The following is a 50556-nucleotide window of genomic DNA, read 5'->3' as shown; positions in this document are numbered from 1 at the left end:
CGCGTGGTCGCCCGTTGGGCTGCTCCCGGCCGATCCCTTCTCGGGCGCCGCCTCTCTGACGCTGGTGTTCTGCTTGGTCTGTTTCGGTGGCTACGAGGCCACCGCCGTGTACGGCGAGGAGGCGCGGGCCCGCTCCCAATGGCGTCCCCGCCCCCCGGGGGCCGCGGGGGGCGGGGGGCGGGGCGGAGGGGGGGGGGGGGGGGGGGCGGCCCCCCCCCGCGGCCGGTACGGCCCGTGGTCCGGATCGTTCCGGGTCGAGGCAGTTGTCCATGAGTTCTATGGTTTCGCGGTTCGCAGATTTCGTGACCGCGAAATTTCGATGAGCGGGAGAGTGTTCGGTATTTGTCCCGTGGCGCCACGAGCCACGATTTCGCACACCGACTGCTGATGCGGACGCCCAGGAAATTCAGGTGTGCGAGGAGTGGGCGCGTGGTCCGCGTACGGTGCGGCCGATCCCGTCGGGAAGTCCGGCCGCGGTCTGTATCCGGCTGAACTCGGCCAGGTAATGCCGCTGCTCGGGTGTCATGGGGCAGGGGCGCCGTGTGGCCAGGTCGAAATGCAGGTCCAGTTGCTCACTCACCGCGACCCGGCGTCGCGTGCCCAGACTGAACACCTCGTGCAGCACGTGGATTCGCTTGCTGTCGCTGCCCAGCAGCCAGGACCGGATTTCGAGTTCGTCGCCCCGGCGTACCTCACGCTCGTAACCGAGCGACGCCTGCACCACGACCTTTCCCAGCCCGGTCCGGTCGACGTAGTCACCGCCCATCCCGATGATCGCGCTGAACTCCGCCTGCCCGCGGTAGACGATGATGCCGTAGTACATGGCGTTCATATGGTCGTTGAAGTCGATCCACGAGTCCTCCACCCGGCATCGGAAGGACGGAACCGGCCCCCGCGGTACTTGGGACAACGGCATCACGGTGGACGAAATCATACGACTCCTCGGAAAGCGGTCCGGGCACCGGCCGGGGTGCTGCGGTACCGTCCGGACGGTATCGGCTCGAACATGCTGGGCGTTCCCGGACGTTCGATGAGTGGAACAGGCCGGGACCCGGGTGGGCGACCGACCCGCCTCGGCCGGAACCGCACCCAACGGCTGGATGCCCGCACTCCGGGCGGCGACCGGCGATATGCCGGGGGCGGCGGGTCTCCCGCCTGGCGGGAAGCCATGCCGTGGCCGATGGTTCGCGAAACTACCGTGGTGTGGGCGCCGGGTCGGCTCGCGATCAGGTGTTTGCCCGAATCCCGGTAAGGAGTCCTCATGCCCGAGGCCGTCATCGTCTCTGCCGCGCGTTCCCCGATCGGCCGGGCCCGCAAGGGTTCGCTCGCCGGGATGCGGCCCGACGATCTGGCCGTTCAGATCGTGCGTGCCGCCTTGGACAAGGTGCCGGCGCTCGATCCCGCCGCCATCGACGACCTGATTTTGGGCTGTGGTTCCCCGGCCGGGGAACAGGGGTTCAACATCGCCCGCAACGTCGCGGTCATGCTGGGGCACGATCCGGTACCGGGGACCACCGTGCACCGATACTGCGCCTCCTCGCTGCAGTCGACTCGGATGGCGTTCCACGCGATCAAAGCGGGGGAGGGTGAGGTATTCGTCTCGGCCGGTGTGGAGACGGTGTCGCGGTATGTCAACGGCTCCGCCGACCGCTGGCCCGATACGCAGAGCCCGCTGTTCGCGCCGGCGCAGGCCCGTACCGCGGCCGCGGCGGAGGGCGGGGCGGACGTGTGGCACGATCCGCGCGAGGACGGGTTGCTCCCCGATGTCTACATCGCGATGGGGCAGACCGCGGAGAACGTGGCCACTCTCACCGGCATCACCCGCGAAGAACAGGACCGCTGGGGTGTGCGCTCGCAGAACCGCGCCGAGCAGGCCATCGCCGACGGCTTCTTCGAGCGGGAGATCACCCCGGTCACCCTGCCCGACGGCACCGTCGTCTCCGCCGACGACGGACCGCGCGTCGGTGTCACCTATGAAGCAGTCTCCCAGCTGAAGCCGGTGTTCCGCCCGGACGGCACCGTCACTGCCGCCAACTGCTGCCCGCTCAACGACGGCGCCGCCGCCCTGGTCGTCATGAGCGATACCAAGGCCCGCGAACTCGGTCTGACTCCACTGGCGCGGATCGTGTCCACCGGTGTATCGGGTCTGTCGCCGGAGATCATGGGGCTCGGGCCGGTCGAAGCCTGTCGCCGCGCGCTCGCGCTGGCGGGCAAAACGATCGAGGATATCGATTTGGTCGAGATCAACGAGGCCTTCGCGGTTCAGGTGCTCGGGTCGGCACGGGAACTGAAAATCGACGAGGACAAGCTGAACGTCTCGGGTGGAGCTATCGCGCTGGGCCACCCCTTCGGGATGACCGGTGCCCGCATCGCCGCCACCCTCATCAACAACCTGCAGACCCACGACAAGCAGTTCGGTCTGGAAACCATGTGCGTCGGTGGCGGTCAGGGTATGGCGATGATCCTCGAACGCCTCAGCTGATCCGGGCCGCCGGACTCGTGGCCGGTGCATCGTGTTCCGGTTGCCGGGAAGCGCCGGGCGACCGCCACCGCGGCGGAGCATGATGGGGTGAAAGCTCGCTACGCCTCGAGGCGCGGCGGGTGGATGTCGTCACCCAGGAGGCCCTCCGGTATGCGCGGAATCAACCATGTCGTCCTGTATGTCTCGGATCTCGAACGCAGCATCGGCTTCTACGAGCAGGTGCTCGGGTTCCAGCGGCTACCGGGTGGGTTTCCCGGGGGCGCGTTCCTCCGGCACGCCGGTTCGGCCAACGACCACGACCTGGGGTTGTTCCAGTCCCGGCGTCCGGTGGTGCCGGCACCCGGGTCGGTCGGGCTGTACCACGTGGCCTGGGAAGTGGACACCCTGGCCGAGCTCGCGGCGGCGCGCCGGAGCCTGTCCGATGCCGGGGCGCTGACGGGCGCGGGAGACCACGGATCCACCAAGGCGCTGTACGGGAGCGACCCCGACGGTATCGAGTTCGAGGTGTGCTGGCTCGTACCCGACGAACATGTCGAGGAGGCGCTGCGGGGCGCCGCGATGACAGCGCCGCTGGACCTCGAGGCCGAGATCGAGCGATACGGTGCGGATACTCCGGGCGGACCGCGGACGGATCCGGCGGTATGGACCAGGGTCGCGGCCGCGCATTCCGCTCGGCGCTGAGCCGGGTGTGCCGGTGAGATCCGGCCGTCGGTACCGGGCCTTACCGGGTTGAGCCGGGCGCACCGCAGCGTGGTTCACCCGCGAGCCGCCGGCAGCTACTTGCACGTGATAGTTGGACTGAGGGGAGATCGATGAGCCGGAGGTCTTTCCGAGCTCGGCCGACGTCCCGAGCCCCACGACCGGTCGGTGCGGACCGCTTCCGGCTGCTCTCCAGCAAGAACTTCTGGCAGACCCGCGACTCCCCGCGGCTCGGTATCCGTTCGGTACGGATGGCCGGGGGGCCGCACGGCCTGCGGGTACAGGGACCGGCCAACGACCATCTCGGCCTGACCCCGTCCATTCCCGCCACCTGTTTCCCGACCGCGATCACGTCGGCCTCGAGCGGGCCCCCGAACTCGTGGCCGAGGTCGGTGCCGCGTTGGACCGAGAACGGGTGCAGTAAGGACCGGCGGGTGTCTCGCCGGTTCGGGTAACCACGGTCTCGACGCGACCATTCGGCGGGCAGGCGTCCAGCCTGGTAAGGGTGGCTTCACGAATAACCGGCGCCTCGGCTCTCTGGTGTCGAGGCGGTGGTGATGCCCGTGGGAGAAACCGTGTACTCCCCCTCGAGTGGCGAGCAAGCCCATTCAGCGGGAGCTCGCGCCGCGAAACCGGTTATCGCTCCTAACCTCGACAGCGGATCTGCAGGCAACAGTGCGCACGTACCGGTGGTCGGAGTACCGGCCGGATCGGCTTGGACGAGGAGATATACGTGGATTTGCAGAAGTACGGGCCCTGGACCGTCATCGCGGGAGGATCCGAAGGGGTCGGGGCCGAGTTCGCGGTGCAGCTCGCCCAGCAGGGCATGAACCTGGTCTTGCTGGCGCGCAAGCCAGAACCGCTGCAGGCGACCGCCGAGACCTGTCGTGCCCACGGTGTCGAGGTGCGCACGCTGTCGGTGGATCTGCTCGCCGAAGATGCCTTCGACCGTATCCGGGAGCTCACCGACGATCTCGTTGTCGGGCTGTTCATCTACAACGCCGGTGCCAACACCTACGGTCATGAATTCGTCACCGGCGACCTCGACCGCTTCCAGGCGGTCATCGATCTCAACATCACCGCTCAGCTGAAACTGGTACAGCATTTCGGCGCCCTCATGCGGGAGCGGCGGCGCGGCGGAATTCTGCTCGCCGGCTCGCTCAGTGGTTTCCTGGGATCGGCTCAGATCAGTGTCTATTCGGCGGTCAAGGCGTTCTGCCGTATCTTCGCCGAAGGCCTGTGGCTCGAGATGCAGGACCACAATGTCGATGTCCTGGAGCTGGTGCTGGGACTGACCCGCACGCCTGCCATGGACCGCGCGGGCCTGAAGATGGATACACCCGGCCTGCAGATCTCCGAACCGCGCGATGTCGCGGCACAGGGTCTGGCGAATCTCGCCAACGGGCCCGTTGTCGTAGTGAAACAGTTCGAGGCGGCCGCCGAGAAGAACAGCGGGCACAATAGGGCAGAGCTGCTGCTGGCGGCGCGTGCGTCGGCACGGAAGCTTCTCCCGCCGCCGACCGAATAGTAATGCGGACGGACCCGCCCACGACCCGGACGAAGAGGGCCACAGTGAAATTCGACGGCAAGTCGCGATCGTTACCGGCGGTGCCGGGGAATCGCTCGGACTTCCACCGATGAGGGAGCCGCGGTCCTTTCGTCGATCGGCGCAATTTCAGGGCCGCCGGGAGGAAGCCGGAGAACACATAGCTCCAGCCGAGTGCTTCGGCTTCGGTGCGGTAACCGGTTTCCGCGGCGAACGTGGCGAACTTCGCGTTGCTGACGGCGTGAGCGTCGATGCGGAACGGCGCGATCCGCACCCGGCGGGCGGGGCCTTGCCGTCACCGGGGAAACCCTCGGCGGCATCGCTGCCCATCAGGAACTCGCCGCCCGGTAGCGCCACCATCTCGCCGTGCACGGGCCGGGTCGCCGGCCCTGGCCGGAGGAGTGGAACTACGCTGCGCTGTCCGCCCGGTGCCGCGGGCATACAGCACGGTTGCGGTTTCGCTCCTCCGGTCATCACCTCTCCTCTCGGCCGGACTGCGCGCCTGGCCCCGACAAATACCACGTGCTAGTACCGGTGGATACGAGGAAGGGCCCACTGGTGTATACCGGAGCCGAACCGATCAAGGCGGTAGCGGACGCGAACTCCCCTGTATCGGCGGTGATGCGCAGTGGCCCCGCAGCTCCGGTGCGGCGCAAACCGCCAGTGCTCGGCCGCGGTAGGTCCGATGTATGGCGTCACCGAAGTCGGCCGACGGGCCCTGCTCCTCGTCGGGAATGCTTGGAAGCCGTCACGCAAGCAGGCCGGCCGGCTTTGCCGGCTCGGCGGTGTTCGCCAATGGGCAACGGGTGCCGGTGAAGATGCTCGCTGCGCAGAGGTTGCAGTGGATGCACAGCGATTGCGTCGACGACTCCGCCTGGATGCGGTTGATCAAGTCGGGTTCCCTCAGCAGTGCGCGCGCGATCGCCACGAACTCGAACCCGTCGTCCATCGCGGCATTCATGCCGGCGAGGTCGGTGATTCCGCCGAGCAGCACCAGCGGGAGGTTCACCGCGTCACGGAACTGGCGCGCGTACTCGCGGAAGTAGAGCGGTTCGTAGGGGTAGTGCGAGAACACCAGGCGGCCGAACAGCTTCATGCCCAATTTGACGATACCGCTTTGTGTTTCGGCCATTTCGCGAATCGGGACGTCGCCGCGGAACAGGTACATCGGGTTGAGCAGTGAGGAGCCGCCGGTCAGCTCCAGCGCGTCGACGTGGCCGTCGCGTTCGAGCATCTGCGCGAAGCGCAGCGATTCGTCGAGCCACAATCCGCCGGGCACACCGTCGGCCATGTTCATCTTCGCCAGCACCGCGATCCGCCCGTCGGCGGCCTCGCCCACGGCCTGCAGAATGCGCCGGGCGAACTCCGCGCGGCGTTCCAGCGGGCCACCCCAGGAATCCTTGCGGCGGTTGATCTTCGGGCTCAAGAACGAGCTGGCCAGATAGTTGTGCCCCAGATGTACTTCGACCGCGTCGAAACCCACCTCGATCGCGTACCGCGTGGCCCGGGCGTGGTCGTCGATGATCCGCCGGATATCGGCCTCGGAGGCCGCACGATCCAAGCTCATCGACAGCGGATTGGGCCTGGTCGACGGGGACAACGACGGCAGGCCGTTCGAACGCGAGTTGGCCACCGGGCCGGCATGTCCGATCTGCGCCGAGACAGCGGCCCCGGTGGCGTGCACCGCTTCGGTGAGCCGGCGCAGTCCCGGGAGCGCCTCGGGCCGCCAGTAGACCTGGTCGCGTTCGGTGCGGCCCTCCGGCGACACCGCCAGATAAGCGACGGTCGTCATACCGGCGCCGCCGGCGCCGACCGCGACGTGGAAGTCGATCAGTGCGTCGGTGACCAGCGCGCCGGTGGTGACCCCTTCGAAGGTCGCGGATTTGATCACGCGGTTGCGCAACCGGACCGGGCCGAGGTCGGCCGACGCCAGCGGGTCCGGCCGGGTGGCCGGGGAAACGGGGGAGGCGGTCATGGTGGAACTCCTTGTCAGGGCTGACGAATGGGGCGAACGGTGGGGTCGCGCCGGTCGGCGACGGGGGCGTGGATATCCATCCAGCGCAACATCTCGTCGACCATGTCGGCGCAGTCGCCGTGCGCGCCCGCCTCGGCCCATTCGACGAGGGCGGCGAAGGCCGCCGCCTGGTAAGCGGTGGCCAGTGCGCGGCAGATTGCCGTGGGTGCGTCGGGAAGACGACGGGAGATGAAGCCCGCGAGAGTATCGATCCAGGGGCGATAGGCCAGCGGCGCGGTGGCGGCGAGTTCCGGCTCGGCGGAGATCAGGCGTAGCCAGTCGGGTGCCACCCGATTGATTCGAGGGTCGTGGGAGACCGAGTCGACGACGGCCGAGCGGATGACTGCCGACAGGTCACCTTCGCGGGGAGCGGCGGCCAGAGCTTCGCGGAGCCTGGTCGTGGCGGGCTCGACGCCGAGATAGGCGATATCCGCCCGTGATGAGAAGTGTCGTAGCAGCGTCCTGGTACTGACCCCGGTCGCATCTGCCAGATCGCTCCAGCTCGTCGTGGTGTAGCCCCGTTCGGACCACAACTGCAGCGCGCCCGCGGCGACCGCCGGGGCGTCGAGAACTGAGGGCCGGCCGCGTCTGCGTGGGGCTGTGTCGTTCGAGGGCACGGGCCCAGCCCATCATTTTTGGCGAAGTGTGTCAATATTGTGGCAGTGCAGAAACTCGGCTGGTGACAGCGGAAAGTAGGCGAACGATGGGTGTCTATGTGGTGACCGGATCGGCCTCGGGAATGGGCCGCGCTGTGGTCGGCAAGCTGCGACAGGACGGTCACACCGTGGTCGGAGTCGACCAGCGGGATGCGGAAATCGTCGCCGATCTGTCCACCCCGCAGGGGCGGCGTGCGGCAATCGACGGGGTGCTCGCCGCGGTGGACGGGCAGCTCGACGGCGCGGTTCTCGCGGCCGGCGTGGGACCTGCCCCCGGCGCGGAACGCCCGCGCCTGATCTTCGAGGTGAACTATCGCGGCGTGGTGGACTTGCTCGAGGGCTGGCGGCCCGCACTGGCGACGGCCACCGAGCCGAAAGTGGTCGTCTTCGGTAGTAACGCCACGACCACCACACCGGCGGTGCCCGGCCGGGCGATCCGCGCCCTGCTGGCCGGGGATATCGACAAGGCGTTGAAAACGGTCCGGATCTTCGGCCGCACCGCACCCTCGATCGCCTACGGTGCATCGAAGATCGCGGTGAGCCGCTGGGTCCGGCGCCACGCGGTGACCGCGGACTGGGCGGGCGCGGGAATCCGGCTCAATCTGCTCGCCCCCGGCGCCGTCCTGACGCCGCTGCTGGAGCGGCAACTCGCCACACCCGCCGAAGCGGCCGCAATTCGCCGGTTCCCGGTACCGATCGGCGGTTTCGGGGACGCCGGCGATCTGGCGGAATGGGTGGTTTTCATGCTGTCCGATGCCGCGCGTTTCCTCTGCGGCAGTGTCGTGTTCGTCGACGGCGGCAGCGACGCCTATTTCCGCGCCGACGACTGGCCGCGCGCGGTCCCGCTGCGGCGGCTACCTGCCTACCTGCGGCGTTTCCGCAGCTCGGGCGCCGCGTGATGCGTGTAGCGAACCCGGTGAAGCCGGGCCACGATTATCCCGGTGAATGGGAAGCGACCGTCTGAGCCGGGTCGGACATGAGTCCATAATTCTCCGCCGCATCGAGAAGTGATGTGGACCATGCGAGGACGTTGTGTGTATCGGGAACCACCCGGTGCGGCCTCGCCTTCGGAGAGGAGAACCAGATCATGGGACTCGATGATCTGAGCCGTCGCCGGCGAGCCGTCACCGGGATGGGCGTCGCGGTGCTGGCGATCGCGCTCGCCGCGTCGGGGTGTGCCGGCGGCGACGAAACGAACAACAGCGCGGTGGCCGGAGCCTCGACCACCGCGCTACCCGATGAACCGGCCACGGGGACGCCGGTGCGGATCGGCTTCGTATCCACCGAGGGTGGTGCGGTGGTGTCGCTCCCGGAGATGCGTGAGGGCGCGGAGGCCGCCGTCGAGTACGTGAACAAGAACGCGGGTGGGATCGCGGGCCATCCGGTCGAACTCGTGGTGTGCAAACAGCAGGAGGAGCCGACCTCGGCCACCAAGTGCGCCAACGAATTCGTCGAGCAGAAGGTGACAGCTGTGCTGTCCCCGGGCACCTCGCAGGGCGGCACCATCCTCCCGATCGTCGCCGGCGCCGGTATCCCCTACATCACCCTCAACGGCGTCTCGCAGCAGGAACTGACCTCGCCCGATTCCGCGGCGCTCTCGGCGGGCCTGCCCGGCACCATCGGCGCGATGGCGGCGGCGGCGAAGGACAAGGGTATGGCCACCTTCACGCTCTTCGCGAGTGACGGCGGCGGCCTCGGCGCCCTGGCCAACGCGATGGGTGCGCCGGTGTTCCAGGCCGCGGGGGTGAAACTGAACGTGGTGCCGATCCCGCTGGGCGTGCCGGACCCCACCCCGCTGGTGACTTCGGGGCTCTCCGATAAGCCGCAGGGCGTGAGCGTGATCGCCGACGCGGCCACCTGCGCCTCGGTCTACAAGGCGATCCAGACCACCGATCCGGCGGTCCAGCGCGTCTACATCCCGACCTGCCTGGCCCCCGATGTCATCGACATCGTGGGTGTGGACTCCATCGAGGGCAGTATCGGTATCACCGCCACCGACTATCTGTCGGATCGTGCTGATTCGGTGCTCTACCGCTCGGTTCTGCAGACCTACGCCCCCGAGGCGGCGGTGGCGGGTGCCGCCTCTTCCGGCTACCAGGTCGTCATGGCGCTGGCCGCGGCCACCGGCAACCTTCAGGGAGACGTCACGCCAGCGAGCATCAAGGAGGCGCTGCGCACCGCGAAGGCCGTGGAGATGCCCGCGGGCGGCGGTATCACCTTCACCTGCGACGGCACCGCTGTACCGCAGATGCCGTCGATCTGCTCGCGCCAGATGCTGATCGGTGAAATCAACGACCAGGGCGTGCCGGTGAATCTGAAAGTGACCGGATAACCCGCCCCGGCGGTATCCGGCCAGGGAGATCAGCCATGACAGACCACCTTTCGTATCTCGTGCTCGGCCTCGGCAACGGGGCGGTGTACGCCGCGCTCGGGCTCGCGCTCGTGATGACCTTCAAGAGTTCGGGGGTCGTGAACTTCGCGACCGGCACGGTGGCGCTCTACGCCGCCTACACCTACGCCCTGCTGCGGACCGGTGAGTTGCTGGTGCCGATACCGGGATTGCCCCCGACGATCGACCTCGGTGGGCCGCTCGGTGTGGCACCTGCCATGGCGATCTCCCTGGCTGCCGCCGGCGTCCTCGGCGTGCTGTGTTACGCCCTGGTCTTCCGGCCCCTGCGCACTGCCCCGGTGGTGGCCAAGGCCGTCGCCTCCATCGGGTTGATGATCGTGATCCAGGCCGTGATCGCCCAACGGGTGGGAACGGGCCTGGTCTCGGTCAAACCGATTTTCGCGCTCGACACCTTCTCGCTGGGTGACCGCCTGGTGCCCACCGATCGAGTACTCCTGGCGGTTTCCATCATCGGTCTCGCGATCGTGGCCACCCTCGTCTTCCGCTACACCCGGTTCGGTACGGCCACCGAGGCGGCGGCGGAATCCGAGAAGGGCGCCTACCTCACCGGCTTGTCGCCGGACCGGATCGCCTTCGCCAACTGGGCGTTGTCGTCGGTGGTCGCGGGGCTCGGCGGGATTCTCATCGCGCCGCTGGTGGCGCTCAATCCCGTGGCGTACTCCCTGTTCGTCGTGCCGGCGCTGGCGGCCACGCTGGTGGGCAATTTCGCGTCGATCTGGCTGACGGTGGCCGCGGGCATCGTTATCGGTGCCCTGCAAGCGGAAGCCACCAATCTGCAGGGCCTCTATGATTGGTGGCCGAGATCCGGTACGGCGGAGGCGATCTCGCTGCTGTTGATCCTGATCTTCCTGGTGGTCAAGGGACGTCCGCTACCCGATCGGGGCTCGGTGATCCACCGGACGCTCGGGCGGGCGCCACGTCCCGACCGTATTCTCCTCCCGGCACTGCTCTCGGTTGCGGTGGCCGTGGTCGCTCTGCTGGCCACCACCGGCAGCTTTCGGGCCGCGCTCGTCAGCAGCATCGTGTTCGGGATCCTCGGTCTCTCGCAGGTCATCGTCACCGGCTACGCGGGCCAGGTATCGCTGGCACAGCTGACGCTGGCGGGGGTTTCGGCCTACGCGTTGAGCGTGCTGAACCAGCACCTCGGCATACCGTTCCCGTTCGCGCCGATCATCGCGGCACTGTTCGCGACCGTGGTAGGGGTCGTCGTGGGACTGCCCGCGCTGCGGGTACGCGGGCTCCCACTGACCGTGGTGACGCTCGCCCTCGCGGTGTTCGTGGAGGCGTTCTGGTTCCGCAACCCCGAGCTCAACGGTGGTGTGCAGGGCGCTCCGATCGATACACCCCGATTGTTCGGGATAGACCTGGGCATCGGGGCGGGCGAGGCATACCCGCGCATCGCGTTCGGCCTGCTGTGCCTTGTTGTCCTCACCGCCGTCGGGCTCGGTGTGGCGTGGCTGCGGCGCAGCAGCCTCGGCACCGCCATGCTCGCGGTGCGGGCCAACGAGCGTTCGGCGGCGGCCGCGGGTATCGATGTGTCCCGCACCAAACTGATCACTTTCGCCCTCGGCGCGTTCGTCGCCGGCCTCGGTGGTGCCCTGCTCGGATATCAGCAGATGCTCGCCACGCCGGAACCATACGCGGTGTTCCTCGGGATCTCGCTGTTCGCCGTCGTCTATGTCGCGGGCATCACCTCCATCACCGGGGGCATTCTCGCCGGTGTGATGGCGCCCGGTGGGATTCTGTACCTCCTGGTCGACCGGTTCCTGCACGTGGGTGATTACTACGCGGTGCTGAGCGGCATTCTGCTGGTGGTCACCGTGCTGGCCAACCCCGACGGGATCGCGAGCAAACTGCCGCGGATCCCGTGGCCGGCTCTTCCGCGTCGCGGGGCGGCGGGCGGCGAGACGCCGGAGCCGGTGGCCGCCCGGACAGTGGCCGGCCGTTCGGATCCGATCCTCTCGGTCGCGGGTGTGAGTGTCACCTACGGTGTGGTGAAGGCCGCCACCGATGTCGCGTTCGAGGTGCGGCCCGGCGAGATCGTCGGCCTGATCGGACCCAACGGCGCCGGGAAGACGACCGTTATCGACGCGATCACCGGATTCGCCCCGGCCACCGGGTCGGTGACGCTGTCGGGCCGGTCGCTCACCGGGCAGCCTCCGCACGCCCGCAGCCGGGCCGGACTGGGGCGCAGCTTCCAGGACGTCGAGCTCTACGACGATCTCACCGTCGCCGAGAACGTCGGGGTGGGCGCGGCCCGGTCCGGCTCGGAGTTGCCCGTCACGCGGCGGGTGAGCAGGACGCTGGCCGTCCTCGGCCTGAGCGAACTGGCGGACCGGGAGGCGGGTCTGCTGTCCCAGGGACAGCGGCAGCTGGTCTCGATGGCACGGGCTCTCGCCGCCGACCCCGCGGTCGCTCTGCTCGACGAACCGGCCGCGGGTTTGGACAGCGCCGAAAGCCGTTGGCTGGGCGAGAAACTGCGCGCAGTTGCCGCCGACGGCACCGGCGTGTTGCTGGTCGACCACGATATGGAACTGGTGCTGACAGTCTGCGATCGGGTCATCGTGCTCGATCTCGGAACGGTGATCGCCACCGGTACACCCGCGGAGATCCGCGCGAACCCGGAGGTACTTCGCGCCTATCTCGGCGTACCGGCCGGCGCGGGCAATCCCGACCCGGAGGCCGCCCCGGAACTGCATGCCCGGCCGCTGACTTCCCCGGAGGTATCGCGATGAAAGCGCTGGAATGCCGGGGCCTGACCGCCGGCTACCGGAAAGAACTCCCGTGCGTACGCGACGTCGACCTGACGTTGCGGTCCGGCGAGATCACCTGTCTGCTCGGGCCGAACGGCGCGGGCAAGACGACACTGCTGATGACGCTGGCCGGGTTGCTTCCGCGTATCGAGGGCGAGGTCGTCGTCGCCGGTCGCGCGGTGCGCGGCGGGCGTCCCCGGGACGCGGTTCGTTCCGGGCTGGTGCTGGTGCCCGACGACCGGGCCCTGTTCCGGCAGCTGAGTACGAAGCAGAATCTTCTGCTCGCCGTCGGGGAACGTGCGCGGCGAAAAGCCGGTCTACGCGAGGTACTCGAATATTTCCCGGCGTTGGAGAAGCGGTTGCCGGTTGCCGCCGGCCGGCTGTCCGGCGGCGAGCAGCAGATGCTCGCCATCGGGCGGGCGATCCTGCAGCGGCCCGCGGTGCTGGTGATCGACGAGCTGAGTATGGGATTGGCTCCCGTGATCGTGACCGAGATCCTGGAGGTGCTGAAGAAGCTGGCGGCCGCGCAGGGCACCAGCGTGCTGCTGGTGGAACAGCATGTCCATCTGGCTCTGCGGGTCGCCGACCGGGCCGCGGTCCTGGTCCACGGACGGATCGCCGACCGGGCCGATGCCGCGGAGCTACGGGACGATCCGGAACGGGTGGAGCGGGCGTACCTGGGCGCGGAGGCGGTCACGCGCTGAGTCTCGGGTGGAGAGAACGTAGGACGAGTCGTCGGGTTGCCGCGACTCGCCTTACGTGTTCGGAGCGAGATCAGCTCGGCGCCGATCCTTGCTGCTGCTGGGCCCGCGCGCACCATTCGAGTTCGGCCGCGCTGAGTGTGCCCAACTCCATCGCCCGTCCGATCCAGGCGGGTACGAGTTCGTTGAATTCGGCGGGATCGTAGATGTCCTCCTCTTTGGAGAACTTCCCGTTTCCGGCGTAGGTGAGGATGCTGATGTTGTCCGCCCCCATCCGGGCGCCGTCCCCGGGATCACGCATCAGGTTGTTCAGCTTCACCACGATCACACCGTTGACATCGTCGATCAGGTGCCAATGGACGGGGAACGAGGTCATCGCGGATCCGGGGAACTGGGCGAGAGTCGGTTCCACCCACGCCCAGATGGCGTCGTGACCTTTCAATACGCCGACCATCTGCTCGTGGTACTCGGCGTCGGGTGTGAACAGATCGACGAATTCACGCCAGCTACCTTCGCCGGCGGCGGCTCGCGCGACCGTTGTCTGCCACGTCCGGAACGCCGTTTCGAGTTCTTCTCTGGGCCAGGGATTATTCATACGCGGACGCTAGCGAGGTGACCGTCCGGGAAGCGCCGGAGATGTCCACTCAGCGGAATTCCCGGCCGCTGGGGCCGAAATGGTACCGCCGCCGCCCGGCGGATCGTGGGGAAGGTCGGCTCACCGCCGGGGTGTGGCGGCATCGATACCGTCGAACAGCATTCGCATACCGCGTAGCAGGAGGCGCTCGACCTCCGCGAAATCGCCGGAGTGTCCGGCGTGGACCCAGTGGATGTAGGCCTGGCGCATGGTCTGCATCGCCAGTTGCGCGGGCAGCTCACGGAGGAATGGGTCCTGACCGAGTTCGAAATGCCGGTCCAGGAAGCGGGTGATCTCTCCGTACAGCCCCTCACCCCACTCCAGCCACCGCAACCGGTACGGCGGCGTATTGATCATCAGCTCCATGAATTTCCGGTCGAACTCGGGTACCTGGCGCCGATGAACCTCGGTGGTGAACGCGTGCGCGAGGACTTCGACCGGATCGGCCTCGGCGGACGCCGTCCGCAGTATCTCGACGATCAGTTCTTCGCTCTGCCGGAACAGTGGGGAGAGGACGTCCTCCTTCACCGGGAAATGACGGTGGAAGGTGCGTGGCGAGATGCCCACGATCTCGCAGATCTGCTCGACCGTGGCCGAGGTGTTGCCGTCGGCGATGAACAGGTCCCGTGCCGTGAGGGCGATGGCCCGCCGCAGTTCCTCCGCCCGGCGCTCGGTGAGGGTGGGGCGAGCCGACTTGGCCACCGGACCTCCCTTTTCCTGCTCTCGTGCGGGTTCCGCGGCGGTGCTGTTCGAGGGCACCGCCTCACGATCAATATCGTCAGGATATGACATTACGGCAGAACCTGCCAAAGGTGAGCGGGAAGTCGGAGCTCCCGGTCAACGGAACGTAGCGCCGTCGGCCGGTCCGTCTGCTGATTTCATGCCAACGTACCGCTGGTGTCCGATCTATACGAAATGCCGGTGCGAGGCTACCCGGGCCGGAATGCGATCCCACGAACGAGAGGTCGACAGATGAACCATGAAGAGTCACTCGCCGGACTGGCGGAGCGGGTTCAGCGCCTGGAAGACGAACTGGCCATCATCCGGAAGCTGACCGCCTACGGCCCGCTCGTCGACGCGGGGGAGGCCGACGCGGTGGCGGCGCTGTGGACCGAAGACGGTGAATACGACGTCGAGGGCTGGCGGATGATCGGGCGCGCCGACCTGCGGGACATGGTGCGGTCCGCAGCGCATCAGGACATCATCACCGGCGGCAGCGCCCATTTCTTCGGCCCCGCGCATATAGAGCGTATCGACGGCGACGAGGCCACGGCGGTCTGCGAATCGATCCTGGTCCGCAACGAGGACGGCCGGTTCTACATCTGGCGCGCGGGGGCCCATCGGATCGAGTTGCGCCGGACCGACCAGGGCTGGTGCGTATCCCGGCGGGTCACCCGGCCGTTGAACGGCAGCGTCGAAGGGCGCCGGCTCTTGACCGGGATGCCGGCCGCGACCGCCGGTACGGGAACGGAACAGCCGGGGCGGTGACGGGGTTGCGGATAGGCCTCAACACCCCTGTGGTGACCCGGTTCCCCAGTGCGTACCAGCCGTGGGAGAGCACGGCGGGTATCGACGAACTCGCCCGGATCGCGGTGGCCGCGGACCGCGCGGGTTTTCACCATCTCACCTGCAGTGAGCATGTGGCCGTCCCGGCGCCGGTGGCCGAGGTCCGTGGCGGGACCTACTGGGATCCGTTGGCGACATTGGGTTTCCTGGCGGCGCGTACCGAGCGGATCCGGCTCGCGACGCAGGTCCTGGTTCTCGGCTACCACCACCCGCTGGAGATCGCGAAACGGTACGGCACGCTCGACGCCGTCAGCGGTGGCCGGTTGATCCTGGGCACGGGAGTCGGCTCGCTGCGCGAGGAATTCGAACTGCTGGACGTTCCGTTCGACGATCGCGGTGCCCGGGCCGATGATGCGCTGCGGGCGTTGCGGGCCGCGCTGTCCGATCGGCAACCGCGGTATCACGGTGCGTACTACGAGTTCTCGGACATGATCGTCGAACCGCATGCGGTACAGCCGCGGGTGCCACTCTGGGTCGGTGGCCGTACCCCGCGGTCGCTGCGCCGGGCCTGTGATCTGGCGGACGGCTGGGTTCCGTTCGGGCTGAGCCTCGGCGAGCTGGGCGCGATGCTGAACCGGCGTCCGCTGCCGGAGGGTTTCGACGTCGTGCTGTCCGTGGGAAACGTGGATCCACTCGGGGACGCCGACGGGACGCGAAGGACACTCGAGCGGCTCGTGCGAGCCGGTGCGACGATCATCGGCGCCGGTATGGAGGCGACTTCGGCCGATCACTACTGTGAGCAGCTCGGCGCACTGGCCGAAATCCGCACTCGTGAATTCGCGGAGGCCGGGCAGGACTGATTGCGAAACGATTCTGTCGGCAGGGGTGCGGTGGTCCCCATTCGCGCCGCACCGCCGGTTGATAGCGCGGACTCTGTTCCGGTGAGCGGAGAACCGGTAAGGCCGGTGGGCATGATCGGTCGAAATGCTATGCCTCGATCATCGACTGATCTCACTGCCCACCGATCCGGCGGTTCGATCGGGTGAGACGGTTCAGCCGGGGCTCGCCGCGAATCGGCCGAAGGGCAGGGGATTGGCGAACTTGGCGCGCAGCAGGCCGCCGATTTCGGCGATCGCGAGTGTCGCGCGTGCCGAATTCTCCGGCCGCATGAGAAAGCCGTGCAGCACGCCGGGGTACCGCGTGACAGTGGTCTGCACCCGCGCATCCCGCAATCGGGCGGCGTACCGCTCGCCCCAGTCCCGGATCGGATCGGCTTCGGCGGTCACCACGATCGCTTGGGGGAGGCCGGACAGGTCTTCGGCATAGGCCGCGATCCGATAGCAGTCGTGGGGCCCGTCCGCACCGGTGTCCGCGAGTTCGTGCAGATAGATGATGTCGTCGCGGAGCAACATGGGAGCGTCGGGCATGGAGACGATCGACGGCGCGCCCATATCGCGGTCCAGCCCTGGATACATCAGCACCTGACAGAAGAGCGCGGGCCCGCCGCGGTCCCGGGCCAGCAGCGCGACGCCGGCCGCGAGACCGCCGCCCGCGCTGTCGCCGAGCACCACCAGGCGGCCGGAATCGATACGCAGACGGCTCGCGTTCGCCGCGACCCAGGCGGTGGCCGCGTACGACTCCTCGATCTGCACCGGCGCTCCCCATTCCGGCGCCAGCCGGTAGTCGACGCCGATCACCGTCGCACCGGCGGCGGTCGCGATCTGCCGGGCGAGCGGTTCGAAGGACGCGTTGGAGCCCATCGCCAGACCACCACCGTGCAGGTGGACGACGGCCGGGGCCGCGGTTTCGGTGGTGGGCCGGTACACGCGAAGGGGAATGGGCCCGTACGGCCCGGGCACGGTGAGGTCCTCGACTTCGGCCATCGGAAGGGGCTCGGCCGGGGGGCTCATCGCCTCGACCCCGGCGCGAACCTGTTCGATACCCCGGGAACGCATCGACGGCATCGGCCCGAGGGCGTCGATGCGCGCCTGGACATCGGGATCGAGCGGGGGAACGGGCACGGTCATCTCCTCGGAGTACACGAACGGGATACGGGGTGCCGGCGGTGATCGCCGGCAATCGCGCCGCCACTCGAACCGGTCGATGCCGTCGCCGGCCGGAGTGGCGGCGGGTTACTCGGGCCGGTCCGCCGCGGCGGGCGAATCAACCTGGGCCGAAACGCGTTCCACGCGGTCGGTCCACAGTTTCAGCCACTCGGGGTGGGGGAAGATATGGGTCTTGCGTTCCGCCATACCGCGCACGACGAGTTCCGCGATCTGCGAAACCGGCATCCCCTCCTGTTCGATGGTCCGGTCCACCTCCGCCTGATGTTCGATCAGGGACGGATCGGCGACAGCGCGGGGGATATGACCGGCGGGCGCATTGCGTTCGTCGTGCCGGATCGCCGTGGCGGTGTAGGCCGGGCACAGCACCGCCACTCCGATATGCGGGAACTCGGTGGCCCATTCGAAGGCCAGCCCTTCCGACAGTGCCACCACCCCCGCTTTGGAAACACTGTAGGGCGTCAGGTACCCACCGGTCAGGAAACCCGACATCGAAGCGGTGTTGACGATGTATGCCTCGTCCTGGGCGGCCAGTATCGGCTGAAAGATGCGGCAACCGTTGATGACTCCCCACAGATTCACACCGAGCGTCCATTCCCAGGTGGCATGCGGGATGGTCGAGAAATGCTGGGCTCCACCGACTCCGGCATTGTTGCAGAGCACGTGCACCACGCCGAACCGGGCCACTGCCGCATCCGCGAGCGCCTGCACCGAATCGGCGTCGGCGACATCGGTGGGAACGCCGAGTACTTCACCGTGCGTGGACAGCTCGGTGACCGCGTTCGCCAGATCGCCGGCATCGTTGTCGGCGATGACGACCTTCATGCCCTCGTCGAGGAAACGTATCGCGAGTCCTTTGCCGATCCCGTTCGCGCCGCCGGTGACAACCGCGACCCGGCCCTTCAATTCACGCATGGGTCACTCTCCTCGTGTGGTGATGACATCGGCCGGGCTCCAGTACGCGCGGGTACTCGTGATCAGCCCCTCGTCGTTGAACGTCATCACATCGATCGGCTCGATGGTGACGACCTGATCCGGCGTTGTGGTGACAACTCGCATATGGAACGCCGCGCTGTTACCGGCAACCCGGACAGTGATCAGTTCGGCAGAGGTATCGACATTGTCGAGCGCGCTGTAGAACGTCGTGATATCGGCGCGCCCGGTCCGGACCTCGCCGCCGACCGGGTCTTCCAAGGTGGCGGATTCGTCGTACAGTGCCCCGATTTCTTTCCCGGTGCCCTTTCCCAACAGGGATACATATTCGGCGACCGTGGCGGCGATCTGCGCGGTGGACGGCATCGGATTCCTTTCCCGACGGCACCGTCGGCCGCCGCGACAGACCTATGTGATCGCATCGGGTCCTCGCGTGGCTGCCGCTGTTCCGTCAGATGGGAAGTCGGCTCGCCGGACTGTCCGGATCCCGCTGACCGGAAAACGTACCGGGGGATATTTCAGGTACGGCTTATCGTCCGTTGTGCCAGCAGTCGGTGACCTACATCACGGCGGGCCCGATCGGGGTCCGATACGTGTTCCGGTGCCGGCGCGGGCGCAGTTTCCGCGGTGTCGTCGGCCCGCTGGGTGCTGCCGGCGGACCCTCGTCAACACCGCGGAATGTCGCAGTTCCGCGAGCGCGTGCCGGGTGGCGCAACGGCCGGAACCCGGGCCCATCTCGTCTCAGGAGGACAATCGATGTCCGATCCCTCATCCCGGCTCACCACCGGGAGTCACGAAACCATGCCGGGGTTCCGGTCCCCGGCACTGATCATCGCGGCGCTGATCCTCGCCGAATGCGTGAGCGCCTTCGAAGCCGGCACGATCTTCATCGCATTGCCGCGATTCGCCGAAATCTTCGGGGCGCCGGCCTCCACAACGGGGTGGGCGGTCACCGCCTTCATGCTCGTCGCGGCGGCGACAGCCATGGTCGGCGGTCGTCTCGGTGATATGTACGGGCGCAAACAGGTTCTCATCGCCGTCATGCTGATCTCCGTGCTCGGCTCGCTGATCAGTGTGTTCGGCGATTCGATGGCCGCGATCATCGTGGGGCGCGGCGTGCAGGGGGCCGCGGGTGCGATCCTGCCGCTCTGTTACGGCCTCGCCCGCGAGGCCTTACCGGCCGAGAAGGTATCGATCGCTGTGGGATTTCTCAGCGGTGCGGCGCTACTGGCCGGTGCGGGTGGCTCACTGCTGGCGGGTGTCCTGCTCGATATCGCCGATTGGCATATGATCTTCGTCGTCGCCGCTGTCCTGGCCGTCGTGGCGTCCGCGGTGGCCGCGGTCGTGTTTCCCGGCTCACATACCAGGTCGGCTCTTCCCCGGTTCGACTATGTGGGCGCGATTCTGATGACGCCCGGCCTGCTCGCGTTGCTGTACGGCATCACGCAGGGACCGAAGTGGGGGTGGACCAGCCTTCCGGTCCTCGGTCTCATCCTCGCCGGGCTCGTGATCCTGGCGGTGTGGACCTTTTGGGAGCTGGGGCGCAGCGAACCTCTGGTCGATCTCCGGGTGCTGGCGAGCAAACGAATGTTCCTCAACCTGATCGCGCTGTCCGTGCTCGCACTCGGACCTGTCGGTGCGGTGCAGATCGTGACTCCGATGATCCTGCAGTCCCCGACCTCGTTACCCGTCGGGCTCGGAATGTCGGCGACGGTCACGGGTCTGGTGACCGGTATCGCGGCGCTGGTCGGTTTCGTCGTTTCGCCGCTGGCCGGAGTGGTCGCGGGCCGATGGGGTGGCCGGTCGGCCTTCCTGATCGGGGCCGCCCTGTTCGCCGTCGCCAACGTCATGATCTTCGTGGGGCACAAATCTCTACCGGTCATGATGGGTTCTGTCGGAGTCGCGGCGGTCGCCACGGCCTTCGCGTACACCGGCTACCCGAAAATCGTCATCGAATCGGTTCCCGACAACGTCACCAGCGTCACGACGGGAATCCTGAGTACGGCCCGGCAGGCATTCTCGGCGGTCGGTGTGGCCATCGTATCCGTCATGCTCTCGATCTCGACGGTGCCGGGGAGCACGGCGCCCACGCTGTCCTCGTTCAACCTGTCGGTGGGCTGGTTCATCCTCTGCTCGCTGATCGTGGCCGCCGTCTGCCTGTTCATCGGCAGGCCGCACCAGCAGACGAAGCTGGCCGGTGATATCGCGCCCGGAGAGGAAGGTAGCGCGACATCGGCGGCATACGCCTGACCGAGGGGCGCGTACGGGTCGGCCGCGGGAGGGCCGCGTGAGCATCCCTCCCGTTCATCGGGATCGACGGCCCGGATCCGGACCTACCTACTCCTACGATCCGATCGTGACTTCTTCGTCCGATTCCGTACGCCATGGGCGGGTGAAACCCGACGCCCAGGCCGTCGCCGATACGGTGAACCGCTACACCTACGCCCTCGACCGCCGGGACTGGGACCTGCTCGACGACGTGTTCACCCCGGACGCCGTGGCCCGCTACGGCGCCGCCGAGGCGCCCGCGGTCCGCGGGCGTCCGGCGATCGTCGCGATGATCCGGTCCTTCCTGGACCGGTGCGGCCCCTCCCAGCACCTGCTCGGTAACCACGTCATCGATATCGACGGCGATACCGCCACGTCGGTCTGCAAAGCCCGCGTGCTGCATATCGGCGCCGGCGAGAACGCGAACTTCACCTACGAATGCGTGGGTGAGTATCGGGATCGGCTGATCCGGTCGGCGCGGGGCTGGCTGATCGCCGAACGAACTTTCGTGATCGATATCGAGTTGGGCGACCGCCACGCAGTTCTCGGTAGCTCCACCGGGTAGCGACAGCACTCCCGCACCGATGCCGGTCGCCCCGGCCGCCCCGGCGCTCGGAAGGCGACCCGTTGTCGCGGTCTGTTCACTCGTACCGCGGAAGAAAGGAAACACACACATGCCCGGTCCTCGATTCGCCTTCACCAAAATTCTCGTGAACGATTTGCCAGCCCAATTCGATTTCTACACAAAGATATTCGGACGGGTGGAACGAACTCGATACGAATTCGACGATCGTCCCGATCCGCTGGCCGAGATCATCATGACCTCCCCGGACGGATCCGAGCAGTCACTGGTGTTGTTGCACTACAAGAATCGGCCCGCGCCGGTGCCGGGCTCGGCGGTGATCGGTTTCGAGGTGCACGGTCTCGATGACATCGTGCGGCGGGCCGAGGAGGCCGGGGGTACGGTCACCGAACCGCCCACCACGATGCCGGATATCGGTATCCGCGTCGCCTTCGTCACAGATCCGGAAGGGCATGTGCTGGAGCTGTTCGAACGCCTGTGACAAGAAGTCGCACTGCGGGTCGGCCGACCGGGCTGCGGTTCTTCTCGCTCAGCGGGAGGCACGGTGGTATCCGCAGCTTCGGCGGCTTAGCGTCGACAGTGAAATCCGGACCGCGCGGGGTCGCCGTCAGCAGTTCGGCGGCACGCAACTGAGTCGTGCGGAACGCGGGCGCGGAAACCCCGGCCGTCTCCCTCCGGCCGGCCCGGCGTAGCGCAGCCGCATTCGTCGCGCCGGCCGCGCCCGCCCGTACTCTCCGGTCGCGGCGTTGTCGCGGCATCGGGATCGAAGGAAGAAGGAACATCATGACTGCCACTCTCTCGCCTTCCGGCCGGCATCCGCTTGTTCCGGTCGCGCCGCCGAGCGTCGTCGCCGACCTCTACTCGAGCGCGGAGGTCGCCGCCCTGTTCGGCGTGATCGCCGAGCACGGTCCCTGGCCGCTGATCCTGGCGCATCATTTCTCCTCGACCGAGGAGTATCTGGCCGTCTCGGGCGGGGCGAACCGCCGCCCGGATGCGAAACTCTCGGACTTCGCCGCACCGGTGTTCCGTGGCTACCTGGCCAAAGAGGGCGTGGCATTCTACGACGAGATCCGCGATATCTACCTGAGCCGGACCCTGCTGGAACACGCCAAGAGCGTGCACGGTGCCCGCTACGGTATGGCGCATCACATGCTGTTCAACATGGCGGTACCGTCGCACAGTTTCGACGCGGGCCATTTCGACAGCGGCAACTGGCGGGGAATGAGTTCGGTGGACACCCCGATCTGGTTGCTCAGCGTGATGGCCAAATCGGGCCTGTTCGACGCGTGGGAGGTCAAGACCTCGCAGGTGATCACCTACTTCTACGATTCCGACCTCGACGGTGGGTTCACCTACTGGCCCGACGGCCCCGACCGCGCACCGCAGCGGCTGGCCGCGCCGTTCTGGAATACCGCGGTGCTGTCGGACAACTCGAAGATGTATCACCGGCGCGAGGCCAACGGTCCGCGGGATCGCCGCGATATGCCGGAACTGGAGATGCATACGCGCCTGCACGGCGAGAACGGTGCCTGGGTGGTGCGCAACGGTGATACGGAAATCGGGCGGTACACCGACGGCGACGTTCGGACCCTCTTTCATTACACCGCGCTCGTCTTCGACGACCGGCACGACGCCGACCGCTACCTCGATCACACCGACGACCTCACCGCCGACAAGGTTTTCGATATCCTCGGTGACGATTTGACCCGCCGCGGTATCGAATTCGAGTTCCCGGCCGATCCCATGACCGACCGCGATTTCATCGCGTTGCTCACGAACACCTACGCCATGGCGCCCGCCCAGTATCCGGCCGACGCCCCGCTCGACGTCGGCTGAGCCGGAGGACGTCAGGCGAGTAGCGGCTCGCGATCCGCCTGGCCTCGCGTGCCCGGCGGTGCCCGCACAGGGCGATACGGGGTTCCCGGTCGCCCGCAGGCCGCCGGCGTAGTGAACAGCGTCGTCGCCGCCCTCACCGATCTGTCAGCCATCGCGCTGATTGTTCCGGTGGGTGACCGGCGCGCCGCAAGGTTATTGCGGGCGAGGTCATTTCATGCTGCCGGCAGCCGCGCCCGGACCGCGGAACGTTGTCGCCCGCTACGGCGGCGCTATCGCGTTCCGGGATCGGCTGTCGTCGCGACGGCGCTGATATCGCTGATGTTCCTGCCGGGCGCGGCCGAGTGGTGTGTTCCCGATGTGTGGACATCCTCCGCCGCGTGGCGGACCGGGGCCGGGCCGGCACGCCTGCCGGAGGCTCTCCCGCTCGGCGGGAACGGGACGTTCGCGGCGAGAACCCGGCCTTACCCTTCCGTCTACCCGAACCGTGTGCTCATCCGGGACGAGACCCGCGCACGGGCAGGACGCCACCTCGTACTGGAACAGGTGGCGGAATCGAACGAAAGGGAAATCGTGTTCGAACTGGACGGACGTATCGCTCTGGTCACCGGTGCGGGGCAGAGTGTGGGCGAAGGAATCGCGACAGTGCTCGCGCGTCAAGGGGCGACGGTCGTGGTGAACGATCTGTTCGCCGAGCGTGCGGAACGGGTCGCCGCGAGCATTGTCGCGGAGGGAAACAAGGCCGTCGCCCGGGCTTTCGACGTGACGGACTACCAGGCGACCGTCGATGCCGTGCGATCGGCCGAGGCCGAACTCGGCCACCATGTCGACATCCTGGTCAACAACGCGGGAATCGCCGAGGAACGGGTCATCAAGCCCTTCCGCGAATTGGAACCCGAGCAGTGGCCGCCATCGATCGACCTGAATATCTACGGCGCGCTGAACTGTATCAAAACGGTCATCGACGGTATGTGCGACACCGGGTGGGGCCGGATCGTGCAGATTTCGTCGGGGGCGGCGCGCACCGGGCAGAACATCAACTATTCGATGTACGCGACCGGTAAAAGCGGTATCGAAGGGTTCATCCGTCATCTGGCCGCCGAAACCGGCCGGTACGGGGTGACCGCCAATATCGTCGCACTGGGTCTGCAGGCCAATCTGGTGCACAAGATGCCACCGGAGCAGATCGAGCAGCTGATCGCGGGAATTCCGATCGGACGGCTGGGCGACCCGCTCGAGGTGGGGGCATTCTGCGCGTATCTGGCGTCGCACGAGTCCGGTGGGATGACCGGGCAGACGCTGGACTTCAACGGCGGATCGCAGACCAGATGATCCCCGGGCCGAGCGACCGCTCCCGCTGAATGGGAGGCCCGCGTCACTGCCCCGACCGGGGCTTTATCGTCCTCGCAGACCAAGTCGTTGTGACCCAGTTCACGCGAGCCTCCTGCGCTCGCGAAGTCCGGTTTCCGCGGTCGGCGGAACCGGCGAGACCGTTCGACATTTCCCGGAAGGCCCCACACCATGACGAATCCAGTTGAGACCGTTGCCGCCGCCGTCACCGCCGCCGGCGCCCCGACCTACGAGGCCCGCAAGATCTCGAGTGGATACTCCTGGCCGGAGTGCCCGCGGTGGCACGAGGGCACTTTCTGGTTCTCCGATATGTACACCGGCACACTGAAAACGCTGGACGCCGACGGGTCTGCGACGGTGGTGGTGGACGCGACCGGGCGCGCCGCCGATACCGACGTTCCGATCGTGCTCGGCGGCTTCGGCTGGTTGCCGGACGGGCGGTTGATCGTGGTGTCGATGCACGAGAAGCTCGTGCTGGTACACGGTGGCGGAGCACCGGACGATCTGAGCGTGTACGCCGATATCTCGCAGTACACCCTGGCGGCAGCCAACGATATGGTGGTCGACGCCGACGGCCGGGCCTACATCACCCAGCTCGGCTTCGATCTGTTCAAGGGTGAGGAGCCGGTGGTCTCCCCGCTGATCGTGGTGGATCCGGACGGCACGGTCTCGACACCGGAGAAGGTCGATCCGCTGATGTGCGCCAACGGAATCGCCATCAGCGCGGACGGCACCAAGGTGTACACGGCCGAAGTGATGGCCTTCAAGATCACGGTGATGGATCGCGCCGCGGACGGCACGCTGTCGAACGCGCGGGAATTCGCCACCTGCCCGTTCATGCCCGACGGGATCGGTCTCGACGCCGACGGCGGGGTCTGGGCGGCCATGCCCGGTGGTGGCTACGTCGCGCGTTTCACCGACCAGGGGCTCACCCACGCGGTGTCACTGCCGCTCGAGAACGGTATCGCCTCCGCCTGCCTGCTCGGCGGCCCCGACCGCAAAACCCTGTACCTCACCGCGGGTTTCGAGGTTTTCGACTTCGAGAAGTCGGCCCGGGAAGCACAGGGCACGATCTGGACCGCCGAGGTCGAGCACTCCGGTGGCACCACCCGCCCCTGACCCGCCCGCAACGTAGAGAAACTCTGAGGAAATCATGGCAACACTGGACTTCTCCGACCGCGTCGTCATCGTCACCGGCGCCGGCCGCGGTATCGGCCGCGCCCACGCCCTGCTGCTCGCGTCCCGTGGCGCTTCGGTGGTGGTCGGTGATCTCGGCGCCCGTATCGACGGCTCCGGAGTCGACGGCGACAACCCGGCCGCCGAGGTCGTCGCGGAGATCACCGCCGCCGGAGGGAAGGCCGTCGCCTGCACCGGCGACGTGTCCACCGAAGCAGGCGCTCGTGCGCTGGTCGATGCGGCGGTCACCGCCTTCGGCGGGCTGACCTCGGTGGTCAACAACGCCGGGATCGTGCGGGCGGCTCCGTTCGCCGAGGTTCCGGACGAGGAATACCAGCGACACCTCGACGTCCACTACTTCGGGTCCCTGCGGGTGATCCGCGCCGCCTGGCCGCATCTGCTGGAGGCGGAGTCACCGCGGATCGTGAACACCATTTCCCAGGCGATGCTCGGCAATCCGGGGATGGCGCACTACGGCGGTTCCAAAGGCGCGCTGTTCGGTCTCACCCGCAACCTCGCGCTCGAGGGCCTGGAGGCCGGTATCAAAGTCAACGCGATTGCGCCCGGTGCCGGTACCCGGATGGCCGAGGCCGCCGCGGACACCCTGTCCCCGGAGGTCATGGAGTACATGCGCACGGCCCTGCTGCCCAAGCACGTCGCACCCGTGGTCGCCTATCTGCTGCACCCGACCTGCGAGGTCACCGGGGAGGTGTTCAACGTCGCGGGCGGCATCGTGAACCGGCTGGCCCTGGTGAACACCGTGGGCATCCACGATCCCGGTCTCACCGTGGAAACCGTGGCCGACCGGTTCGACACCATCATGGCGATAACCCCGGAAGCGATCCCGCAGCTGATCGCGCCCGCGCAGCTGCCGGCCTCCTGACCCACCTCCCACAGCCCCCATTGGAGTGAGCCGATGAGCACAACCGAGACGGCCGGAAAAGCCGTGAGCACCGAATATCCCTTCGCGCCGGTGCCGCCGGACGAGGCGCTGAACCGCTACCACGCCATCGCGGCCGAGCGGCCGATGACCAAGATGACCATGCCGTTCGGTGGCGATGTCTGGGTGATCCACCGCAACGCCGCCGCCCGGGAGATGCTGAGCGACGGCCGGTTCGTCCGCGAACCGTTCCGGACCGGCGAACGGGTGGTGCCGTATTTCGTCGAGTTCCCGGACTTCCTGAAGACCACCCTGCAGTTCGAGGATCCGCCGCATCACACCAAGCTGCGAAAGCTGGTGCAGCGCTCCATTTCCCCGAAACGGGTGAAGGCCATGCGGGATTCCGCGGTGGAATTCGCCAACCACCTCATCGACGAGATGGTTGCCAAAGGCGCGCCGGCGAACCTCGTGCACGACTACGCGGTCGCCTTGCCGATCCAGATGCTGGCGAACCTGCTCGGTGTGCCCCCGGAGGACCGGCCGAAGTTCCAGAAGTGGAGTTCCTCGACACTCGCGGTGGCGAATATGCCCGAGGAAGAGGTCGTGGCCAACATGACCGAATTGGTCGTCTACATGATGGGTCTGATCGAGGAACGCCGTAAGGAACCGCGCGAGGATCTGCTCAGCGATCTGGCCAACGCCCGCGACAAGGACGACACTCTCACCGACGGGGAGATCCTGCCGATCGCGCTCGTCCTCATCATCGGCGGATTCGACAATACGGCGAATTTCATCTGCGCCGGCGTGCATTCCCTGCTGAGCAACCCCGATCAACTCGAGCTCTTCCTCGCCGACCCCGACGGTCTGGCGCCGACGGCGGTGGAGGAGGTGCTGCGGCACGGCCGGATGGCCGTGGACGGGGATATCGCCGGCGGTGGTGGACTGGTGCCGTTCGTGGCCACCGAAGACGTGGAAATCGACGGGCATCTCATCGCGAAAGGGGAGGCCGTGCTGGTCGATCCGGCCGCGGCCAACCACGACGGTGTGGTCATCGACAACGACGGGGTGTTCGATATCCGGCGGGAGAACAACCCGCATCTCACCCTCAGCTACGGTCTGCACCATTGCCTCGGTGCGCCGCTGGCGCGGATGGAGATGCAGGTCGGACTCGCCGAGCTGTTCAAACGCCTGCCCGGCCTGCGGCTCGAAGGGAAGCCAGTGATCGATATGGACAACCTGACGCAGGCGGTCACCGACCTGCCCGTGTCCTGGTAGGAGCACCATGCCGAAAGTTTTCTACACGCTGCCCGGCGGGGCGGTGAAGGTGATCGACGGCGCCGTGGGCGATTCCGTGATGTCCACTGCCGTGAAGAACGGGGTGAAGGGGATCGTCGGCCAATGCGGCGGCACCCTCTCGTGCGCCACCTGCCACGTGTACGTCGATCGTGGCGAGCTGGGCTACTTCCCGGATCCCAGCGAGGACGAGGACGATATGCTCGAATGCACCGCGTCGGACCGCGAGGACAATTCCCGGTTGTCGTGCCAGCTGGCCTTGGCCGAGGGTGTCGATCTGCACGTGACAGTTCCCGACGAGCAGGTCTGAGCGATGCGGGAATCCGGAGCAGCGCCGAGTACCGAAACACCACCGCGCAGTATCGGGGTGGTGGGTGCCTCGCACGCCGCGGTCCATCTCGCGGATCGGCTGCGGGATCAGGGCTATGCCGGCGCGATCACTCTCATATCCCACGAGCCACGGCTGCCGTATCAACGGCCGCCACTGTCCAAGGCGTGGCTGAAAGGGGAGGCGACCAGCGAGTCGCTGTTACTCCGCGATCCGGCGCACTACGCCGACAAGGAGATCGAACTGCTCACCGGGGTGCGGGCCGAACGGGTGGCCCGCACACCGGCGGGCGCCCGGATAGAGTTCGCCGGCGGCTCGCGTCCGAGAGAATTCGACCGGCTGGTCCTGGCCACCGGTGCGCGGGCCCGGACCCTCACGCTGCCCGGCTCCGATCACCCCGATGTCGTGCGATTACGGGATCTCGGCCACGCCCGCGTAGTGGCCGAGCGGGTCCGCAAAGGCCCGATCGCGGTGGTCGGGGGCGGCTTCGTCGGCCTCGAAGTGGCCGCCACCGCGCGGTCACTTGGCGCGGAAGTGACGGTGATCGAGGCCGGGGCGCGGCTCCTGGGGCGTGTGGTGGGGGAGGTGACGGCGACGGCGCTGCTGGCAGCGCACCGGGCGATGCGGACCGATATCGTCCTGGACGCGCAGCCGGCGGCGATCGTGACCGCGGCGGACGGCGTTCGCGGTGTCCGGTTGACCGACGGGCGGGAGATCCCGGCCGCGACGGTTCTGGTCGGGATCGGGGCCGAGCCCCGTACCGAACTCGCCACGCAGCTCGGCCTGGCCTGTGCGGGCGGCGTGGTGGTCGACGACCGGTGCACGGCCTCCGATGGCTGGACGCTGGCCATCGGCGACTGCACCACCCGCGTCTCATCCACCACCGGCCGCCACTACCGGCTGGAATCGGTGGACAACGCCACCACCCAGGCGGAGGTCGCGGCTGCGGTACTGGCGGGGAGTGCCGCACCGCCCTCGGCCGCACCGTGGTTCTGGTCCGATCAGGGCGATCAGAAGCTCCAGATCGTCGGCCTCATCGGCGATTACAGGTCGGTGGTGGTTCGCACTGATCCCGACAAGCCGCGACGCAAGGTTGCTCTGTATTTCGGCGACGAGGGCTTGGTCGCCGCGGAATGCCTGAATGCACCGGCGGACTTCGTGGCGTTGCGCGCGGCACTGGGCCGGGGGCACCGGCCCGGACCGGAAGTGCTGTCCGACAACAGTATTCCGCTCAAGAAGCTGTTGACACCGATTCGCAGCTGAACAGCTCTACGCCCGCGGCGATCAGGTATCGCCGTAGGTGACGTGCAATTCGCCGATATCGTCGGCCGCCTGCCGGATCTCGGCGCCTATCGCCGCTGTTTCCGTGGTCGACAAGGGGCGCATCAGGACCGCGGTGAGGGTCAGTGGCACCGTGCCGGCGCTGGTGCGGACCGGTGCCGAGATGGCCGCGACGGTGTGCTCCTGGTTGTCGGCGAGTTCGTCGTCGAGGAAATCGACGATCGTGAGTTCGGCGACGGCCGCGGCCAGGCGCGCGGTGATCGCGTCGAACTCACCGCTGAGTGCGTGCAGGGCGGTGAATACGCGACCGAAGGCGCGGCTGAGTCGTTCCACGGCGTAGCGGCGTTCGCGGATCTCGGCGAGTACCTGCCGCATGCGGGTGGCGAACTCCGGACCGACCGGGCCGATCCGCTCCAGCCACGCGTCCTGTTCCTCCGGAGTGGCGAAGGCGATGAATTCCCGGCCGAACGGCGCGACGAGCGGCACCGTGAATCCCGCGGTGACCGGCTGTTCGGCGGTGGTCGAACCGGCCGTCTCGATGGCGATGAGCGCGGCGCCCTGCGGCTGGAACAGGGCGACGCGGCAGTCGATCGATGCGGCGAGTTCGCCGAGGCGCGCCCGTATCCGGCGTGAACCGGCGCCGCCCGGGCGGGCCAGCGCGGTGAGCGCCGGACCCCAGCTGTAGCCGCCGGTGTCGGGATCTCGCACGATCCAGTCGTGCCCGACGAGCGCCGCCAGGATCGCGTGCGCGGTGGCGCGGCTGATGCCGAGGGTGCGTTCGATCTCGGTGAGTGAATACGACCGTTGCGGCGAGCTGCCGAGCAGATGCATGATCGCGACAACGCGATCGGTCGGCGGCGACGGAGACGAGCGTTTGGCCCGCGGCAGCGCGTCTATTGTCATGTTCCGAACTATACGTCGGTTATTCGACACCCCGGATCGGGCGGCGTGGTTCAGCCGTTCATATCGACGAGGATCTTGCCGCATTCGCGATCGTGCTGCAGCGTGGCGAAGGCTTCGTCGATCCGTTCCAGCGGGAAGCGGTGGGTGATGAGCGGAGACAGGTCACGCCGCTCGAGCAGGTCGATCGCGTCCCGGAAGCGCGGGGGATATTCGATGGAGCCGCGGATGGTCAGTTCGCTGGTGAGCACCCGCAGGAAATTGACCGGTACCGGGGTGTAGTGCACCGCCACCACCGAGATCCGTGCCCCCCGCCCGGCGTGATCGATGATGTCCGCCAGGACGGCTCCGGAGCCGGACGCCTCGATGAAACCGGCCGTGGACGGAGAGGCCCCGGTCATCGCCGGCGTGGTGCCGTGCCGCCGGCCCAGTTGTTCCCAGACGTCTACCGCGGTGGGGTCGATGGTTACCGCGGCACCGAGTGCTTCGGCGAGGCGGCGGCGGGTCGCCGACGGTTCGACACCCACGATATCGGTGTGGCCGCGGTCGGCGAGGGTGGCGATGGCAGCCAAACCGATGGGTCCGCAACCGAATACGGCCACCGCGGACCCTGGTTCGAGGCCGGCCTGGTCGACCGCGTGCATTCCGACCGCCAGGGGTTCGGTGAGTGCGGCGAGTTCGAAGGGCAGCTCGTCGGGGATCGGGTACAGCCGGTCGCCCGCGGCCGCGTCGCGGACGAGCACGGCCTCGGCCAGGCCGCCTTCGGGGGAGCCGTTCCCGATCCGGCCGATATCGTCGCGGCCGGGGTGGATCACCACGCGCTGCCCCGGCCGGAGGTCGGTGACCTCCGGCCCGACCGCCGAGATCACACCGGCCATCTCGTGCCCGAGCGGCATCGGTTCCGGCCCGGGTCCGCCGAGGCCGCCGAGCCGGATATAGCCGAGATCGCTGCCGCAGATCCCGCACGCCCGGAGTTCGACGACGGCGTCGCGCGGCCCGCATTCCGGCAGTTCGACTGTGTCGAGGCTGACGGTGCCGGGGCCGTGGACGCGAACCTGGCTGATGGTTGAACTCACTACTACCTCCTGGTCGGATGCGGGCGCGACGCGAATCTTCTCTTGACGGCGAAGTTTTCGACGGCCTATATACGCGTCGTACTTTCGAATGCTATGTCGTATATTCGACGTCAGCAAGAGGTGGAGGGACACCTGAGATGGCCGATGCCGCCCATCCGATCGATATCGACGATCTGACCGCTCCTCGGCTCACCGAGGTCCAGCGCAAAATCCTCGAATTCGCCGAAGCGCACCCCGTAGACCTGGAAATCGACCGAATGGTCGAGGAAGCCGTCGCGCAGGCCGGTGCCGACGATCTCGGCGCCGACGAGGGATTCGCCCAGCGACTGGCCGCCTATGTGGGCGCGGTGGAAGAAGACGAGGGACTGACACAGGCCGGCCGCCGGACACTGCGCGGGCGAGTGGTGCGATTGGTGCGCAACCGGTTGTCGCTGGTCGATCTGCTCCGACGCTATCCCGAGATCGAGGACATCCCGATCGAGAAACCGCTCATCGTCGTCGGGATGCCACGATCCGGCACCACCCATCTGGTGAACCTGATCGCCGCGGATCCGGGGCGCCGGTCGCTGCCGTTCTGGGAGAGTCAGGAGCCGATGCCGCTGCCCGGCGCGGGCCCCGGACCCGACGGCCTGGATGTGCGCTTCCAGCAGGCCAAAGCCCAGCACGACGGACTGGAGGCCACCTCACCGCTGCTCGCGGCCATGCACGATCGCTTTCCCGAGGCGATCGAAGAGGAGATCGAGCTACTCGACCTCGACTTCGCGAGCTACGTGCCCGAATGGTATGCCCGGGTGCCCGGCTGGCGGGATTTCTATCTCGGCCTGGACCAGGTGACGCACTACGCGTATATGCGCAAGGTATTGCAGGCGCTGACCTTTCTGCGCGGCCCCCGCACCTGGGTGCTGAAATCGCCGCAGCACAGCGAGCAGCTCGGCGCCCTGATGGCGACCTTCCCGGACGCCACCGTCGCCTTCACCCATCGCGATCCGGTCGCCGTGATCCAGTCGACGATCACCATGATGGCGTACTCGGACCGGCTACGCCGGCACACCATCGAGCCGGATTGGCTGGTGGAGTACTGGACCGATCGAGTGCATCGCCTGCTGAGCGCCGGCGTCCGTGACCGGGCCCTCGTCCCCGCCGACCGCTGCGTGGACATCAGCTTCCACCAGCTCAACGGCAACGAGATGCCGCTGCTCGAGCAGTTGTACGAACGCGCCGGAGCGGAACTGACCGACGAGGCCCGCCGACGGTTCCAGAGCTATCTGGACGACAACCCGCGGGGCAAACACGGACGCATCCGCTACGACCTGACCGGGCATTTCGGTGTCACCGCGGGCGAGTTGCGCGAACGTTTCCGCTTCTACTTCGACGCCTACGACGTGCGCGTCGAAGGCGCTGCCGCGTAGCCCGCCGGGCGGATCGCCCAGAAAGGAAACACCGATATGACCCTCGATCTCGAAACCACACCACCGATACACCGGGACCGGCCGGGCGGCGACCGGATCGCCGCAGCCACCGCCGAGCAGGCCACCGAGGTGGCGCCGGGCATCTGGTGCTCGCCGGGTTTGAGCAATACCTATCTGCTGACCACCGACGCCGGCCGGATCGTCGTCAACACCGGCATGGGATTCGAATCCCCGGTGCACCGCGCCAATTTCGACGCGGTGGACAGCGCCCCGATCCGCTACGTGATCCTGACGCAAGGTCATTACGACCATGTGGGCGGTCTCGATCAGTTCGCCGACCCCGGCACTCTCGTCGTGGCACAGGCCGACTGGCGCCGCTGGCGCGAGGACAACTCCCGCCTCGCCGCGTACCGGGCGAACCGCAGTGCCTTCGCGTTCGCCGAGACGGTCGCCGCCGGCGCCACCGCCACCCAGAAACGCTTCGGCAAGGTACCCGGCCAGAGCACGGTCCGCGTCGATATCGAAGTCGACGACACCCTGACCCTCACCCTCGGCGGCCGTACCCTCCGGTTGCTGGCCACGCCCGGCGGCGAAACCACCGATTCGCTGGTCCTGTGGCTGCCCGACGAGCGGGTATGCCTGTCCGGCAACACATTCGGTGCCCTTTTCGGCCATATTCCCAATCTGGTCACCATGCGGGGCGACCGCTACCGGGATGCCCTCACGGTGATCGAATCCATCGACCGGGTTCGTGAACTGGATGCCGAGATCCTGCTCACGGGACATTTCGAACCCATTGTCGGCGCCCAGCGCATCCGGATCGAACTCACCCGGTTGCGCGACGCGGTCGGCTATCTCCACGACGCGGTCGTCGAGGGAATGAACACGGGCAAGGACGTCCACACCCTGATGCGGGAGATCAGCCTGCCACCTGCTCTCGCGGTGGGGGAGGGCTACGGCAAGGTTCCCTGGAATGTGCGGGCGATCTGGGAGAACTACTCGGGTTGGTTCCACCAGCGGTCGACCACCGAACTCTACGGTGCCGACCCGGCCGAGTTCAGCGCCGATCTCGTCGAACTGGCCGGCGTGGATGCCCTGCTCGGCCGTGCCGCGGAGCATCTCGACGCGGGCCGGCCGGTGCACGCGATCCATTTCGCCGAGTTGGTCACCCACGGACAACCGGATCACGGCGCCGCCCGCGCGCTGCTCGTCCGAGCCCATCAGGCCCTGCTCGCGGAGAGCACGAACTTCTGGGAATCGGCATGGCTCACCAAGCAGATCGGAGCCCTCTCGTGACCGCACGCGTTCATTTCGACTTCACCGGCACCGCCGCCCTGGTCACCGGGGGAACCAGCGGTATCGGCCATGCCACCGCAGTACTCTTTCGCGAGGCGGGGGCCGAGGTCACCGTCACCGGGACCCGTCCCGCGGCCGCCGATTACGAGACCGACCTCACCGGAATCCGCTATCGGCAGCTGGTGCTCACCGACGAGAACTCGATCGCCGCACTGGTCGCCGATATCGGCTCGATCGACATCCTGATCAACAATGCGGGCGCCAACTTTCCCGGCGGACTCGACGAACGCACCCCCGACGGATTCGATGCCTCCGTACTGCTGAATCTCAACGGTACGTATCGGCTCACCCATATGCTCCGCGGCAAACTGGCCGCCTCGACCGCCACGGGCGGCGCCAGTGTGGTGAATCTGGCGTCGATGGCGGCGCTGCGCGCGGTGCCGGTGGTGCCGGGCTACGGCGCCGCCAAGGCCGGCATCATCGGCCTGACCCGCAATCTCGCGGTGACGTGGGTGGAGGACGGAATCCGGGTCAATGCCGTCGCGCCGGGGACGATTCTGACACCCATGACGGCACCCATGCCGCCGGCGACCGCCGCCGCGGAAGTCGCGCACATCCCGGTCGGCCGCTTCGGGACCGCCGAGGAGATCGCCCCCACCATCGCGTTCCTGTGCACGGCGCAGAGTGCCTACACCACCGGTTCGGTGTTCGTCGTCGACGGCGCCTCCGATTGCCTATGACCATCCGACCGGCTGACGGCCGGACCGCGCAGGAGTCATCATGACGACCCTCACCCGAAATCAACCGCACGCCGGTCTCACTCATTTGCAGAGGCTGGAAGCCGACAGTATCCGGATCATCCGGGAGGCGGTCGCGGAGAGCGAGCGCCCCGTGATGCTGTATTCGATCGGCAAGGACAGTTCGGTCCTGCTCCATCTGGCGCGCAAGGCATTCCGGCCTTCCCGGTTACCGTTCCCGCTGCTGCATGTCGACACCACCTGGAAGTTCCGGGCGATGTACGCCTTCCGTGACGCGGTGGCCGCCGAGCCGGATCTCGACCTGATCGTGCACCGCAATCCCGAATGCCTCGCCCAGGGCATCAATCCCTTCGATCACGGTTCGGCCGTGCACACGCAGATGTGGAAGACCGACGGTCTGAAACGGGCGTTGGACGAGCACGGTTTCGACCTCGCCTTCGGGGGTGCCCGCCGCGACGAGGAGAAGTCCCGGGCCAAGGAGCGGGTGTTCTCCATTCGCTCGCAGCAGCATCGCTGGGACCCCAAACGGCAGCGTCCCGAACTGTGGCGGCTGTACAACGCGAGCAAGCGTCCCGGTGAGAGTGTGCGGGTGTTCCCGCTGTCGAACTGGACCGAACTCGATATCTGGCAGTACATCCATCGCGAGCGGATCCCTTTGGTGCCGTTGTACTTCGCCGCGCCCCGGCCGGTGGTCGAGCGGGACGGCACGTTGATCATGGTCGACGACGACCGGATGCGGCTGGAACCCGGAGAAGTTCCCCGGGAACAGATGGTGCGGTTCCGCACCCTGGGCTGCTACCCGCTCAGCGGCGCGATCCCCAGTACCGCGACCACGCTGCCGGCCATCGTGCAGGAAATGTTGCTGACCACCAGTTCCGAGCGCCAGGGCCGCATGATCGACCACGACGGTTCGGCCTCGATGGAGAAGAAGAAGCAGGAGGGCTACTTCTGATGGCGCACACCACCGACGAACTCGTAGCCACCGATATCGAGGAGTACCTGCGCCGGCACGAGCAGAAATCGCTGCTGCGTTTCCTCACCTGTGGCAGCGTCGACGACGGAAAATCCACGCTGATCGGGCGGTTGCTCTACGATAGCAAACTGGTGTTCTCCGACCACCTCTCGCAGCTCGAACGCGACTCCAAGACCGTCGGCACGCAGAACGGCGAACTGGATTTCGCGCTGCTCGTCGACGGGCTGGCCGCGGAGCGTGAACAGGGCATCACCATCGACGTCGCCTACCGGTTCTTCTCGACGCAGAAACGGAAGTTCATCGTCGCCGACACCCCCGGGCACGAGCAGTACACCCGGAACATGGTCACTGGCGCGTCCACCGCCGACGCGGCGGTCATCCTCGTCGACGCGCGCAAGGGACTGCTCACCCAGACCCGCCGGCACAGCCTCCTGGTTTCGCTGCTGGGCATCCCGCACATCGTGGTCGCGGTGAACAAACTCGACCTGGTCGGCTACTCGCAGCAGCGCTTCGCGGAGATCGAATCCGACTACCGTGAATTCGCCGCGGGAATCGGCCTCACCGAGGTGACCTGTATTCCCATCTCGGCGCTGCGCGGTGACAACATCATCGAGAGCAGCTCGGATACGCCGTGGTACACCGGTCCCACGCTCGTCGGCCACCTGGAGTCGATTCCGGTCGGCGACGACACCAGCCGCGGCGCGTTCCGGCTGCCGGTGCAGTGGGTGAACCGTCCCGACCTCGACTTCCGGGGGTACAGCGGTCAGATCGCCGGCGGCTCGGTCCGGCCCGGCGACCGGATCCGTATCCTGCCGTCCGGCCGTGCCGGGACGGTTTCCCGGGTGGTGAGCGCCGACGGCGATCTCGAGCAGGCGATCAGCGGTCAGTCCGTCACGCTCGTGCTCGCCGAGGAGATCGACGTCAGCCGCGGCGATGTCATCGCGGCCGCCGACAATCCGCCCGGGGTCGCCGACCGGTTCGAAGCGCATCTGGTGTGGATGAGCGAGCAGCCGATGCTTCCCGGCCGGGCCTACGAGATGAAACTGGCGACCGCCACCGGCGTCGCGCAGACGTCGCGGCCCAAATACACGATCAACGTCAACACCGGCGAACGCACCGCGGCCCGCTCGCTGCAGCTCAACGAGATCGGCGTGTGCGATCTGCAGCTGGACCGCCGCATACCGTTCGACCCCTACACCGCCAACCGCGATATGGGCGGGTTCATCCTCATCGACCGCCTCACCCGCGACACCGTGGCCGCGGGTATGTTGCAGTTCGCGCTGCGCCGCGCCGGCAATATCCATTGGCAGCACGTCGATATCGACAAACAGGTGCGTGCGCAAGCCAAGGGGCAGCAACCCGCCGTCGTATGGTTCACCGGCTTGTCCGGGGCGGGGAAGTCGACCATCGCGAATCTGGTGGAGAAACGCCTGCACGAACAGGGGTATCACACCTATCTGCTCGACGGCGACAATGTCCGGCACGGCCTGAACGCCGACCTGGGCTTCAGCGCCGCCGACCGGGTCGAGAACATTCGCCGGATCGTGGAGGTCGCACGCTTGTTCGCCGATGCCGGTCTCATCGTGCTGACCTCCTTCATCGCTCCCTTCCGGGCCGAACGCGAGCGTGCGCGCGAACGGATCGGCGCGGAGGATTTCTTCGAGGTCCATGTCGATGTCCCGCTCGAGGTCGCCGAATCCCGGGACAGCAAGGGTCTCTATGCCAAGGCCCGGCGCGGTGAACTGACCAATTTCACCGGTATCGACTCCCCATACGAGGTACCGGAATCCCCGGATCTGCGACTGGACGCGAGTGGACCACGCACGCCGGAGGAACTCGCGGAAGAGGTCGTCGACCGATTGCGCGCCGCGGGAAAGCTGGACCCGGAAGGCCGGCGGTAGACAGGTGGACGACCACACCGTTGCCGCCGAGGCGGCCCGCCTCGCCGGTCGCCGGCTGCTCGCCGTTCGCGCCGAAGGTGGTGCCGCCGGCGACCGCCACGCCGACGAGATACTGTTCGAATATCTGCGGCGTATGCGTCCCGGCGATGCCATCCTCTCCGAGGAAAGTCCCGACGACGCCGCGCGGCTCGAGGCGGCCCGCGTCTGGATCATCGACCCCCTCGACGGCACCCGGGAATACGGTGAAGTGCCGCGCACCGATTGGGCGGTACACGTCGCGCTCGCCGTCGACCACACGCCGGTGGCGGGCGCGGTGGCACTGCCGGCGTTCGATACCGTGCTGCACACCGGTAGCCCGCCGGAGCTACCGCCGCGGCCCGCCGGGCCGCCGCGTATCGCGGTCTCCCGCAGCCGGACCTCCGATCAGGTGCACGGTATCGTCACCGCACTGTCGGCGATACCGGTGCCGATGGGCTCGGCCGGGGCCAAGGCGATGGCCGTGGTGCGCGGCGAGGTCGACGCCTATGTGCATTCCGGCGGCCAGTACGAATGGGACTCCTGCGCCCCCGTGGCGGTGGCCGCGTCGGCGGGACTCCATGTGTCCCGCCTGGACGGTAGCCCGCTGCGGTACAACCAGCCCGATCCCTACCTGCCCGATCTGGTGATCTGCCGTCCCGAACTGGCCGACACGATCATCGGCGCCGCCGACCTCGTGGGGTGAGCCGGAGCGCCGGCAGCGCCGGAACCGATCGGTGCGAAAAACATCTCGGTGAGCGGGATCTTCCGGTATCCGGACGGTCGTCGGCCACTGACACTGGGTCCGCCCCGGAGCAGGTACGACGCCAGGTTCCCTGTCGGGTTCCGGTACCTGCCACGTCCATCGTCCCCGACCACGGCCTCTCGAATCGGCCACCGGTCCACAGAACAGGAGAAAAAATGTCGGATGTGGGTGTTCACCCCGAGCGGCTGGCCGCGGTCACCGAATGGGACTACGAGGCCGATGTCGTAGTCGTCGGCTACGGCGTGGCGGGGGCGAGCGCGGCGATCGAGGCAGCTCGCACGGGGGCGGATGTACTCGTACTCGAAAGGACCGGGGGCTGGGGTGGCGCGGCGGCGCTGTCCGGTGGATTCATCTATCTCGGCGGCGGTACCGCCCTGCAGAAGGCCCTCGGGTTCGAGGACACCCCCGAGAACATGGAACGCTTCCTGATGGCCGCGCTCGGTCCGGGCGCCGACGAGGCCAAGATCCACGATTACTGCCAGGGCAGTGTGGAGCATTTCGAATGGCTTGTCGCGCAAGGTGTTCCGTTCAAAGAGGAGTTCTGGGGTGAACCCGGCTGGGAACCGCCGGCCGATCAGGGCCTGATGTTCTCCGGCGGTGAGAACGCCGCACCGTACAACACCCTCGCCACGCCGGCGCCGCGTGGTCATCTTCCGCAGATGGCCGACAAACACACGAGCGAGAAGGGTGGCGGGTTCATGTTGATGAAACCGCTCACCGATACCGCCGAAGCACTGGGCGTCCGTGCCGAATACGATGTGCGGCTGCAACGCCTGATCATCGACGAGTCCGGTCGCGTTGCCGGGGTGGTAGCAAAACGCTATGGCAAACCCGTCCATGTCCGCGCGCGCCGGGGCGTGGTACTGGCCACCGGCAGCTTCGCCTACAACCAGCAGATGGTCGAGGCCTACACCCCGCTGCTGGTCAACCGGCCCGCGGCCGCCATCGAGGAACACGACGGTATCGGCATCCTGGTAGCCCAGGCCCTGGGCGCCCAGCTGGCGCATATGGACGCCATCGAGGTCGCGATCTTCGCCGATCCGCAGATGATCGCGCGCGGAATTCTCGTCAACGGGCGCGGCCAACGCTACATTCCCGAGGATTCCTACCCCAGCCATATCGGGCAGTCGACGCTGATCCGCCAGAACAACGAAGCCTTCCTGATCATCGACGAAGCCGCCCTCGAGGAGGCGAACCAGAGCGTGTCGAGCAGTGCGGCGATGCGCAGCGTGCCACCCACCTGGGTCGCGGAATCGGTGGCGGAGCTGGAATCGGATATCGGTTTTCCCGCCGGTGTCCTGCAGGCCACCGTCGAGGTCTACAACCGGCACGCGAAGGACGGCGCGGACCCGGTACTGGGCAAGAAAACCCAGTGGGTGAAACCGATCGGCACACCGCTGGCAGCCTACGATCTGCGCAACCGCACGGGCGGGTTCACCTTGGGTGGTTTGCGCACCGATCTCGACTCCCGTGTCGTGCACGTCTCCGGCGACCCGATCCCCGGCCTGTTCGCCGCCGGTCGCTGCACCTCCGGAATCAGCGCCGGTGGCTATGTGAGCGGGGCGTCCCTCGGTGACGGCAGCTTCTACGGCCGCCGCGCCGGCCGCGCCGCCGCCGGCTCCTGACCTGCAGATGGCAATGAGCCATCCGGGCACTGGGGAAAACTATCCCCAGGTCCGGATGGGCTTTTCTGTATCCGCGGTACGGCCCCGGCAACAACCGATAGTTCGCCGGATCAGGTTCGGACGGTAAGGGACTGCGTGTCCGCGTCGCGGGTCCCGGGATGGGCCGGTCCGGATGAATCCGTTCGGAGCAGTACCAGCGCGAGTACGAGGGCCACGGTGAGAATCACGGCAACGTAGCCGACCAGCCCGGGCCAGTGATAGACGGCGAAGGCGGGCCCGGCGAGCGCACCGAGCAGTGCGCTGCCGAGATAGTAGGACAGCAGGTACAGAGACGACGCGCCCGAGCGGTTCGTGGTCGCCCGGCCCGGCACCCACCCACTCGCGATCGAGTGCGCCGCGAAGAATCCGGTGGTGAGCAGTGCGACACCCGCGAGAAGGACGCCCAGCGAGTTCGATACGGAGATCGCCAGCCCCGGCGGCCATGACCAGGACCGCGGTGAGCAGGACGCGGCCGCGTCCGAAGCGGTCACGGTAGCGCCCGGCGACGGCCGACGACACAGTGCCGGCCAAATACAGCACGAAGACGGAACCTACGACGGATGCGGGCAACGAGAACGGGGCGTCCAGCAGGCGGTAGGCGAGGTAGTTGTACACCGCCATGAACGCGCCCAACAGCAGGAAACCGAGCCCGAAGAGACAGCGAAGCGTGCGATCACGCAGGTGCACGCCCAGCTCGGCGAGGCTTTGCCCGACGGAGATTCGCCGGGGTGCGAAATTTCTCGACGCCGGAACTCGCCAGACGAAGAGCAAGGCGAAGGCGGCGGCCAGGGCGGTGGCCGCTTGGAACGCCCAGCTCCAGGCCATGAGATCCAGCCCGAGGGCGGGTATCAACCGGCCGGTCAATCCGCCGACCGAGGTACCCGCGACGTATATGCCCATCGCGGCGCCGGTATCGCGAGCATCGAGCTCCTCGACCAGGTACGCCATGGCCACGGCCGGTATCCCCGCGCACAGCAGTCCCTGTAGTGCTCGTCCGGCCAGGAGCACTTCGAAAGTGGGGCTCCACGGCAGGAGCAGGCCACGGCCGTGCTCGACAACGCGGAAAAGGACATGACAGGGACTCGCCCGAATCGCTCGGACAGCATGCCGGCCGGAACGATCGCTACAGCGAGCAGCGCGGTCGTCACCGACACCGCCAAGGCGGAATGTGTCGGAGTCACGGAGAACTCCGTGGAAAAGACCGGAAGCAGTCCCTGGACGTACCAGAGCGTCATGAAGGTGGCCATTCCCGCGGCGAACAGGGCGAGTGTCGTATGGCGGTAGGCCCGGGTACCCGCGCGGTGGCCCGGGTGGTTCGCGGGTCGGGTCATCGGCGGTGCCGCTACCGGAACCGTGCCGCCGCGAGTGCCCCGACTTCCGAGATCGCCGCGCGTGCCCGGGCCACGGACGGGGTCTGCATGGCGAAGCCGTGGCCCATGCCCGGGTAGCGCAACTGGGCGGTGGGGACGCCGGCCGCGCGGAGCCGGTCGCCGTAGGCTTCCACGGCGTCGCGTAGCGGGTCGCCGTAGCCGACGGCGAGGATCGCCGGGGGGAGGCCGGCGAGGGAGTCGGCCAGTGCCGGGACACCGTAGGCGTCGTCGGACGCCGGGTCGTCGCCGAGGTAGAGGTTCTTCATCCAGTCGATATCCGCGGCAGTGAGGAACGGGGAATCGCCGAACTCGCGCATGGAGGGGCGGTCGGTGCGGCGTTCGATACCGGGATAGAACAGCACCTGCTGGGCGATGGCCGGGCCGTTCTCGTCGCGACTGCGCAGGGTGGTCGCGGTGGCGAGGCTGCCGCCGGCGCTGTCACCGCCGACACCGATCCGGGCGGGATCCACACCCCAGCCGGCGGCGTTGTCGGTGAGCCACAGCAGGGCAGCGTAGGCCTCGTCGTTGGCGACGGGGTAGCGGTGCTCGGGGGCGAGGCGATAGTCGACGTTGCAGACCACGGCGCCGGTGGCGTCGGCGATATCGCGGGCCAGGCGATCGAAGGAGCGCAGTGACCCCATGATCATGCCGCCGCCGTGGAACCAGACCAGGGCCGGTGCGTTCTCCGGCGGGGCGGCGGCCGGTCGGTAGATACGTACCGGGATCGGGCCGTGCGGGCCGGCGACGGTGGCGTCGCGTACCGACCGCATCTGCGGGCCGGCCGGACGTTCGATCGATTCGAGTGCCCGGCGGGCGTCCTCGACGCCGAGGCGGTGCAGCGGGCCGGCGCGGTTGGCCTGTGCCCGTTCGACGAGTACGGCCACATCCGGATCCCAGATCGCCGGTGGCGCGACGGTGTGGTCGGTGGGGGTGGCCATGGTGTTCTCCTAGGTGTCGGCAGGGTCGGGCGGCCGGGTGGCGCGCAGCATCGTCCCGGCGCTGGTTTCACCGCCCTGGCGGTGCAGATTCATCAGTTCGTCGAGGCGGTCGTTGTCGTATTCGGCGAGCGCCTCGATCATCTGGTCGTGTTCGGCGAGGACCCGGGCACGGGCGGCCGGATCGTACAGGTAGGCCGCGTGATAGGGCATCGCCAGCGTCCATAATCGCCGCACTTCGCCGACCACCAGATTCAGCGGGGACTGTTCGAAGATGGCGAAATGGAAGGCGTGGTTGCGCAGCCGCATCTCCAGCAGATCGCCGCGTTCGGCGGCCTCGGCCACCAGCTCGCCGAGCCGCCTGATCTCGCCCAGCACCTCGTCGGTGAACCGGGGCAGCGTGGCGATGATCTCCCGTTCGAGCGCGGCCCGCATCAGATAGATCTGGTCGAAATCCGATTGCCGCAGCCGTGCGACGGTGTATCCCACATTGTGTTCGTGGTCGACCAGCCCGGCGGCGGCGAGCTGGCGTAGTGCCTCCCGGATGGGGAGGCGGCTGACGCCGAGGCGTTCGGCCATCAGCACTTGGCGGATCGGCTGCCCGGGCAGCAGTTCACCGGTGACGATGAGTCGTTCGATCTCCTCGACCACCCGTGCCGCCGCTCGTTCGCCGTCGCGCCCGCGGTCGGCGGGTGCGGAGTCTGCGCTGGGTCTGCTCACGGGTTCCCGAAGATACCAGCCGCGCGCAGTTCCGCGATGCGATCGGCGCCGTATCCCATCGCGGTGAGGACGGCGGTGGTGTCGGAGCCGAGGGGGACGGCGGGGCGCGGGCGGCGGTGACCGGATCGGCCCAGGGCGATCGGGACACCGATACCTCGGTAATCGTCGTCATCGATGAACAGGCCACGGTGCCGGACCTGTGCGGACTGCAACGCTTCGTCGACGGTGTGCACCGGGCTCGCGGGTACGCCGGCTTCTTCGAGGCGGCGCCCCAGATCCGCGCGTGAGTATCGGGCGATACGCTCACCCAGCAGTGCGACGAGTTCTTCCCGGTGGGCGTAGCGATCGCCGTTGGAGACGAACCGGGGATCGTCGGCGAGCCCGGAAAGCCCGAGAGTCTCGGTGAGCGAACGGAACTGGCGATCGTTGGCCGCGCTGACGAAGAAATCGCCGTCGGCGGCCCGGAACACCTGATACGGCGCCACCGTGGGATGGAAATCCCCGGTCCGCTGTGGCACTTTTCCGCCGGCCATCCAGTTGGCCGCGTGCGGGTGCAGGATGGAGATGACAGAGTCGAGCAGCGTGATATCGATCAGCTGGCCTCGTCCGCTGCGGCCGCGTTCCAGCATCGCCAGCAGGATGCCGCTCACGGCCATATTGGCGGCGACGATATCGACGATGGGTATCCCGACCCGCAGTGGGTTGCCGTCGGGATAGCCGTTGACGCTCATCAGGCCGCCGAAGGACTGGAGCACGGCGTCGTAGCCGGGCAATCCGCCCATCGGGCCGTCCACGCCGAAACCGGTGATCCGGCAGTAGATCATCGCGGGATGGCGTTCGCTGAGCACGGATTCGTAGTCGAAACCCCAGCGTGCCATGGTGCCCGCCTTGAAGTTCTCGATCACGATATCGGCGCCGGCCAGCAGATGCGCCAGGATCTCCCGGCCCGCGTCGGTGCGCAGGTCCAGGCTGATGTTGTTCTTGCTGTGGTTGAGGCTCGCGTAGTAGGCGCTGCTCGCCCCGGATTCGAGGAAGGGCGGCCCCCAGCCGCGCGTTTCGTCGCCGGTGGGAGCCTCCACCTTGATGACCTCGGCGCCGTGATCGGCCAGGATCTGGGCGGTGTAGGGGCCGGCGAGTACGCGGCTCAGGTCCAGGACCCGAACTCCGGTGAGCACACCGTTGCCGGTGGCGGTGTCGGCGGCCCGCCATGCGGCGCGGCCGTCGATGGCGGGCGTGGCGGGGTGGGGTTCAGTCTGGGTGGTGACGGTCATCGATTGTTCCCTTCGGTCGCCGCACCGGTTGTTTCGTCATCGAAGCCGGTCACGAGATCCCAGACGTCGGCGCCGCCGTCGAGGATCCGGTCGGCGAGGACACCGGCCCAGTAGCGCTCCGAGCCGTATCGTTCACGCCAGGCCAGCAGGGCGGTGGTGGAGCGGCCGAGCGGATGTTCGGCGGTGAAACCGATGGCGCCGTGCAGCTGGTGGCCCGCGGCGGCGATCTCCCGTGCCGAGGATGAGGTCACCACTTTCGCGGCGGCGATGGCGGTCCGGGCCCTGCCGGTGCTCGGGCCGGCGTTCTCGGCCACGGCGGTTTCGGTGGCCGTTTCCATGAGGCCGGTGAGCGCGGCCATCCCGGCGAGCCGCTGCTGCACGGCCTGGAACTTGCTCAGCGGTCGGCCGAATTGGGTGCGTTGTCCCGCGTATTCGACCGTTCGGTCGCAGACCGCGCGCGCCGCGGCGGCGAGCGCGACAGCGTAGGCGAGTGCCCCCCGTTCCCGGAGTTCGGTTTCGCCTGCGGGGGATTCGGCATACGACTCGACCGCGGCGGCATCGAAGTCATAGTCGGTCACGGCGGCACCGAGGAGATCGGTGCCGGACCGGGCACTCACCCCGGCACCGGTGGGGAAGAGGACCGCGACCGCCGGGCCGCGGTCCGCGGCGCCCGGGTCGAGCAGGACGACCAGGCGATCGGCGTCGGCTCCGTGCACCACCGCCCGCGCCGAACCGTGCAGAACCCGCCCGCCGTCTCCGGTTTCGCGGACCTCGGTACCGGGCTCCGCGTGGGCGATCGTCGCAGTGTGGGTGCCGAGGGTGATACCGCAGCGCGCCGCGAGCCAGCCGGCGAGCACCGTGTGTTCGATGAGCATGGTGAGGGCACCGCCGGTGACCACGGCCGAGACCACGGCCAATGCCTCGGCGAGGGTGCCCCCGCTGCCGTCGTGGTCCTCGGGGATACCGATCCCGGTGAACCCGGCCTCGGTGAGTGCCGACCAGACGGCGCTGTCGATACCTCTGGCGGGAGTAGTGGTGTCGACACCCGCCCGCTCGATCATCGCCCGGGCCGCCGACTGTAGTTCGGAATCCTGGCCTGTCATCGTAAACCCATTCCGCGAGCGACGATTCCGCGAAGGATCTCGTTCGTCCCGCCCCGTAGTGTGAATGCCGGAATATGCAGCATGCTGTTGGCCAGCAGGCGGGCGAACGGATCGCCGCCGGTGCGCCGGGGATCGGTATCGCAGGCGGCCCGTACCGCCTCCACGAGATCGCCTTCGAACGCCGAGCCGAGGTCTTTCACCATCGCCGCCTGCACATCGGGCCGCCGGCCCGCGGCCAGTTCCGCGGCCACCGACAGCGACATCCGGCGCAACGCCCAGGCCCGTGCCGTGAGCGCACCGAGGGTGATCCGCTGTTCCGCGGTCGCACCCGAACGGCGCAATTCGTCGGCCCACGCGCGGAGCAGGGGCATCGTGGACAGATAGCGTTCGGGGCCCGAGCGTTCGTAGGCGAGTTCGCTCATCACCTGTGCCCAGCCCGCACCGCGCCGGCCCAGTAGCGCCTCCGGCCCGACCCGTGCGTCGTGGAAGATCACCTCGTTGAAATGCGCCTCGCCGTCGATACTGCGCAGTGGCCGTACCTCGATATCGGGGTGGGACATGTCCACCAGGAACTGCGAGAGCCCGGCCTGCCGGTCGCCGGCTTCGCCGTCGCTGCGGGCGAGCAGCACCATGGCATGTGCCATATGTGCGCCCGTGGTCCACACCTTGGTGCCGCTGAGGGTCCAGGAGCCGTCGTCGTGGGCCACGGCCCGGGTACGGACGGCGGCGAGATCGGAACCGGCGTCGGGTTCGCTCATTCCGATCGCGAAGAACAGCGTCCCGGCGGCGATTCCGGGAAGATAACGCCGCTTCTGCTCCTCGGTGCCGTTGGCGAGGATGCCCGGCGCCATCTGCCGGTCCGAGATCCAGTGCGCGGCAACGGGGGCACCGTGCGCGAGCAGTTCCTCGGTGACCACGAATCGTTCGACCGGGGACCGGCCGTGGCCACCGTATGCCGTCGGCAGCGTCATCCCGAGCCAGCCCCGCTGTCCGAGCCGGGCACTGAATTCGGGATCGAATCCACTCATCCAATTGTCCACGGCCGGAACGAAAGCCCCTGCTTCGAGCTGCTCCTTCAGGAACGCGCGGACCTCGGCCCGCAACTCGTGCAGATCCGCGCTCTCGAGCACCGGCGTACCGGCTCCGGTGGCGAGTGTCATCGGCCCGGACCCCGTGACGACCAGGCCGCCTGGCCCTTACGCGACATCGACCACATCTGCACACCACGCTCGATCTCGAGCGCCGACGACCAGCTCACCGCCGGTGGCCCGAGTTCCAGGCGGGCGCTGGTCATGATCCGCCGGCTGAGTTCGGGATCGGCGGCAGGAGTCGTGGTCAGTTCGGTGATCAGCGAATCGAGATCGGCTTCGGGGGCGGCGGCGTAGGCGAGGCCGCAGTCGACGGCCTCGGCGCCGGTCATGGGGCGCCCGCAGGCGGCGAGCGCCACCGTGCGCGACCAGCCGACCGCGCGACCGAGCAGCGACAGGTGGCCGCCGCCCGGATGAATGTTGCGGGCGAGGAATCCGCTGTCGAGTACCGACTCCGGGGTCACCACCATGATGTCGGCGGCCAGCGCCAGGTTCATTCCGGCGCCGACGGCGCCGCCTACGACCCGGGCGATGGTGGGAACCGGCAGGGATCCGACGCGGACGAAGGCGCCGTAGACCGCGGAGGTCCGTCGCACTGCCTCGGGCGAGGCCGGATCGGCGGAGGAGGTCGCGAGGTCCCGGGTATCCGCACCGCTGCAGAAGTACGCGCCGGTGGAGCATACGACGACAGCGCCGATACCGGGGTCGGTCTCCACCCGATCGCAGAACTCCCCGATGAGGGCGGCCATTTCCAGCGTGATCGCGTTCTTGCGGCGGGGGTTGTTGAGGGTCAGCTGCGCAACACCACCGGTGAACTCGGTCAGAACCGAGGCCTCCGGCGGAGCGCCGACCGAATCGTCTGGCGTCATGGAACAGACCGTAGCAGATTGGATCCAAAATAAAATCCAATATTGATTGACAATCTGTGGTGCTCGCCCGGAGAGTGGCGGCAGCGAAGAGCGTCGCCGGGGTTCTCCCGGTGGCAGGTAGAGAGGAGCACTCGTGTTCGAGTTGAACGGGCGGACAGCCCTGGTATCCGGGGCCGGTCAGAGCGTGGGCGAGGGGATCGCGACCGTGCTCGCGCGCCAGGGAGCCGCGGTGATCGTGAACGATCTCTTCGCCGAGCGGGCCGAGCGAGTGGCCGCGAAAATCGTCGCCGAGGGCAACAAGGCGATCGCGAAGGCGTTCGACGTCACCGACTACGCGGCGACCGTCGCGGCTGTCCGCGCCGCCGAGTCCGAACTCGGGGAGAAGGTGAACATCCTGGTGAACAACGCCGGGGTCGCGGAGGCGCGAGCCGGCAAGCCGTTCCGCGAACTCGATCCCGAGCAGTGGCCGCCGTCGATCGACCTCAACATCTACGGCGCGATGAATTGCATCAAAGCGGTGCTCGACGGGATGTGCGAGGCCGGCTGGGGCCGGATCGTGCAGATCTCGTCGGGCTCGGCGCGGACCGGGCAGAACATCAATGTCTCGATGTACGCCACCGGTAAGAGCGGTATCGAGGGATTCATCCGGCATCTGGCGGCGGAGACCGGCCAGTACGGGGTGACCGCGAATATCGTCGCCCTCGGACACCAGGCCAACCTGGCGGACAGGATGCCGCCGGAGATGATCGACCAGATCATCTCGACCATCCCGATCGGCCGGCTCGGCGATCCGATCGAGGTGGGTGCTTTCTGTGCGTATCTGGCCTCGGACGAATCCGGTGGGATGACCGGCCAGACCCTGGACTTCAACGGCGGGTCGCAGACCCGATGAGCAGTGAACCGGCACTCGCCGCCACAACCTTGTCGCTCAGCGCCCTTCGCGTCACCGACCTCGCGAAATCGACGGACTTCTACACGGCGGGGTGTGGATTCGAGGTGGAGCGCGAGTTCGCCACGGCTCGCTTCGACGCGGTGATCCTGCGCGCCGGTCCGGCCGGTATCGAGCTCATCGCACCGCGCGATGAGCCGGAACCCCCGCAGCTCGGCAACATGTTCGTCAAGCTCGTCCTCAACACCGCGGACGTTCCCGGACTCCTGGCCCGCGCCTGCCGGTACGGCGGCACCGAGGAGACCCCCGCGACCGTACTCCCGGAATTCGGTGGGATCACCATCGCGATACTCCGCGATCCCGACGGTTACCGTATCGAATTGGTCGGGCGGCCGGTCGAATCGGTGTGACCACCGAGCGGGAGCCGCCCCGCTCGCCGCCTTACCACTCCCTTAACGTCGCGGCGTCTCACCCGGAACGGATACAGGGAGTGCAGTCGACGATAACCTGGGACAAAACCTATGACGTGGTAGTGGTGGGCTCCGGCGGCGCCGCGCTCGCCGGAGCGCTTGCCGCGGCCCACCGCGGTCTGTCGACCTGCGTGCTCGAGAAATCCGACCGCTTGGGCGGGACCTCGGCCTATTCGGGGCGGCAGCGTATGGCTGCCGGGTAACCACGTCTTGATCCGGCAGGGCGTGGACGACTCCGTCGAGAAGGGGTTGACCTACTTCCGTGCCGTGGTCGGCGACCGGACGCGGCCGGAGGTGCAGCAGGCATACCTGGAAACCGGTCCGGTGGTCGCCGACTTCCTCGAGAACACCGTGGGTATCCCGCTGGACCACCGGCCGTTCCCGGACTACTTCGACGCACCGGGGCGCAGCGATAACGGCCGCAGTATTTTCGCCGGCTCCATCGCTGCCGACGAGGTCGGCGACCGGTTGTCCGATGTACGCCCGACGGTGGCCGCCGACCAGTTCGGCGCCACCGTCGACCGGTCCACACTGGACGGCGGTCAAGCCTGGATCGCCCGGATGGTGCTCGCGCTGGACGCGACCGGCCACGCCGATCTGCTGTTGTCGACCGGTGCCGGCAGCCTGGCGCAAGACGAATCCGGGGCGGTGACGGGTGTGGTGGCCACCGCGCCCGACGGCACGGAAACGCGGATCCGGGCGCGCGCGGGGGTCCTGCTCGCCGCGGGCGGATTCGAGCGTTCGGCGGAGTTGCGTAAACGCTGGCAGAACATGCCGACCGCCGACTGGTCGTCATCGCATCCCGGCACGGGGTCCGGGGACGCGGTCGCGATGCTGGAAACCGTGGGTGCCGCGCTCGATCTGCTGGATCAGTCGTGGTGGTGCCCCGCGACCTTGTTCCCCAACGGGCACGCCGCCTTCACCCTCGGCATACGTTCCGGGATCATCGTCGACGGGAACGGCCGCCGGTTCGCCAACGAGATGCTGCCCTACGACCAGCTGGGGCGCGCGATGCGCGCGCAGATGGCGGCCGGCAGCGAGGAATTCTGGCTCGTCTTCGACGACAGCTCCGGTGACCGGCTCCCGGCCATCTGCGTCCCCGAACCCGACCGCGCCGAGATGACGGCAGCCGGCCTGTGGCATACCGCCGAGACCGTCGCGGACCTCGCCCGGTCGCTGGATATCGATGCGGCCGCATTGGCGGCGACGGTCGGCCGATTCAACGAACTGGCCGAGCGTGGTGCGGACGAGGACTTCCACCGTGGTGAGGATCCGTTCGGCCGATTCTTCGTCGGTGCGAGCGAACCGGCGCAATGCCTGCGGCCGCTCGGCGGTGCTCGACTGCACGCGGTGCGGCTGGTCCTCGGTGATCTCGGCACCAAGGGCGGCGCGGTGATCGATCGTGACGGTGCGGTGCAGCGACCGGACGGCTCGGCGATCACCGGTCTGTACGCGGCCGGCAACTCCTCTGCCTCGATCTCCGGTGAGGTCTACCCCGGCCCCGGCGTACCGCTGGGCTCCGGGATGGTGATGGCCTACCGGGCGGTGGCCGATATGGCAGCGCGTCTCGGTGAGAAAAAGGTTGTAGCGACCTCCTGACCCGGAGAATCCGACTGTGGGGGGGGGGGGGGGGGGGGGGGGGGCGGAGGGGGGCGGGGGCGGGGGCGCGGCGGGCCCGCCCCGCCCGCGGCGGG

General features: G+C 67.8%; 47 protein-coding genes and 1 pseudogene. 30 read left to right on the top strand and 18 right to left on the bottom strand.

The window, feature by feature from the left end; genetic code table 11:
* Positions 1-406 precede the first annotated feature (406 nt).
* The gene (locus tag QH276_RS25815) at positions 407-934 is read right to left on the bottom strand and encodes a thioesterase family protein (protein ID WP_280397107.1); all 528 of its coding nucleotides are present in this window, start codon (positions 932-934) and stop codon (positions 407-409) included.
* Positions 935-1261: 327 nt separating this feature from the next.
* Between QH276_RS25815 and QH276_RS25810 the strand changes: the two genes are divergently transcribed.
* The 3 genes from QH276_RS25810 to QH276_RS25800 all read left to right on the top strand — a co-directional run bounded on the left by QH276_RS25810 (position 1262) and on the right by QH276_RS25800 (position 4709).
* Entirely contained in the window at positions 1262-2482 is a 1221-nt protein-coding gene (locus tag QH276_RS25810) for an acetyl-CoA C-acetyltransferase (protein WP_280397108.1), read from the top strand.
* A 150-nt stretch (positions 2483-2632) separates the two neighbouring features.
* A complete protein-coding gene (locus QH276_RS25805) occupies positions 2633-3163 on the top strand; it encodes a VOC family protein (RefSeq protein ID WP_280397109.1) in 531 nt (176 codons plus the stop codon).
* Between the two features lie 751 nt (positions 3164-3914).
* The gene (locus QH276_RS25800; protein WP_280397110.1) at positions 3915-4709 is read left to right on the top strand and encodes an SDR family NAD(P)-dependent oxidoreductase; all 795 of its coding nucleotides are present in this window, start codon (positions 3915-3917) and stop codon (positions 4707-4709) included.
* A gap of 190 nt (positions 4710-4899) precedes the next feature.
* Here QH276_RS25800 and QH276_RS35605 read toward each other — a convergent pair.
* From QH276_RS35605 to QH276_RS25790, 3 genes and pseudogenes are all read right to left on the bottom strand, one after another.
* Positions 4900-5007: pseudogene (locus QH276_RS35605) on the bottom strand (SUMF1/EgtB/PvdO family nonheme iron enzyme); the annotation flags it as partial.
* A 468-nt stretch (positions 5008-5475) separates the two neighbouring features.
* Complete coding sequence (locus QH276_RS25795; protein ID WP_280397111.1) at positions 5476-6702, bottom strand: NADH:flavin oxidoreductase; 1227 nt, start codon at positions 6700-6702, stop codon at positions 5476-5478.
* 14 nt (positions 6703-6716) lie between these two features.
* On the bottom strand, positions 6717-7358 hold the full coding sequence (locus QH276_RS25790; RefSeq protein WP_280397112.1) for a TetR/AcrR family transcriptional regulator: 642 nt from the start codon (positions 7356-7358) through the stop codon (positions 6717-6719).
* Between the two features lie 86 nt (positions 7359-7444).
* Between QH276_RS25790 and QH276_RS25785 the strand changes: the two genes are divergently transcribed.
* The 4 genes from QH276_RS25785 to QH276_RS25770 all read left to right on the top strand — a co-directional run bounded on the left by QH276_RS25785 (position 7445) and on the right by QH276_RS25770 (position 13264).
* Positions 7445-8296: an SDR family oxidoreductase gene (locus QH276_RS25785; protein WP_280397134.1), complete on the top strand. Its 852-nt coding sequence runs from the start codon at positions 7445-7447 to the stop codon at positions 8294-8296.
* A 188-nt stretch (positions 8297-8484) separates the two neighbouring features.
* Complete coding sequence (locus tag QH276_RS25780) at positions 8485-9729, top strand: ABC transporter substrate-binding protein (protein ID WP_280397113.1); 1245 nt, start codon at positions 8485-8487, stop codon at positions 9727-9729.
* A 35-nt stretch (positions 9730-9764) separates the two neighbouring features.
* Entirely contained in the window at positions 9765-12542 is a 2778-nt protein-coding gene (locus tag QH276_RS25775; protein WP_280397114.1) for a branched-chain amino acid ABC transporter permease/ATP-binding protein, read from the top strand.
* Positions 12539-13264 (top strand): ABC transporter ATP-binding protein, encoded by a 726-nt coding sequence (locus QH276_RS25770; RefSeq protein ID WP_280397115.1) that lies wholly within the window; start codon positions 12539-12541, stop codon positions 13262-13264. Before QH276_RS25775 ends, QH276_RS25770 begins: the two co-directional genes overlap by 4 nt.
* A 70-nt stretch (positions 13265-13334) precedes the next feature.
* Here the strand turns inward: QH276_RS25770 and QH276_RS25765 are convergent, their stop codons facing one another.
* Positions 13335-13856: a nuclear transport factor 2 family protein gene (locus tag QH276_RS25765; protein WP_280397116.1), complete on the bottom strand. Its 522-nt coding sequence runs from the start codon at positions 13854-13856 to the stop codon at positions 13335-13337.
* A gap of 120 nt (positions 13857-13976) precedes the next feature.
* A complete protein-coding gene (locus QH276_RS25760; protein WP_280397117.1) occupies positions 13977-14597 on the bottom strand; it encodes a TetR/AcrR family transcriptional regulator in 621 nt (206 codons plus the stop codon).
* Between the two features lie 270 nt (positions 14598-14867).
* Between QH276_RS25760 and QH276_RS25755 the strand changes: the two genes are divergently transcribed.
* Both QH276_RS25755 and QH276_RS25750 read left to right on the top strand, forming a co-directional pair.
* Positions 14868-15383, top strand: coding sequence for a nuclear transport factor 2 family protein (locus tag QH276_RS25755; RefSeq protein ID WP_280397118.1), 516 nt, complete (start codon positions 14868-14870; stop codon positions 15381-15383).
* A gap of 5 nt (positions 15384-15388) precedes the next feature.
* Positions 15389-16261, top strand: a complete 873-nt coding sequence (locus QH276_RS25750; protein ID WP_280397135.1) for an LLM class F420-dependent oxidoreductase — start codon at positions 15389-15391, stop codon at positions 16259-16261.
* A 192-nt stretch (positions 16262-16453) separates the two neighbouring features.
* On the opposite strand, the gene QH276_RS25745 is transcribed toward QH276_RS25750, so the two are convergent.
* The 3 genes from QH276_RS25745 to QH276_RS25735 all read right to left on the bottom strand — a co-directional run bounded on the left by QH276_RS25745 (position 16454) and on the right by QH276_RS25735 (position 18763).
* Positions 16454-17428, bottom strand: coding sequence for an alpha/beta hydrolase (locus QH276_RS25745; protein WP_280397119.1), 975 nt, complete (start codon positions 17426-17428; stop codon positions 16454-16456).
* Positions 17429-17533: 105 nt separating this feature from the next.
* Positions 17534-18379 carry an SDR family NAD(P)-dependent oxidoreductase gene (locus QH276_RS25740; RefSeq protein WP_280397120.1) on the bottom strand — a complete coding sequence of 282 codons (846 nt, stop codon included), beginning with the start codon at positions 18377-18379 and terminating at the stop codon, positions 17534-17536.
* A 3-nt stretch (positions 18380-18382) separates the two neighbouring features.
* Positions 18383-18763, bottom strand: a complete 381-nt coding sequence (locus QH276_RS25735) for a nuclear transport factor 2 family protein (protein ID WP_280397121.1) — start codon at positions 18761-18763, stop codon at positions 18383-18385.
* Between the two features lie 390 nt (positions 18764-19153).
* Here QH276_RS25735 and QH276_RS25730 point away from each other — a divergent pair, with 390 nt between their 5' ends.
* The 10 genes from QH276_RS25730 to QH276_RS25685 all read left to right on the top strand — a co-directional run bounded on the left by QH276_RS25730 (position 19154) and on the right by QH276_RS25685 (position 29371).
* Positions 19154-20647 carry an MFS transporter gene (locus QH276_RS25730; RefSeq protein ID WP_280397122.1) on the top strand — a complete coding sequence of 498 codons (1494 nt, stop codon included), beginning with the start codon at positions 19154-19156 and terminating at the stop codon, positions 20645-20647.
* A 106-nt stretch (positions 20648-20753) separates the two neighbouring features.
* Entirely contained in the window at positions 20754-21230 is a 477-nt protein-coding gene (locus QH276_RS25725) for a nuclear transport factor 2 family protein (RefSeq protein WP_280397123.1), read from the top strand.
* Positions 21231-21249: 19 nt separating this feature from the next.
* Positions 21250-21729: a VOC family protein gene (locus tag QH276_RS25720; protein ID WP_348536960.1), complete on the top strand. Its 480-nt coding sequence runs from the start codon at positions 21250-21252 to the stop codon at positions 21727-21729.
* 302 nt (positions 21730-22031) lie between these two features.
* Positions 22032-23084, top strand: coding sequence for a hypothetical protein (locus QH276_RS25715; RefSeq protein ID WP_280397125.1), 1053 nt, complete (start codon positions 22032-22034; stop codon positions 23082-23084).
* A 570-nt stretch (positions 23085-23654) separates the two neighbouring features.
* Positions 23655-24413, top strand: coding sequence for an SDR family NAD(P)-dependent oxidoreductase (locus QH276_RS25710; RefSeq protein ID WP_348536594.1), 759 nt, complete (start codon positions 23655-23657; stop codon positions 24411-24413).
* 189 nt (positions 24414-24602) lie between these two features.
* A complete protein-coding gene (locus tag QH276_RS25705; protein ID WP_280397127.1) occupies positions 24603-25550 on the top strand; it encodes an SMP-30/gluconolactonase/LRE family protein in 948 nt (315 codons plus the stop codon).
* Positions 25551-25584: 34 nt separating this feature from the next.
* A complete protein-coding gene (locus QH276_RS25700) occupies positions 25585-26490 on the top strand; it encodes an SDR family NAD(P)-dependent oxidoreductase (RefSeq protein WP_280397128.1) in 906 nt (301 codons plus the stop codon).
* A gap of 33 nt (positions 26491-26523) precedes the next feature.
* Entirely contained in the window at positions 26524-27762 is a 1239-nt protein-coding gene (locus QH276_RS25695; protein WP_280397129.1) for a cytochrome P450, read from the top strand.
* A 7-nt stretch (positions 27763-27769) separates the two neighbouring features.
* The gene (locus QH276_RS25690) at positions 27770-28090 is read left to right on the top strand and encodes a 2Fe-2S iron-sulfur cluster-binding protein (protein WP_280397130.1); all 321 of its coding nucleotides are present in this window, start codon (positions 27770-27772) and stop codon (positions 28088-28090) included.
* Positions 28091-28093: 3 nt separating this feature from the next.
* The gene (locus tag QH276_RS25685; protein ID WP_280397131.1) at positions 28094-29371 is read left to right on the top strand and encodes an NAD(P)/FAD-dependent oxidoreductase; all 1278 of its coding nucleotides are present in this window, start codon (positions 28094-28096) and stop codon (positions 29369-29371) included.
* A gap of 21 nt (positions 29372-29392) precedes the next feature.
* On the opposite strand, the gene QH276_RS25680 is transcribed toward QH276_RS25685, so the two are convergent.
* Both QH276_RS25680 and QH276_RS25675 read right to left on the bottom strand, forming a co-directional pair.
* The gene (locus tag QH276_RS25680) at positions 29393-30292 is read right to left on the bottom strand and encodes a helix-turn-helix domain-containing protein (protein WP_280397132.1); all 900 of its coding nucleotides are present in this window, start codon (positions 30290-30292) and stop codon (positions 29393-29395) included.
* Positions 30293-30342: 50 nt separating this feature from the next.
* Positions 30343-31365, bottom strand: a complete 1023-nt coding sequence (locus QH276_RS25675) for a zinc-dependent alcohol dehydrogenase (protein ID WP_280406928.1) — start codon at positions 31363-31365, stop codon at positions 30343-30345.
* 137 nt (positions 31366-31502) lie between these two features.
* On the opposite strand from QH276_RS25675, the gene QH276_RS25670 reads away from it, so the two are divergent.
* The 7 genes from QH276_RS25670 (at position 31503) to QH276_RS25640 (ending at position 40108) form a co-directional block, all read left to right on the top strand.
* Complete coding sequence (locus QH276_RS25670; protein ID WP_280402328.1) at positions 31503-32774, top strand: sulfotransferase family protein; 1272 nt, start codon at positions 31503-31505, stop codon at positions 32772-32774.
* Between the two features lie 36 nt (positions 32775-32810).
* Positions 32811-34070, top strand: coding sequence for an MBL fold metallo-hydrolase (locus QH276_RS25665; protein ID WP_280402329.1), 1260 nt, complete (start codon positions 32811-32813; stop codon positions 34068-34070).
* Positions 34067-34810 carry an SDR family NAD(P)-dependent oxidoreductase gene (locus QH276_RS25660; RefSeq protein ID WP_280402330.1) on the top strand — a complete coding sequence of 248 codons (744 nt, stop codon included), beginning with the start codon at positions 34067-34069 and terminating at the stop codon, positions 34808-34810. The genes QH276_RS25665 and QH276_RS25660 overlap by 4 nt, the downstream gene beginning before the upstream one ends.
* A 40-nt stretch (positions 34811-34850) precedes the next feature.
* Positions 34851-35780, top strand: a complete 930-nt coding sequence (gene cysD, locus QH276_RS25655; protein ID WP_280402331.1) for a sulfate adenylyltransferase subunit CysD — start codon at positions 34851-34853, stop codon at positions 35778-35780.
* On the top strand, positions 35780-37702 hold the full coding sequence (gene cysN, locus QH276_RS25650; protein ID WP_280402332.1) for a sulfate adenylyltransferase subunit CysN: 1923 nt from the start codon (positions 35780-35782) through the stop codon (positions 37700-37702). Before cysD ends, cysN begins: the two co-directional genes overlap by 1 nt.
* 4 nt (positions 37703-37706) lie before the next feature.
* Positions 37707-38423, top strand: coding sequence for a 3'(2'),5'-bisphosphate nucleotidase CysQ (locus QH276_RS25645; RefSeq protein WP_280402333.1), 717 nt, complete (start codon positions 37707-37709; stop codon positions 38421-38423).
* A gap of 215 nt (positions 38424-38638) precedes the next feature.
* Complete coding sequence (locus tag QH276_RS25640; protein ID WP_280402334.1) at positions 38639-40108, top strand: FAD-dependent oxidoreductase; 1470 nt, start codon at positions 38639-38641, stop codon at positions 40106-40108.
* Positions 40109-40147: 39 nt separating this feature from the next.
* Here QH276_RS25640 and QH276_RS25635 read toward each other — a convergent pair whose 3' ends face one another.
* From QH276_RS25635 to QH276_RS25605, 7 genes are all read right to left on the bottom strand, one after another.
* Entirely contained in the window at positions 40148-41155 is a 1008-nt protein-coding gene (locus QH276_RS25635; RefSeq protein WP_348536672.1) for an MFS transporter, read from the bottom strand.
* Positions 41156-41489: 334 nt separating this feature from the next.
* Positions 41490-42455: an alpha/beta hydrolase gene (locus QH276_RS25630; protein WP_280402335.1), complete on the bottom strand. Its 966-nt coding sequence runs from the start codon at positions 42453-42455 to the stop codon at positions 41490-41492.
* A gap of 9 nt (positions 42456-42464) precedes the next feature.
* The gene (locus QH276_RS25625; RefSeq protein WP_280402336.1) at positions 42465-43172 is read right to left on the bottom strand and encodes a GntR family transcriptional regulator; all 708 of its coding nucleotides are present in this window, start codon (positions 43170-43172) and stop codon (positions 42465-42467) included.
* Positions 43169-44443, bottom strand: coding sequence for a CaiB/BaiF CoA transferase family protein (locus QH276_RS25620; RefSeq protein ID WP_280402337.1), 1275 nt, complete (start codon positions 44441-44443; stop codon positions 43169-43171). The genes QH276_RS25625 and QH276_RS25620 overlap by 4 nt, the downstream gene beginning before the upstream one ends.
* Positions 44440-45546, bottom strand: a complete 1107-nt coding sequence (locus QH276_RS25615; protein ID WP_280402338.1) for an acyl-CoA dehydrogenase family protein — start codon at positions 45544-45546, stop codon at positions 44440-44442. Before QH276_RS25615 ends, QH276_RS25620 begins: the two co-directional genes overlap by 4 nt.
* Positions 45543-46706: an acyl-CoA dehydrogenase family protein gene (locus QH276_RS25610; RefSeq protein ID WP_280402339.1), complete on the bottom strand. Its 1164-nt coding sequence runs from the start codon at positions 46704-46706 to the stop codon at positions 45543-45545. Before QH276_RS25610 ends, QH276_RS25615 begins: the two co-directional genes overlap by 4 nt.
* Entirely contained in the window at positions 46703-47503 is an 801-nt protein-coding gene (locus QH276_RS25605) for an enoyl-CoA hydratase/isomerase family protein (protein ID WP_280402340.1), read from the bottom strand. The genes QH276_RS25610 and QH276_RS25605 overlap by 4 nt, the downstream gene beginning before the upstream one ends.
* Before the next feature lie 133 nt (positions 47504-47636).
* On the opposite strand from QH276_RS25605, the gene QH276_RS25600 reads away from it, so the two are divergent.
* The 4 genes from QH276_RS25600 to QH276_RS25590 all read left to right on the top strand — a co-directional run bounded on the left by QH276_RS25600 (position 47637) and on the right by QH276_RS25590 (position 50461).
* Complete coding sequence (locus QH276_RS25600) at positions 47637-48395, top strand: SDR family NAD(P)-dependent oxidoreductase (protein WP_280402341.1); 759 nt, start codon at positions 47637-47639, stop codon at positions 48393-48395.
* Positions 48392-48802, top strand: a complete 411-nt coding sequence (locus QH276_RS25595) for a VOC family protein (protein WP_280402342.1) — start codon at positions 48392-48394, stop codon at positions 48800-48802. Before QH276_RS25600 ends, QH276_RS25595 begins: the two co-directional genes overlap by 4 nt.
* An 80-nt stretch (positions 48803-48882) precedes the next feature.
* Positions 48883-49065: an FAD-dependent oxidoreductase gene (locus tag QH276_RS35395; protein ID WP_348536674.1), complete on the top strand. Its 183-nt coding sequence runs from the start codon at positions 48883-48885 to the stop codon at positions 49063-49065.
* A 22-nt stretch (positions 49066-49087) separates the two neighbouring features.
* A complete protein-coding gene (locus tag QH276_RS25590; protein WP_348536675.1) occupies positions 49088-50461 on the top strand; it encodes an FAD-binding protein in 1374 nt (457 codons plus the stop codon).
* Positions 50462-50556: the final 95 nt, after the last annotated feature.

It is taken from the genome of Nocardia carnea (genome assembly GCF_029869215.1).
GTDB lineage: Bacteria > Actinomycetota > Actinomycetes > Mycobacteriales > Mycobacteriaceae > Nocardia > Nocardia carnea_B.
The sequence above is the reverse complement of the archived record's forward strand: the minus strand, read 5'-3'. Positions and strand labels throughout refer to the sequence as shown.

Coding starts and splice junctions, on each gene's coding strand:
- QH276_RS25815 (WP_280397107.1), bottom strand. CDS start 934: ATGATTTCGTCCACCGTGATGCCGTTGTCCCAAGTACCGCGGGGGCCG.
- QH276_RS25810 (WP_280397108.1), top strand. CDS start 1,262: ATGCCCGAGGCCGTCATCGTCTCTGCCGCGCGTTCCCCGATCGGCCGG.
- QH276_RS25805 (WP_280397109.1), top strand. CDS start 2,633: ATGCGCGGAATCAACCATGTCGTCCTGTATGTCTCGGATCTCGAACGC.
- QH276_RS25795 (WP_280397111.1), bottom strand. CDS start 6,702: ATGACCGCCTCCCCCGTTTCCCCGGCCACCCGGCCGGACCCGCTGGCG.
- QH276_RS25785 (WP_280397134.1), top strand. CDS start 7,445: ATGGGTGTCTATGTGGTGACCGGATCGGCCTCGGGAATGGGCCGCGCT.
- QH276_RS25780 (WP_280397113.1), top strand. CDS start 8,485: ATGGGACTCGATGATCTGAGCCGTCGCCGGCGAGCCGTCACCGGGATG.
- QH276_RS25775 (WP_280397114.1), top strand. CDS start 9,765: ATGACAGACCACCTTTCGTATCTCGTGCTCGGCCTCGGCAACGGGGCG.
- QH276_RS25770 (WP_280397115.1), top strand. CDS start 12,539: ATGAAAGCGCTGGAATGCCGGGGCCTGACCGCCGGCTACCGGAAAGAA.
- QH276_RS25765 (WP_280397116.1), bottom strand. CDS start 13,856: ATGAATAATCCCTGGCCCAGAGAAGAACTCGAAACGGCGTTCCGGACG.
- QH276_RS25755 (WP_280397118.1), top strand. CDS start 14,868: ATGAACCATGAAGAGTCACTCGCCGGACTGGCGGAGCGGGTTCAGCGC.
- QH276_RS25745 (WP_280397119.1), bottom strand. CDS start 17,428: ATGACCGTGCCCGTTCCCCCGCTCGATCCCGATGTCCAGGCGCGCATC.
- QH276_RS25740 (WP_280397120.1), bottom strand. CDS start 18,379: ATGCGTGAATTGAAGGGCCGGGTCGCGGTTGTCACCGGCGGCGCGAAC.
- QH276_RS25735 (WP_280397121.1), bottom strand. CDS start 18,763: ATGCCGTCCACCGCGCAGATCGCCGCCACGGTCGCCGAATATGTATCC.
- QH276_RS25730 (WP_280397122.1), top strand. CDS start 19,154: ATGTCCGATCCCTCATCCCGGCTCACCACCGGGAGTCACGAAACCATG.
- QH276_RS25720 (WP_348536960.1), top strand. CDS start 21,250: ATGCCGGTCGCCCCGGCCGCCCCGGCGCTCGGAAGGCGACCCGTTGTC.
- QH276_RS25715 (WP_280397125.1), top strand. CDS start 22,032: ATGACTGCCACTCTCTCGCCTTCCGGCCGGCATCCGCTTGTTCCGGTC.
- QH276_RS25705 (WP_280397127.1), top strand. CDS start 24,603: ATGACGAATCCAGTTGAGACCGTTGCCGCCGCCGTCACCGCCGCCGGC.
- QH276_RS25700 (WP_280397128.1), top strand. CDS start 25,585: ATGGCAACACTGGACTTCTCCGACCGCGTCGTCATCGTCACCGGCGCC.
- QH276_RS25695 (WP_280397129.1), top strand. CDS start 26,524: ATGAGCACAACCGAGACGGCCGGAAAAGCCGTGAGCACCGAATATCCC.
- QH276_RS25690 (WP_280397130.1), top strand. CDS start 27,770: ATGCCGAAAGTTTTCTACACGCTGCCCGGCGGGGCGGTGAAGGTGATC.
- QH276_RS25685 (WP_280397131.1), top strand. CDS start 28,094: ATGCGGGAATCCGGAGCAGCGCCGAGTACCGAAACACCACCGCGCAGT.
- QH276_RS25680 (WP_280397132.1), bottom strand. CDS start 30,292: ATGACAATAGACGCGCTGCCGCGGGCCAAACGCTCGTCTCCGTCGCCG.
- QH276_RS25670 (WP_280402328.1), top strand. CDS start 31,503: ATGGCCGATGCCGCCCATCCGATCGATATCGACGATCTGACCGCTCCT.
- QH276_RS25665 (WP_280402329.1), top strand. CDS start 32,811: ATGACCCTCGATCTCGAAACCACACCACCGATACACCGGGACCGGCCG.
- cysD (WP_280402331.1), top strand. CDS start 34,851: ATGACGACCCTCACCCGAAATCAACCGCACGCCGGTCTCACTCATTTG.
- cysN (WP_280402332.1), top strand. CDS start 35,780: ATGGCGCACACCACCGACGAACTCGTAGCCACCGATATCGAGGAGTAC.
- QH276_RS25640 (WP_280402334.1), top strand. CDS start 38,639: ATGTCGGATGTGGGTGTTCACCCCGAGCGGCTGGCCGCGGTCACCGAA.
- QH276_RS25630 (WP_280402335.1), bottom strand. CDS start 42,455: ATGGCCACCCCCACCGACCACACCGTCGCGCCACCGGCGATCTGGGAT.
- QH276_RS25620 (WP_280402337.1), bottom strand. CDS start 44,443: ATGACCGTCACCACCCAGACTGAACCCCACCCCGCCACGCCCGCCATC.
- QH276_RS25615 (WP_280402338.1), bottom strand. CDS start 45,546: ATGACAGGCCAGGATTCCGAACTACAGTCGGCGGCCCGGGCGATGATC.
- QH276_RS25610 (WP_280402339.1), bottom strand. CDS start 46,706: ATGACACTCGCCACCGGAGCCGGTACGCCGGTGCTCGAGAGCGCGGAT.
- QH276_RS25605 (WP_280402340.1), bottom strand. CDS start 47,503: ATGACGCCAGACGATTCGGTCGGCGCTCCGCCGGAGGCCTCGGTTCTG.
- QH276_RS25595 (WP_280402342.1), top strand. CDS start 48,392: ATGAGCAGTGAACCGGCACTCGCCGCCACAACCTTGTCGCTCAGCGCC.